Origin of the sequence: Amorphus sp. 3PC139-8 (assembly GCF_040750475.1) — a bacterium.
Classification (GTDB): Bacteria; Pseudomonadota; Alphaproteobacteria; order Rhizobiales; family Amorphaceae; genus Amorphus.
Map to the genome: position 1 here is coordinate 56334 of NZ_JABJVY010000016.1, position 56484 is coordinate 112817.

General features: G+C 65.5%; 53 protein-coding genes and 1 tRNA gene (2 of these 54 running past the window's edge). 26 read left to right on the forward strand and 28 right to left on the reverse strand.

Features of this window, described 5'->3' with window-relative positions:
- The 6 genes from HNS03_RS15500 to HNS03_RS15525 form a co-directional block, all read left to right on the forward strand.
- Nucleotides 1–340: the 3' end of a Bug family tripartite tricarboxylate transporter substrate binding protein gene (locus tag HNS03_RS15500; RefSeq protein ID WP_367196507.1), read on the forward strand. 611 nt of this gene lie to the left of the window's left edge; 340 of the gene's 951 nt are visible here — the last part of the coding sequence; its start codon lies beyond the left edge, outside the window; its stop codon occupies nucleotides 338–340.
- Between the two features lie 337 nt (nucleotides 341–677).
- Entirely contained in the window at nucleotides 678–1136 is a 459-nt protein-coding gene (locus HNS03_RS15505) for a tripartite tricarboxylate transporter TctB family protein (protein WP_367196509.1), read from the forward strand.
- Between the two features lie 18 nt (nucleotides 1137–1154).
- On the forward strand, nucleotides 1155–2660 hold the full coding sequence (locus HNS03_RS15510; protein ID WP_367196511.1) for a tripartite tricarboxylate transporter permease: 1506 nt from the start codon (nucleotides 1155–1157) through the stop codon (nucleotides 2658–2660).
- Between the two features lie 45 nt (nucleotides 2661–2705).
- Nucleotides 2706–3575 carry a 3-mercaptopyruvate sulfurtransferase gene (gene sseA, locus HNS03_RS15515; protein ID WP_367196513.1) on the forward strand — a complete coding sequence of 290 codons (870 nt, stop codon included), beginning with the start codon at nucleotides 2706–2708 and terminating at the stop codon, nucleotides 3573–3575.
- The gene (locus tag HNS03_RS15520) at nucleotides 3572–4963 is read left to right on the forward strand and encodes an MmgE/PrpD family protein (RefSeq protein WP_367196515.1); all 1392 of its coding nucleotides are present in this window, start codon (nucleotides 3572–3574) and stop codon (nucleotides 4961–4963) included. The genes sseA and HNS03_RS15520 overlap by 4 nt, the downstream gene beginning before the upstream one ends.
- A complete protein-coding gene (locus tag HNS03_RS15525) occupies nucleotides 4960–6399 on the forward strand; it encodes an FAD-binding oxidoreductase (protein WP_367196517.1) in 1440 nt (479 codons plus the stop codon). The genes HNS03_RS15520 and HNS03_RS15525 overlap by 4 nt, the downstream gene beginning before the upstream one ends.
- 200 nt (nucleotides 6400–6599) lie before the next feature.
- Here HNS03_RS15525 and HNS03_RS15530 read toward each other — a convergent pair whose 3' ends face one another.
- The 9 genes from HNS03_RS15530 to HNS03_RS15570 all read right to left on the reverse strand — a co-directional run bounded on the left by HNS03_RS15530 (nucleotide 6600) and on the right by HNS03_RS15570 (nucleotide 16683).
- On the reverse strand, nucleotides 6600–7532 hold the full coding sequence (locus HNS03_RS15530) for an IclR family transcriptional regulator C-terminal domain-containing protein (RefSeq protein ID WP_367196518.1): 933 nt from the start codon (nucleotides 7530–7532) through the stop codon (nucleotides 6600–6602).
- A 31-nt stretch (nucleotides 7533–7563) separates the two neighbouring features.
- Nucleotides 7564–8280 carry an ABC transporter ATP-binding protein gene (locus tag HNS03_RS15535; protein ID WP_367196519.1) on the reverse strand — a complete coding sequence of 239 codons (717 nt, stop codon included), beginning with the start codon at nucleotides 8278–8280 and terminating at the stop codon, nucleotides 7564–7566.
- Nucleotides 8261–9031, reverse strand: coding sequence for an ABC transporter ATP-binding protein (locus HNS03_RS15540; RefSeq protein ID WP_367196521.1), 771 nt, complete (start codon nucleotides 9029–9031; stop codon nucleotides 8261–8263). The genes HNS03_RS15535 and HNS03_RS15540 overlap by 20 nt, the downstream gene beginning before the upstream one ends.
- The gene (locus HNS03_RS15545) at nucleotides 9028–10008 is read right to left on the reverse strand and encodes a branched-chain amino acid ABC transporter permease (RefSeq protein WP_367196522.1); all 981 of its coding nucleotides are present in this window, start codon (nucleotides 10006–10008) and stop codon (nucleotides 9028–9030) included. The genes HNS03_RS15540 and HNS03_RS15545 overlap by 4 nt, the downstream gene beginning before the upstream one ends.
- Nucleotides 10005–10892 (reverse strand): branched-chain amino acid ABC transporter permease, encoded by an 888-nt coding sequence (locus tag HNS03_RS15550; protein WP_367196524.1) that lies wholly within the window; start codon nucleotides 10890–10892, stop codon nucleotides 10005–10007. The genes HNS03_RS15545 and HNS03_RS15550 overlap by 4 nt, the downstream gene beginning before the upstream one ends.
- 101 nt (nucleotides 10893–10993) lie before the next feature.
- Nucleotides 10994–11695 (reverse strand): SDR family NAD(P)-dependent oxidoreductase, encoded by a 702-nt coding sequence (locus HNS03_RS15555; RefSeq protein WP_367196526.1) that lies wholly within the window; start codon nucleotides 11693–11695, stop codon nucleotides 10994–10996.
- Nucleotides 11696–11711: 16 nt separating this feature from the next.
- Nucleotides 11712–13409, reverse strand: a complete 1698-nt coding sequence (locus tag HNS03_RS15560) for a bifunctional 3-(3-hydroxy-phenyl)propionate/3-hydroxycinnamic acid hydroxylase (protein ID WP_367196527.1) — start codon at nucleotides 13407–13409, stop codon at nucleotides 11712–11714.
- Nucleotides 13410–13640: 231 nt separating this feature from the next.
- Nucleotides 13641–14885 carry an ABC transporter substrate-binding protein gene (locus HNS03_RS15565; RefSeq protein ID WP_367196529.1) on the reverse strand — a complete coding sequence of 415 codons (1245 nt, stop codon included), beginning with the start codon at nucleotides 14883–14885 and terminating at the stop codon, nucleotides 13641–13643.
- A gap of 49 nt (nucleotides 14886–14934) precedes the next feature.
- Nucleotides 14935–16683 carry an FAD-dependent oxidoreductase gene (locus tag HNS03_RS15570; RefSeq protein ID WP_367196531.1) on the reverse strand — a complete coding sequence of 583 codons (1749 nt, stop codon included), beginning with the start codon at nucleotides 16681–16683 and terminating at the stop codon, nucleotides 14935–14937.
- A 142-nt stretch (nucleotides 16684–16825) separates the two neighbouring features.
- Here HNS03_RS15570 and HNS03_RS15575 point away from each other — a divergent pair, with 142 nt between their 5' ends.
- The gene (locus HNS03_RS15575) at nucleotides 16826–17236 is read left to right on the forward strand and encodes a nuclear transport factor 2 family protein (RefSeq protein ID WP_367196532.1); all 411 of its coding nucleotides are present in this window, start codon (nucleotides 16826–16828) and stop codon (nucleotides 17234–17236) included.
- Between the two features lie 47 nt (nucleotides 17237–17283).
- On the opposite strand, the gene HNS03_RS15580 is transcribed toward HNS03_RS15575, so the two are convergent.
- Complete coding sequence (locus HNS03_RS15580; RefSeq protein ID WP_367196534.1) at nucleotides 17284–18942, reverse strand: FAD-dependent oxidoreductase; 1659 nt, start codon at nucleotides 18940–18942, stop codon at nucleotides 17284–17286.
- Nucleotides 18943–19177: 235 nt separating this feature from the next.
- Nucleotides 19178–19879 (reverse strand): IclR family transcriptional regulator, encoded by a 702-nt coding sequence (locus HNS03_RS15585; protein ID WP_367196536.1) that lies wholly within the window; start codon nucleotides 19877–19879, stop codon nucleotides 19178–19180.
- A gap of 131 nt (nucleotides 19880–20010) precedes the next feature.
- On the opposite strand from HNS03_RS15585, the gene HNS03_RS15590 reads away from it, so the two are divergent.
- Entirely contained in the window at nucleotides 20011–20781 is a 771-nt protein-coding gene (locus HNS03_RS15590) for an enoyl-CoA hydratase/isomerase family protein (protein WP_367196537.1), read from the forward strand.
- 8 nt (nucleotides 20782–20789) lie between these two features.
- Here HNS03_RS15590 and dmpG read toward each other — a convergent pair whose 3' ends face one another.
- From dmpG to HNS03_RS15615, 5 genes are read right to left on the reverse strand one after another with little or no spacing between them, the layout of a single operon-like run.
- Nucleotides 20790–21821 (reverse strand): 4-hydroxy-2-oxovalerate aldolase, encoded by a 1032-nt coding sequence (dmpG, locus tag HNS03_RS15595; protein WP_367196539.1) that lies wholly within the window; start codon nucleotides 21819–21821, stop codon nucleotides 20790–20792.
- Between the two features lie 12 nt (nucleotides 21822–21833).
- Nucleotides 21834–22760 (reverse strand): acetaldehyde dehydrogenase (acetylating), encoded by a 927-nt coding sequence (locus tag HNS03_RS15600; RefSeq protein WP_367196541.1) that lies wholly within the window; start codon nucleotides 22758–22760, stop codon nucleotides 21834–21836.
- Nucleotides 22757–23554 carry a 2-keto-4-pentenoate hydratase gene (locus tag HNS03_RS15605; protein ID WP_367196543.1) on the reverse strand — a complete coding sequence of 266 codons (798 nt, stop codon included), beginning with the start codon at nucleotides 23552–23554 and terminating at the stop codon, nucleotides 22757–22759. Before HNS03_RS15605 ends, HNS03_RS15600 begins: the two co-directional genes overlap by 4 nt.
- Entirely contained in the window at nucleotides 23555–24421 is an 867-nt protein-coding gene (locus HNS03_RS15610; RefSeq protein WP_367196544.1) for an alpha/beta fold hydrolase, read from the reverse strand. It lies immediately after the preceding gene.
- 45 nt (nucleotides 24422–24466) lie between these two features.
- Nucleotides 24467–25399, reverse strand: a complete 933-nt coding sequence (locus HNS03_RS15615; RefSeq protein ID WP_367196546.1) for a 3-carboxyethylcatechol 2,3-dioxygenase — start codon at nucleotides 25397–25399, stop codon at nucleotides 24467–24469.
- Between the two features lie 307 nt (nucleotides 25400–25706).
- On the opposite strand from HNS03_RS15615, the gene HNS03_RS15620 reads away from it, so the two are divergent.
- Nucleotides 25707–26738 (forward strand): TRAP transporter substrate-binding protein, encoded by a 1032-nt coding sequence (locus tag HNS03_RS15620; RefSeq protein WP_367196547.1) that lies wholly within the window; start codon nucleotides 25707–25709, stop codon nucleotides 26736–26738.
- A gap of 39 nt (nucleotides 26739–26777) precedes the next feature.
- The gene (locus HNS03_RS15625; protein WP_367196548.1) at nucleotides 26778–28718 is read left to right on the forward strand and encodes a TRAP transporter large permease subunit; all 1941 of its coding nucleotides are present in this window, start codon (nucleotides 26778–26780) and stop codon (nucleotides 28716–28718) included.
- Nucleotides 28719–28754: 36 nt separating this feature from the next.
- Here the strand turns inward: HNS03_RS15625 and HNS03_RS15630 are convergent, their stop codons facing one another.
- The 7 genes from HNS03_RS15630 to HNS03_RS15660 form a co-directional block, all read right to left on the reverse strand.
- Nucleotides 28755–29975 carry a glycosyltransferase gene (locus HNS03_RS15630; protein ID WP_367196549.1) on the reverse strand — a complete coding sequence of 407 codons (1221 nt, stop codon included), beginning with the start codon at nucleotides 29973–29975 and terminating at the stop codon, nucleotides 28755–28757.
- Nucleotides 29972–31576 (reverse strand): trehalase family glycosidase, encoded by a 1605-nt coding sequence (locus HNS03_RS15635; RefSeq protein WP_367196551.1) that lies wholly within the window; start codon nucleotides 31574–31576, stop codon nucleotides 29972–29974. The genes HNS03_RS15630 and HNS03_RS15635 overlap by 4 nt, the downstream gene beginning before the upstream one ends.
- 213 nt (nucleotides 31577–31789) lie before the next feature.
- Nucleotides 31790–32332, reverse strand: coding sequence for an Hsp20/alpha crystallin family protein (locus HNS03_RS15640; RefSeq protein ID WP_367196552.1), 543 nt, complete (start codon nucleotides 32330–32332; stop codon nucleotides 31790–31792).
- Between the two features lie 285 nt (nucleotides 32333–32617).
- On the reverse strand, nucleotides 32618–33412 hold the full coding sequence (locus HNS03_RS15645; RefSeq protein WP_367196554.1) for a cyclase family protein: 795 nt from the start codon (nucleotides 33410–33412) through the stop codon (nucleotides 32618–32620).
- Nucleotides 33409–34641 carry an SDR family NAD(P)-dependent oxidoreductase gene (locus tag HNS03_RS15650; RefSeq protein WP_367196555.1) on the reverse strand — a complete coding sequence of 411 codons (1233 nt, stop codon included), beginning with the start codon at nucleotides 34639–34641 and terminating at the stop codon, nucleotides 33409–33411. The genes HNS03_RS15645 and HNS03_RS15650 overlap by 4 nt, the downstream gene beginning before the upstream one ends.
- A gap of 2 nt (nucleotides 34642–34643) precedes the next feature.
- On the reverse strand, nucleotides 34644–35810 hold the full coding sequence (locus tag HNS03_RS15655; RefSeq protein WP_367196557.1) for a thiolase family protein: 1167 nt from the start codon (nucleotides 35808–35810) through the stop codon (nucleotides 34644–34646).
- Nucleotides 35807–37423, reverse strand: coding sequence for an AMP-binding protein (locus HNS03_RS15660; RefSeq protein WP_367196559.1), 1617 nt, complete (start codon nucleotides 37421–37423; stop codon nucleotides 35807–35809). The genes HNS03_RS15655 and HNS03_RS15660 overlap by 4 nt, the downstream gene beginning before the upstream one ends.
- 161 nt (nucleotides 37424–37584) lie before the next feature.
- Between HNS03_RS15660 and HNS03_RS15665 the strand changes: the two genes are divergently transcribed.
- Nucleotides 37585–38073, forward strand: coding sequence for a winged helix DNA-binding protein (locus HNS03_RS15665; protein ID WP_367196560.1), 489 nt, complete (start codon nucleotides 37585–37587; stop codon nucleotides 38071–38073).
- Nucleotides 38074–38081: 8 nt separating this feature from the next.
- On the opposite strand, the gene HNS03_RS15670 is transcribed toward HNS03_RS15665, so the two are convergent.
- Nucleotides 38082–38834: an SDR family NAD(P)-dependent oxidoreductase gene (locus tag HNS03_RS15670; RefSeq protein WP_367196561.1), complete on the reverse strand. Its 753-nt coding sequence runs from the start codon at nucleotides 38832–38834 to the stop codon at nucleotides 38082–38084.
- A 216-nt stretch (nucleotides 38835–39050) separates the two neighbouring features.
- Here HNS03_RS15670 and HNS03_RS15675 point away from each other — a divergent pair, with 216 nt between their 5' ends.
- The 5 genes from HNS03_RS15675 (at nucleotide 39051) to infA (ending at nucleotide 44150) form a co-directional block, all read left to right on the forward strand.
- Entirely contained in the window at nucleotides 39051–40097 is a 1047-nt protein-coding gene (locus HNS03_RS15675) for a TRAP transporter substrate-binding protein (RefSeq protein WP_367196563.1), read from the forward strand.
- 32 nt (nucleotides 40098–40129) lie between these two features.
- On the forward strand, nucleotides 40130–40666 hold the full coding sequence (locus tag HNS03_RS15680; protein WP_367196564.1) for a TRAP transporter small permease subunit: 537 nt from the start codon (nucleotides 40130–40132) through the stop codon (nucleotides 40664–40666).
- Nucleotides 40663–42012 carry a TRAP transporter large permease subunit gene (locus HNS03_RS15685; RefSeq protein WP_367196566.1) on the forward strand — a complete coding sequence of 450 codons (1350 nt, stop codon included), beginning with the start codon at nucleotides 40663–40665 and terminating at the stop codon, nucleotides 42010–42012. Before HNS03_RS15680 ends, HNS03_RS15685 begins: the two co-directional genes overlap by 4 nt.
- Before the next feature lie 343 nt (nucleotides 42013–42355).
- Nucleotides 42356–43963: a DEAD/DEAH box helicase gene (locus HNS03_RS15690; RefSeq protein ID WP_367196568.1), complete on the forward strand. Its 1608-nt coding sequence runs from the start codon at nucleotides 42356–42358 to the stop codon at nucleotides 43961–43963.
- Nucleotides 43881–44150 carry a translation initiation factor IF-1 gene (gene infA, locus HNS03_RS15695; protein ID WP_306883942.1) on the forward strand — a complete coding sequence of 90 codons (270 nt, stop codon included), beginning with the start codon at nucleotides 43881–43883 and terminating at the stop codon, nucleotides 44148–44150. Before HNS03_RS15690 ends, infA begins: the two co-directional genes overlap by 83 nt.
- Before the next feature lie 241 nt (nucleotides 44151–44391).
- Here the strand turns inward: infA and HNS03_RS15700 are convergent, their stop codons facing one another.
- From HNS03_RS15700 to HNS03_RS15710, 3 genes are read right to left on the reverse strand one after another with little or no spacing between them, the layout of a single operon-like run.
- Nucleotides 44392–45669 (reverse strand): HlyC/CorC family transporter, encoded by a 1278-nt coding sequence (locus HNS03_RS15700; protein WP_367196569.1) that lies wholly within the window; start codon nucleotides 45667–45669, stop codon nucleotides 44392–44394.
- On the reverse strand, nucleotides 45666–46787 hold the full coding sequence (gene aroB, locus HNS03_RS15705) for a 3-dehydroquinate synthase (protein WP_367196570.1): 1122 nt from the start codon (nucleotides 46785–46787) through the stop codon (nucleotides 45666–45668). Before aroB ends, HNS03_RS15700 begins: the two co-directional genes overlap by 4 nt.
- The gene (locus HNS03_RS15710; RefSeq protein ID WP_367196603.1) at nucleotides 46787–47395 is read right to left on the reverse strand and encodes a shikimate kinase; all 609 of its coding nucleotides are present in this window, start codon (nucleotides 47393–47395) and stop codon (nucleotides 46787–46789) included. Before HNS03_RS15710 ends, aroB begins: the two co-directional genes overlap by 1 nt.
- Before the next feature lie 135 nt (nucleotides 47396–47530).
- Between HNS03_RS15710 and HNS03_RS15715 the strand changes: the two genes are divergently transcribed.
- From HNS03_RS15715 to HNS03_RS15725, 3 genes are all read left to right on the forward strand, one after another.
- A complete protein-coding gene (locus HNS03_RS15715; protein WP_367196572.1) occupies nucleotides 47531–48463 on the forward strand; it encodes a site-specific tyrosine recombinase XerD in 933 nt (310 codons plus the stop codon).
- A 61-nt stretch (nucleotides 48464–48524) separates the two neighbouring features.
- Nucleotides 48525–49487, forward strand: coding sequence for an acetyl-CoA carboxylase carboxyltransferase subunit alpha (locus HNS03_RS15720; RefSeq protein WP_367196573.1), 963 nt, complete (start codon nucleotides 48525–48527; stop codon nucleotides 49485–49487).
- A 201-nt stretch (nucleotides 49488–49688) separates the two neighbouring features.
- Entirely contained in the window at nucleotides 49689–50912 is a 1224-nt protein-coding gene (locus HNS03_RS15725) for a L,D-transpeptidase family protein (RefSeq protein ID WP_367196574.1), read from the forward strand.
- 313 nt (nucleotides 50913–51225) lie between these two features.
- Here the strand turns inward: HNS03_RS15725 and HNS03_RS15730 are convergent, their stop codons facing one another.
- Nucleotides 51226–51780: a VOC family protein gene (locus HNS03_RS15730; RefSeq protein ID WP_367196604.1), complete on the reverse strand. Its 555-nt coding sequence runs from the start codon at nucleotides 51778–51780 to the stop codon at nucleotides 51226–51228.
- 385 nt (nucleotides 51781–52165) lie between these two features.
- On the opposite strand from HNS03_RS15730, the gene HNS03_RS15735 reads away from it, so the two are divergent.
- The 7 genes from HNS03_RS15735 to rplJ form a co-directional block, all read left to right on the forward strand.
- Nucleotides 52166–53260: a helix-turn-helix domain-containing protein gene (locus tag HNS03_RS15735; protein WP_367196575.1), complete on the forward strand. Its 1095-nt coding sequence runs from the start codon at nucleotides 52166–52168 to the stop codon at nucleotides 53258–53260.
- A 115-nt stretch (nucleotides 53261–53375) separates the two neighbouring features.
- A tRNA-Trp gene (locus HNS03_RS15740) sits at nucleotides 53376–53451 on the forward strand.
- A 251-nt stretch (nucleotides 53452–53702) separates the two neighbouring features.
- The gene (secE, locus tag HNS03_RS15745; protein WP_367196577.1) at nucleotides 53703–53900 is read left to right on the forward strand and encodes a preprotein translocase subunit SecE; all 198 of its coding nucleotides are present in this window, start codon (nucleotides 53703–53705) and stop codon (nucleotides 53898–53900) included.
- A 63-nt stretch (nucleotides 53901–53963) separates the two neighbouring features.
- Nucleotides 53964–54494, forward strand: coding sequence for a transcription termination/antitermination protein NusG (gene nusG / locus HNS03_RS15750; RefSeq protein ID WP_367196579.1), 531 nt, complete (start codon nucleotides 53964–53966; stop codon nucleotides 54492–54494).
- A gap of 141 nt (nucleotides 54495–54635) precedes the next feature.
- Entirely contained in the window at nucleotides 54636–55064 is a 429-nt protein-coding gene (gene rplK, locus HNS03_RS15755; RefSeq protein WP_367196581.1) for a 50S ribosomal protein L11, read from the forward strand.
- A 5-nt stretch (nucleotides 55065–55069) separates the two neighbouring features.
- Nucleotides 55070–55768 carry a 50S ribosomal protein L1 gene (rplA, locus tag HNS03_RS15760; RefSeq protein ID WP_367196582.1) on the forward strand — a complete coding sequence of 233 codons (699 nt, stop codon included), beginning with the start codon at nucleotides 55070–55072 and terminating at the stop codon, nucleotides 55766–55768.
- Nucleotides 55769–56123: 355 nt separating this feature from the next.
- A protein-coding gene (gene rplJ, locus HNS03_RS15765; RefSeq protein ID WP_367196584.1) for a 50S ribosomal protein L10 crosses the window boundary here: on the forward strand, nucleotides 56124–56484 show its 5' portion. 158 nt of this gene lie beyond the right edge of the window; the window shows 361 of its 519 coding nt (coding positions 1–361); its start codon is at nucleotides 56124–56126; the stop codon falls past the right edge of the window.

Here is a 56484-nt window from a genome sequence, read left to right on the forward strand (position 1 = left end):
GCCCTATGTCGATTCCGGCGATATCGTTTCGGTCGCCGTTCTGTCCGACAAGCGCGATCCCCGGCTGAAGGATGCCGAGACGGCCGAGGAGCAGGGCGTCGACGCCACCTTCGCCATGTATTTCACCACGTTCGCACCGAAGAACACCCCGCAGGATCGCATCGATATCCTGGCGGACGCCTGGATGGAGGCCGCGAAGGATCCGGCCTGCGTGGCGAAGCTCTCCAAGCAGTCGATGACGGTGGACGCCGCCCGCGGCGAGGAGCTCGATCAGGATCTCGCCAAGCGGTACGACCGCATCGTGACTCTGACGAACAAGTTCAACCTGAAGAGCGACTAGCGCCTTTTTCGGTTAAGCGGGAACGCCCGACCGATATGATATGGTTTTAGACTCAATAGGTTGGGTAAGTTCTTATCGTTCGAATAGAGTCAATTTGAACGGGACATGCTCTAGGGGAAAGAGGGCGTCTCCGGGCGACGACCGCCGGAGGCGCCCGCCTCCCATGCCCGCCTTGCCGGGCGGGAGAGGGAAACACCCCCAGTCGCTCCAACCCAAGTCCACAACAGCCTTTTAAGTCACGTGGCCCGTGGGTGGATCGAATGCTCCGCCCCATGCGATTTGTCGGCCGAGACCGGACTTTAAGACCGGTCGGTGGGCGATCGTGGAGGACATCGTCATGCGCACCACAGATTTGATCTTCAGCGCCGTCTATCTCATTGCCCTTGCGATCGCGGCATCGCAGATCTCTCAACTTTCCGACACCACGTCGACGGTCGTCTCCAGCCACCTGTTTCCCTGGGTCGTTCTCGGGACGGGCCTCGTGATGGGCGGCCTGGAAACCGTGCGCACCGTGGTCGCGGGCAATCCTGCAGGCGCTCCGACCTTCAGGCAGGTTTGGGAGCATGCGTTCAAGTGGCGCCGGCTGCTGCTGTTCGTGCTGTTCGTGGTCTATCTCCTGGCGATTACGACCGTCGGCTTCATGCCGGCGACGGCAGTGTTCTGCTTCGCGACGATCATACTGCTCTCGCCCAAGCGGAGCCTGCGCGAGGTGATCCTCGCGGCCGTGATCACCGGAGCGACCATCTACCTCATCTACCTTCTGCTCGTGGTCTATCTGCAGGCCTTCCTGCCTTGAGCCGTACGGAGCTCTGACATGTACGATCTCGTTCTTTCGGCGGCGGGAAGCGTTTTCGAGCCCGCCACGCTTCTGGCCATCATGCTCGGCGTCGCCGGGGGGCTGGTGATCGGATCGATCCCCGGCCTGACCAGCACCATGGCCATCGCTCTGATGGTCCCGATCACCTATGCGATGGACATCACCTTCGCGCTGCCGCTCTTGATGGGCGTCTATTGCGGCGCGATTTCCGGCGGCCTCGTCGGTGCCATTCTCCTGAACATTCCCGGCACCCCGGCCTCGGCGGGAACCTGTCTGGACGGTTATCCGATGGCCGCCAAGGGCCAGGTGATGCGGGCGCTCGGCCTCGGCGTCTACGCCTCCATGCTCGGTGGCGTGCTGTCCGGTCTGGCGCTCGTCCTGATCGCGCCGCTTCTGGCCAAGGTGGCTCTCAGCTTCGGGCCCTGGGAGTATTTCTCGCTCGTCGTCTTCACCTTCAGCTGTATTTCGGCCATGTCGTCGAAGGGGCGGACCATCAAAGCCTTCATGGCGGCCTTTATCGGCCTTGCGATTGCGCTGGTCGGGCTCGACGAGTCGTCCGGCCAGGTGCGCATGACGTTCGGCATCACGGCGTTCGAGTCGGGCTTTAACGAGCTGCCGGCGCTGATCGGGCTCTACGCGATCCCGCAGCTTCTGGCCGACACCGACGACATCGGCCGCCGCGCGACGATGCTCAAGGTCGACTATCAGATGCGCGCCTTCATGTCGGCGTTCGGCGAGGTCATCTCCCGATCCCGCGACCTTCTGCGCTCTACGGTAATCGGCATCGTCATCGGCATTCTGCCCGGCGTCGGACCGGGTCTGTCGAACATCGTCGCCTATGGCCAGGCCCGTCGCGCCTCGCGCTCGCCGGAGCGGTTTGGCAAGGGCGAGCTTCCCGAGGCCGTCATTGCGCCGGAAGCGGCGAACAACGCCTCCATGGGTGGCGCGCTGATCCCGATGCTGACGCTCGGTATCCCGGGAGACGCGTCGACCCTGATGATGCTCGGCGCCTTCATGTTGCACGGCCTAGATCCCGGACCGCTTCTGTTCCGCGACCACGGCGAGATCGTCTGGATCGTGTTCCTGGCCTATTTCGTGGCGTTCGCCTTCTGCACGGTGCTCTACCACTTCTTCATTCCGCTGATCGTCAAGGCGGTGTCGGTGCCGCGCCAGTACGTCATTCCGGTGCTTTTGATCCTGTGCACGGTCGGCTGCTACGCGCTGAACAACCGGATGTTCGACGTTTATTGCTTCCTCGGCTTCGGCTTGCTCGGCTACTTCCTGCAGATCGCGCGCGTGCCGGTTCTACCGGTGATCCTGGGGCTCATCCTGGGGCCGATGGCGGAGGAGCAGCTCAATTTGGCGCTTGCCTTCTCCAATGGCTCCATCCTGCCGTTCTTCACCCGGCCGATCTCGGCGGTGATCCTCTTCGTCGCGGCTGCGAGCCTGATTGCCCCGATGATTTTCAACCGGAAACGGTCTCTTCCGGAACCGGCGGAATGACCGGTTCGTGGGGCCCGACCTTCTCATGATTCAAGGAGTTACCCGATGACCGTAGCGATGCCTCCGCTCGTCGAACCGTCCTGGCTCTTGTCGCGGCTTAACGACCCGACGACGGTCGTCCTCGACGCGAGCTGGTGGATGCCGGCCCAGAAGCGCGATGCCGACGCGGAGTTTCGCGATGGCCACATTCCCGGTGCACGTCGGTTCGACTTCGACGTGAAGGTCGCTGCGAGGGAGACCTCGCTGCCGCACATGCTGCCGCCGGCGGATCTCTTCGAGACGGAGGTCCGAGCCCTGGGCGTCAACCGCGACAGCGTCGTCGTCTGCTACGACAAGGCCGGCATTTTCGCCGCGCCGCGGGCGTGGTGGATGTTCAAGGCGATGGGGCACGCCGCCGTCGCGGTTCTGGACGGCGGCTTTCCGGATTGGGTCGAGGCTGGAGGTGCGGTCGAGACCGGTGAGCCCTCCGCCGCGCCGGCCGGAGATTTCGAGGCCGCGCCGGACAGTGCCCGGCTACGTGACGCCGATCAGGTTCTGGCCGCTCTTCAGGCGAAGTCGGCGCAGGTGATCGACGCGCGTTCGGCGCCCCGCTTCAACGGCGAGGAGGCCGAGCCGCGACCGGGCCTTCTGTCCGGGGCGATGCCGGGCGCGCTCAACCTGCCCTTCGACCAGGTGCTTGCCGACGGTCGGATGCGGTCGCCGGAGGCGCTTGCGCGCGCCTTCTCAGAGGCGGGCGTGGACGCCGGCAAGCCGCTGATCGCGAGCTGCGGTTCCGGGGTGACGGCGGCGGTCCTGGCACTTGCCGCCGAGCGCGCGGGCCTCGCGCCGGCCGCCGTCTATGACGGCTCCTGGGCGGAATGGGGGCAGGAGAGCCGACCGGATCTGCCGGTCGTTCCGGGCGGGAGGGTCGCGTGAGCGAGCCGCTTTTAGGGCCGTTGGCGCAGTGGTGCGCGGCCTTTGACGCGCGCGCCTGCGACGCGGAGGACCGGGCGCGGCTGTTCGCGATCGCCCTCGACTATGCCTCCGCGCTGCTGTCGGGAACCGGCCATGTGCTGGCACCGCCTTACAGGGCGGCGCTCGCCGGCCCCCAGGCCGGAGAGGGACCGTGTGGCGTGGCCGGATCCTCTCGCCCCGCGCCGGTCTCGGCGGCGGCGCAGGCGAACGCCGCGACGGCGCACTTCTGGGAAGTGGACGACGCCCACCGCACCTCCACGTCCCATCCCGGCGTCACCGTGCTGCCGGTGGTGATGGCGCTCGCCGAGGCCGACCCGTCGATTCCGCTCGATCGGCTGCAAGGGGCCGTGGTGGTCGGCTACGAGGCCATGTTGCGGGTCGGTTCCTGGCTTGGGCCGGCTCACTACGCCGTCTGCCACACGACGGCGACGGCGGGCTGCTTTGCCGCCGCCGCTGCGGCTGCGCACGCGCTGGGGCTCGATACCGACCGGACGCTTGCCGCCTTCGGCCACGCAGGTACCCAGGCGGCCGGTCTGTGGCAGTTTCTCGACGATGACGTCTCCGCCGCCAAGGCGTTCCACTGTGCCACGCCGGTGCGCAACGGGCTTGCTGCGGCCTTCCTGGCGCAGGCCGGTATTCCGGGTGCGCCGCACGTTCTGGAAGGACGTCGCGGTATGGCGCGAGCCTGGGGCCTCGACGGTGGCCCGGCCGATATGCTGCGGCCGGAAGGACGTGCCATGATGCACGACGTGACCGTCAAAGGATGGCCGACCTGCGGCCAGATGCACAGCGCCCTCGACTGCGCCACGGATGTCGCAGCCCAGATCGACGCGAAAGCCGGCGAGATCGCCTCGGTGCTGGTTGAGGTGCCGCAGAGCTGTCTCGACGTCGCCTTTCGCACGGCCCCGCGTGACGTCGCGGCCGCGAAGTTCGCGACCGCCTTCTGTATTGGCGCCGTGCTGGCCGGCCGTCCGCCGACCTTCACCGGTCTGAACGAGGATCTCCTGGCCGATCCCGCGGTGCGTGCCCTCGAGGCGATGACCGAGGTTCGCGCCGAGCCGGCGTTCACGGCGCGCTTTCCGAAGGAACGGCCGGCGCGGGTGAGCGTGACGATGGCCGATGGGCGGCAATTGAGCGCCGAGCGCTCCCACCGTCGCGGCGATCCGGAGGAGCCTTGGAGCGAGGCGGAGATGATCCGCCGTGCGAGCGACATTCTCACGCTCGCCTGCGTGCCGGTCGATGTCGACCGTCTGGTTGGCTGGTGTCGCGGCTTTGCCTCCGCGGATGCGAACGGGCGCTGGCGTGCGGCCGACCTCGTCGGGTTTTCTCTTGCGGAGACGATGGCATGACCCTTCAAGCTCGCTCGGTCGATCGCGTTTTGCCCGATGGGTTCGTCGCTCGTCTGGCTACGGTGCTTGATCCCGCCGGCCTGATTACAGATCCGTCCGATCGCGCGTCCTATCTCATCGAGGAGCGCAGCCTGTTCGAAAGCCGCGCCGAAGTCGTCGTCGCGCCGAAGACGGCCGAAGAGCTGGCCGCGACCGTTCGGCTCTGCGCGGAGGCGGGCGTCCCGCTGGTGCCTCAGGGCGGGGCGACCGGTCTCGTCGGCGGCGCGGTCGCAGGCACGGGCGATGTGCTCGTATCGCTCAAACGCATGAACCGGATCCTGGATGTCGATCCGGTGAATTTCACCATCTCCGCCGAGGCCGGCTGCGTGCTGGCCGACCTGCAAGAGGCTGCACGCGAGGCGGGCTGCCTGTTCCCACTCAGCCTCGGGGCAGAGGGAAGCTGCACCATCGGCGGCAACATCGCCAGCAATGCCGGCGGCGTCGGAGTGCTGCGATACGGCAACACCCGCGAGCTGACGCTGGGCCTGGAGGTGGTGCTGCCCGACGGGCGGATCTGGAATGGGATGCGGCCGCTCTACAAGGACAACAGCGGCTATTCTCTGAAAAATCTCTTCATCGGCAGCGAGGGCACGCTGGGGATCGTTACCGCAGCGGTGATGAAGCTGTTCCCGCAACCGCAGCAGCGCGAGACGGCCTTCTGCGCGCTGGGCTCGGTGGAGGATGCGCTGGCGCTGCTGTCGCTGGCGCGGCGCCTGAGCGGGGATGGCGTCAGCGCCTTCGAGCTGATGTCGGATTTCTCCCTCGATATCGTCTGCAAGCACACGGAAGGACGCCGGCCTTACGATACGCAAGCGCCGTGGCACGCTCTGATCGAGCTGACCACCTCGCGCCCTGGCGACGATCTCCGGCGCTGTTTCGAGAGCATCCTGGAGGCGGCCTTCGAGCAGGGGCTTGTGCTGGATGGCGTGGTCGCGGAGTCGGAGGACCAAGCGGGACGGCTGTGGCAGCTCAGGGAGGCGACGCCGGAAGCCCAGAAGCGGGCCGGCGGCAGCATCAAGCACGACGTCTCCGTGCCGGTTTCGCGCATTCCGGAATTCATCGCGACGGCAAGTGCGGCGGTGATGGAGCGGATGCCGGGGGTGCACGTCTGCGCTTTTGGTCACGTCGGCGACGGTAACGTCCATTACAATCTCACCCAGCCCGACGATATGGACAAGGCGGCATTTCTGGCCCGCTGGGGCGAGATGAATGCCATCGTCCACGAGGTGGTGCGTACCATTGGCGGCTCGATCTCGGCCGAGCACGGGGTCGGCCTTCTGAAGCTTCAGGAGCTCGCCGACTTCCGCAGCGATGTCGAGAACGACCTGATGCGGAGCTTGAAGCGGGCGCTCGATCCAGACAACCGGATGAACGCGGGCAAGCTCGTCGCGATTTGAGGACGACGATGTCGCCCGGCAGACGTCTGGGAACGAGGAGCTCGCCCCGTTCCGCTTTTCTCCGAATCGCGGAGCGGGTCTGAGTTATTGTTTTGACGCGGACGGCCAACGGTTTCCATTTGGCCTGAAAACGCTTTCGCTGAAATAAGTCCGGACGAATAACGGTGTTGATGTCGGTTCCGCTCCTGTCGAGACCGACGTCAGGAGCGTTGGACAAGTCGAGGCGTCCGTTCGCCCATATCGCTGGTCGCGAAGGCGGACGACTGTCGCGCCGCCAATTCGGCTTCGATCGCGGCGACGGTCTGTCGGAGACGCTCCAGATACCGGTCCGCCGCCTCTCCGGGCGCCATCGCACTGCTGAAGAAGATGATGTTGATGGCGCCCAGGACGCGGCTTCCGCTGCATACCGGAAGCGCGATCGCGCCGATGTTGCTTTCGATGGTTCCGATCGCGGCGGCGTAGCCCTGTTCGCGGACCTCGGTGGCAGAGCGCCGGATAGCGCCGGCCGCTCTGGCATCGGCGGCGTCGGGACCGTTCATGTGCGCGAGTGAAGCGATCAGCTCCTCAAGCTCTTCCGACGGAAGCGCCGAGGTCAGCGCCTTGCCGAGGGCGGACCGGAACAGCGGGCGCGTGTTTCCGATCATCGCGCGATGGGTGCTGAGCGGGCTCATGCCGTGCGTCGAGGCGGCGATGTGAAGGCCGCCCTCGGACAGAACGGCGAAGTCGCTCGGCCACTTGATCACCTGCGTCAGGCGCGTGAGGTGGCCGACGACGATCTGCGCCACGAGATCGCTGTCGCGCAGGTTCTGCGTCATGTGCAGCAATTTCCGCGACAGGTTGACCGAGCCGTCCTCCTTGCGGCGGACGACGTAACCGGCCTCGATCAGCGTGTTCACCAGGCGATAGAGCGAGGTCCGGTCGATGCCGGTATGGATGCTGAGCTTGCCGAGCTTCGTCCAACCGAGCCTGCCAAGCGCTTCCATGACCGTCAGCCCGCGCTGCAGGGCGCGCACGTCCTTATAGGTCGGGCGGTTTTCAACGGCTGTCGGCCGCTTGTCCGGGCACGCCGGATCGTTTGCGGCCGTAGGTTCCGGACCGTGGGCGTGAACCGTCTTGAACGATTTAACCGTCACTTGCGCGTTCTCCTCGTCCTGGCGAACACCTTCATACCGCCAGGAAGCGTTCGATCCGCTCCGCGTCGGCGTCGAAGGCCTCCCAGCCTCCGGAAAACACGATACGCCCGGTATCGATGACGAACACCTGTTCGGTGCAGTGTCGGGCGAAACTGACATTCTGTTCCGCCAGCAAAAGGGAGGTTCCAGCTCGCTCCCGGATGCCGGCGATCTGTTCGGCCAGGTCCTGTACGATGATCGGCGCCAGCCCTTCGGCCGGTTCGTCCAGCAGCAGAAGCTGGGGTTTCGACACCAGCCCGCGCGCGACCGCGAGAATTTGCTGCTGACCGCCGCTGAGCTGGTCGCCGCGGCGATCGAGCAGGTCGGCCAGCATCGGAAACAGCTCCGTCACCTGGGAAAGCGTCAGCGGCGTGTCGCCGTTGCGTGTGGCCCTGCGGCCCATCAGCAGGTTCTCCGCGACGGATATGTGCGGAAAAATCCGACGGTCTTCCGGGACGAGGCTCAAGCCGGCAGCGGCGCGGCGATGGGCCGGCAAGCGCATGATCGCGTCACCGTTGAGACGGATGTCGCCCCGCACGGTCGGGCCGGCCGCCATGATGCTCTTCAACAGCGTCGACTTGCCCGCACCGTTGCGTCCAAGCAAAGCAACCCCGCTGCCCGCAGTGATCTCAAGCGAGATCGAATGCAGAATGTGGCTGTCGCCGTAGAAGGCGTCGCAGTCTCTGATCTCAAGAAGCGGAGACGTCATGACCCAGATAGACTTCCTTCACGCGCGGATTTGACCTCACCGCCTCGGGCGAGCCGGTGGCGATCACCTCCCCGTAGTTGAGGACGGTGATGGAGGTGGCGAGGCCGAAGACGACCTCCATGTCGTGCTCGGTGAGCAGGAGGGAGAACTCGCCCTTGGCGAGGAGCCGGGAGATGAGGTCGATGCTGCGGCGTCGGTCGGCAGGCGCCATGCCAGCCGTCGGCTCGTCGAGCATCAAAAGGCGGGGCCGCGCGGCGAGCGCCATCGCCAGCTCAAGGCTCTTCTTGTCGCCGTGGGAAAGCAGGCCGGCCGGCCAGTCGGCCACCGTATCGAGCGAGAATTCATCAAGCATCGCACGGGCGGCCTTCCGCACGGTGTCCGACGGACGCAGCCGCAACAGCTCAAATACGCTCGCCGTCTGCCGCCTCTTGGCCTCCAGTGCCACGACCACATTCTCGAAGGTCGTCAGGTCCTTGAAGGTGCGGGCGACCTGAAATGTCCGTCCGATCCCCAGCCGTGTCCGCCGCCAGCCGGGCATGGCGGTCACATCGTGGCCGGCAAAGCGAACGACGCCCTTGTCCGGTATCAGCTCGCCGCTCAGCACCTTGAACAGCGTGGTTTTGCCCGCCCCGTTCGGCCCGATCACCACATGGGCGTCTCCGGCCGCGATCGCGAGATCGACGCCCTTGAGGACGGAAATACGGCCGTAGCCTTTCTCGATCCCGGCGGCATCCAGTAGCGGCTCGGTCATCGCGCGCTCCTTCTGCGGACCAGACGCGCAATGCTCTGGAAAACGCCCAGAACGCCGCCGGGAATGGCCAGCACCACCACAAGCAGGAGCCCGCCGGTGATCACCTCCGTCATGCCCACCAGGGTTCGCGTCGCATAGGAGAGGACCGCAAACAAGACGGCGCCGACCGCCGGTCCCCAGAAGAAGCCGGAGCCGCCGAGCATGGCGTAGAGGATCGGCTTGGTCGATTGCGTCCAGTAGCCGAGATCCGGCGTTACGATCTGGGTCAACGGTCCGAGCAGCGCGCCGGCCATGCCCGTCACCGCGCCGGCCAGCACAAAGGCGGCGACGCGAAAGCCCTGAACGTTGATGCCAAGAAAGGCCGAGCGATCGGCATCCTGCTTGATGGCCTTCAGCGTTCGTCCGAACTGGCTGCTGGTCGAATACCACATGACCGCGATCAGCACCGCGCACACGGCGAGCACGAAATAGTAGAAATGGACGCTCTCCGTCAGAGATATGGCGGCAATCCCGAGCTCCAGATCGGGACGCGTAATGCCCGTCAATCCGTCTTCGCGGCCGAGGAATTCGCTCTTGCTGACGGCGACGAAGCCGAGGGAGGCGAACGCCAATGTCAGCACCGCGAAATAGACGCCCGAAACCCGACGCAAGGCGACAAGGCCAATGACCATCGCCACGAAAGCGGAGGCAACGCCCGCCAATATCAGCGTGGGCAGGATCGAGACGCCTGAAAACTTGATCGCCACTCCCGCGGCGTAGGCTCCGACGAGGATGAAGCCGGCCTGGCCGAAGCTGAGCACGCCGACAGTGGCGAACAGGAAGTTGAAGGCGAGGGCGATGACGATGTCGATCGCCACGAGGCCGGCCAGGAAGACGATGCCGGCGTTCGCGTAGAGCGGAAGCGTGGCGCCGATCAGGAGTGCGCCGGCGAGGATTGCGACGAACTGCGAGAGGCGAGGGGAGCCGAGCCGGTTCATCGCGCAAACTCGCTGCTGATGAGGCCCTTGGGCCGGACAAGAATCATGCCGGCGAGAGCGACGTAGAAGAAGATGCCGGGAAAGGCCGGGAACAGCGCCGTGCCGAAGGCGTCGATCAATCCGAGCAGGATGGCGGCGTAGAATGCACCGCGGATGCTTCCCATCCCGCCCACGATGATCGCGCCGAAGGCCTGGATGATGGAGATGCCGCCGAGTTGCGGGCTGAGGCCCTGGTTGGCCGCCAGCAGGCCGCCGGCAAGACCGGCAAGCGCGAAGCCGATGACGATGGTCAGCGAGTAGACCCGCTCGACGTTGACGGAGAGAAGGCTCGACATCCATGGGTCGATGGCAACCGCCTGGACCAGCTTGCCTGGCGTGGTGTGGAACAAAAACCATTCCAGACCGATGAACGCGAGCACCCCGCACACGATGACGAAGAGCGAGTAGTAGGGCAGCAGCACCGGACCGACGAAGACGGCGCCGATCAGGATCTCGGGCGGAACCACAAGATGGTTGCCGGCGCCCCAAATGCCCTTGACCAATCCTTCGACGAGGAGAAGGAGCGCATAGGTGGCGATCAGGACGTACGCGCTTTCCACGTTCCTCAGGCGGCGGAAAACGACGAGGTCGACGATCAGGCCGGCCGCGGCGATCACAATACCCGCGCCCACGCTGACGGCGAGATAGCCCGCAAAGGAGAGATCGTCTCCGATCACCTGCGTGACCGAAAACAGGAGATAGGCCCCCAGCATCAGGAAGCCGCCGTGGGAGAAGTTCAGGATGTGCAGGACGCCGAAAATGAGCGTCAGCCCGGAGGCGACGAGGAAGGTCGCCATTGCCCAGGTGAGCGCATTGAAGACGATCGTGGCGATATCGAACAGCATTCGGCCTCGAAATTTAGAGAAGGCGCGGCGAACCTGCTTCAGTCGTTCGCTTAGCCGCAATTTTGAACGGACAGCCGGTTCCCACTTTTCTTGAAATGACTCTATGCGGCCAAGCCGCCGTCGATGGCGACTTCGGCCCCGGTCATGTACGAACTTCGGTCGGACAGAAGGAACAGCACGACTTCGGCGATTTCCTCCGCCGTTCCGCAGCGACCCATTGGAACGGCGGCGAGGCGACGCGTTCGCTCCTCCGGCGACCACTGGCTCAGCATCTGCGTATCGACCAAGCCGGGACAGACGCAGTTCACCCGGATGTTCCTGCCGGCCAATTCCAGCGCCGCCGCGCGGGACATTCCCCTGAGCGCCCACTTGGTGGCGCAATAGGCAAAGGCCTGGCCGGAGCCGCGCAATGCTGCGGTGGAGGCGACATTGACGATCGACCCGCCGCCGGAGCGCTCCATGGCCGGGACCGCCGCCTTAAGGCCCAGAAAACAGCCGAACTGGTTGACGCTCACATGGTCCTGCCACAGCGCCGGGTCGGTTTCCGACAATTGGCCCGGCCGATAGACGCCGGCATTGTTCACGAGGCCGTGCAGCCCGCCCTTGGCTTCGGCGACGCCGACGGCGCGTGCCCAGTCGTCCGCGCGGGTGACGTCGTGTTCCACGAAGGTCGCACCACCGCCGATGTCGGCGGCGAGCTTTTCTCCCTGCGCCACCTGTCGGTCGCTGACGATGACGGTGGCCCCCTGGGCGGCCAACAGACGGGCCTCGGCCGCTCCCTGTCCTCCGGCCCCTCCGGTCACCAGAATGATTTTTCCCTCAAACTCCACCGGCTGTCCCCTCCAAAGGTTCGCGTGTGAGCGCGAGAGCGCTGCGACGATCGCTCGCGGAGGAGGCGACCGGCTCCGTTTCGGGCGTCGTGCACAGTGTCTTGGCGAGCGCTTCCAGCAGGGCCGATATGTCTTGCGGGCCACCTGCAGCCGCCACGAAGCGATCGGGCCGCAGCACGACCAGGGAGATCCGCGACAGTGCGAACCAGTCCTTCAGGGCGAGGGTTGGGTCGCCGACGATCTCTGCGTGATCGCCGACCGATCCAGCCGACAGTCCAAACTCGGAGTCGGGACGAACGACGATGATCTTGGCATCGAGGCGCTGCCATATGCGGCGCGCCTCCTCCGACATGTAGACCCAGGGATCCACCGCCCAGGAGACGATCGCGAAGCCGTTGCCGATAACGTCGTCGAGCAGCGCAAGGCCGTCCGGCCGTCGTACCTGTGGCTGGATGAAAAGTCGCCCCACCACGGCCCGTGCCGGGCCCCGGCCAGGAACGATCGCGCCGTTTTCATAGCTCGGCATCGGCTTGAACCGCATCTGGACGATGTAGCTCTTGAGCGGAGGGATCCAGTTGCTCAGCGAAAACAGGATATCGCGTGTCGCGGCGAGGGCCTTGTTGGTCGGAGAGAAGATCCGCCCGGCGGTCGTGGAGATCCAGATCATCGCCTTGGCATGATCGCGGCGTTCCAGGGTGTAGGTATCCAGGAGCGCGCCGGAGCTGCGCCCTTTCAGCACTTCGACCAGCTTCCAGCCGAGATTGGTCGCGTCGCGGATGCCGGTGTTGTAGCCCTGACCCTGCCAGACCGGCATCAGATGGGCGGCGTCGCCGGCGATCAGGACGCGGCCCTTGCGGAAGGTCTCCGCAATGCGCGCGTGATGGGTGTAGACGCGGCTGCGAATGACGTGCGCGCTCTCCGGGTCGGGCATCACCCGTGCCAGAAGACCGTGGAGCCCTTTCGGGCTGGTCAGCTCCTCGTCGGTTTCTCCCGGCATGACCATGAACTCCAGTCGGCGTACGCCATGGGGCAGGGCGATGCTCACGAACGGCCGGGACGGATCGCAGACGAGAATGGTGTTCGGGATCGCGACCGGGTCTTGTTCCAGATCGACCACGATCCAGCGGGTTGCCTCCGTCTGTCCTTCGAACGAGATGCCGAGCGACTTGCGCACCAGGCTGCGGCCGCCGTCGCACCCGACGAAATAGCTGCAGCGAACCCGGCGCAGCGGGCCGTCTGCGGTCTTGAGCTCCACTTGCACGCCCGTTGCGTCCTGGTCGAATGAAACGAGCTCCGTGGAAAAGGCGATCTGGACGTTGGGGTAACGGGTCAGCCCCTCGAACAGCACCTTGTCGACGAGCGGCTGGATGAACGCATTTCGTCTCGGCCAGCCGAACAGGTTCGCCTGCGGCCGGATCAGCGCGAGCGTCTTTCCCTTCGCCGTGCGGAACTCCATCCACTGGTGGGGGCTGGTGTGCTCCACCACCTTGTCGGCCAGGCCGATCGCCTGGAACGTCCTCAGGCATTCGTCGTCCATGCCGACGCCGCGCGGATAGTCGATCAGCGTGTCGAGTTGTTCGACCACCAGCACCTTGAGTCCGGATGCGCCGACGATATGGGCCAGCGTCATGCCGACGGGGCCGGCGCCGGCAATGATCAGATCGAACCTGTCGCTCTCGTCCGCCATGGTCTGCCATGTCTCATCAGTTGGGTGTGGGCCCACCCGCGGGCGGGCCCCAGCCAAAGGCAGATGTCACGCCCCCGACATTTGTCGGTCGGCGACTGCCGTGCCAGCAGCGTTTCCAGGCGATGTGGAAACCGGTCCGCCGTCCGGAAACGCGTAAAATCAAGGGTTTGGAGTGGTTCCACGCCGCGCTGGTCCCCGCGAAAACGGGCACCCGCATTTTCGGTCGATGCTCTATTCCAGCTTCTTGCCCGGCGACGGAGGCTCGATGAGGTCTCCGCCAGGAACTTTGTCGGCAGCCGAAATCGTCCATCCGTTCTCGTTGTCGGCGGGCTCGATGTAGACGGCTTCGATGGTCTTGATGGCCTGGTTGTCCTCGGCCCGCATTGTCCGGATACCGGTGGCCGTCTCCCATTCCATGCCTTTCAAGGCATCGATCACGGCCGCGGTCTCGGTCGATCCAGCAGTCTCGATCGCTTTCGCGAAGGCATAGATATCGGCATGGCCTTCAGCGATGTAGCCTTCGGGAGGAAGGTCATTGTACTTCGCGGCGTAGTCCTCGTAGAGCGCGTTGCTCATCGGGTTGTCTTCGTGGTTGCCATAATACCAGAAGATCGAGCCCCACCACGCCGGCGTGTGCTCCTTCATAGCCTTGGCGACCACAAATTCGTTGCCGCTGTCGTAGATGGCCTTGGCCTTCTTAGTCAGGCCATAAGGTCTCGCCTGTTGGAACAGCGTGACGGAATCGGCGCCGTAGGTTGCGTGAAACAGTCCTTCGAACGGAGTCTTCATCGCATCCGCGATGTAGCTCTTGTAGTCGCTGGAAAACAGCGGAACGACGATGGGGTCGAGAATTTCCGGCTCGACACCGGCCTCGGAGGGGAAGAATTCCTTTAGACCGCCGACGAAGGTTTCCCAGCTCGAGTGGCCGAAGTCGGTATCGGGGATGATGCCGCTCCACCTCTTCAGGTCGCCGCTCTGTTTCGAGGCGATCTGAGCCAGACCGCGCATCCGGGCGTACGGGGTCTCGCTGGCGCGAAACACGTTCGGATTGTAGTTCTCGTGGTTTAGACTGGCGGCGGAGGCCAGCGTGCCGATCAGGACGCCGTTCTCTTGCTGCATCACGGGGCCGAGCGCGGCGACGACGCTGCTGGAGTTGGAGCCGGTCAGGAGGTTCACTCCGGAGCCGAGCAGTTCGTGCGCCATGGCCGTGGCTTGGGCGACATTCGCCTTGTCGTCGCGGAATTCGAGCTGAATCGGGCGGCCGAGCACGCCGCCCTCGGCGTTGATCTGGGCCGCCGCGATCTCCACGCCTGCCTTGACGGATCGGCCCGACGTTTCCGCCGGCCCGCTCAACGGCGTCATGACACCGATGCGAATGGGATTGTCAGCGGCGTAACCGACCGACCATCGCCCATAGCTGCTGAGCGCGACCGCGCTAGCAGCCGCCCCTTTCAAGACGGTTCTTCTGGTTACCATTGATCGCTCCTCCCTGTTTTTCATTTGGCTGGCGATCCTGCGATCGCAGTCAGGCGCGTTCCCTAGTCTCGGTGTCTTCAGTCTCAGTGTCTTCGCGCGGCGACTTGGCAACGAGGTTGCCCGCCTTGCGTGCCGCATCGAGCGCGGCCAGGTAGGCAAAGGTCAGCGATGGGCCGAGCGTGATGCCGCCGGCGGGATAGGCGCCGCCCATGACCGAGGCTCGATCGTTGCCGCAGGCATAGAGACCCTCGATCACGTTGCCGGAGCCGTCGAGCACGCGGCTGTCGGCGTCGGTCGCGAGCCCGTGGATGGTGCCGATATCCCCCGGTTCGATCCGGATTGCGTAGAACGGTCCACGTTCCAAGGGCGCGAGCGACGGGTTCGGCTTGATGTCGGGCGCGCCGAGATTGCGCTGATAGATCGTGCTGCCGCGCCCGAACTCCCGGTCGACGCCACGGCGGGAATCGTCGTTGAAACGGTCGACGGTGGTTCGCAGTGTGGAGGTATCAACGCCGATCGCTTGCGCAAGCTCTTCGATCGTTCGCCCCGACAGCAGGTAGCCGGATGCCTTGTGCCGCCTCAGCGAAAAGGGGAAAGGGCGGGTGATCCCGAACGGAAACCGGCGGATGAAGCGCGTGTCGCACACCAGGTAGGCCGGCAGTTGGTCGCCCGTCAGCATCGCCTGGACGAAGACGTGATAGGGCTCCGATTCGTTCGTGAACCGCTTGCCGTGACGGTTGATGGCAATGAGGCCCGGCTTCGGGCGGTCGCCGATCAGATGCGGAAAATGCACGACCGAGCCGTCCGAGCGTTTCCCGATCGATACCGGGCACCAGAACGCTCCGTTGAGATTCCGCGTGTCGAAGGCGGCATCCCTTGCCAACGCCAGCCCGATGCCGTCGCCGGTGTTGTCCTGGGAGGCGGCGGTGAAGTTGTCTCCCGCCGGCGCCTGCAGATGGGCGCGCCGAAGTGCCGTATTCGCGGGAAAGCCGCCGGTGGCCAGCACCACGCCGAACCGTGCGCGAACGGTCATGCGTTCGGGGCGGTCCAGGACCACGCCCGAGACCTTGCCATCCTCGGCCAGCAGATCGGCGACGTTCGCCCCAAAAACCAGCGGGATGCCCCGATCGAGGATCGTTTTGTAGAGCCGTGCGACCATGGCGTTGCCGGTCGTGAGCCGCGAGCCGCGGCGATAACCGGGATGGCGGAGGCGATCGACGGCATGGTGCGCGATGAACTTTGCCGCGTGCCAGGCGGAGCGGATCGAGCGGCGCGCATTGAGGAGATGCGCAAGATCCGGTCCGTCGACCATGGCGGTCCCGAACAGGCAATTTTCCGGATAGGGCGGCCTCAGGTCGTTAAAGCGCTTTCCGAGAAGACTGCCGTCGAAATTGCGCGTGACCATCACGCGGCCATGGTTCTGCGCACCGTCGACATCCGATGAATAGTCGGGTGTGAAGGGGCGGGCCGGCATCACCAGCTCCGACACCTCTTCCAGATACTTCACCGCCTCGGGCGCGCGCCGCAGATAGACCCCCCGCTGCTCGCGTCCGACGTCCGTGCCCACAACGGTGTCAAGATAGGTCATCGCCCGGTCGACGCTGTCCTCGACGCCCTGGGCTTTCTGGAAATGGTTGTTCGGCACCCAGCAGGCCCCGCCCGAAACGGCGGACGTGCCGCCGACCTGGCGGGTCTTTTCCAGGAGCAGGACGCGCAGACCCTTGGTGTGGGCGACGATTGCGGCCGTCATTCCGGCCGACCCCGCACCGACGACGATGAGATCGTACTCAGCGTCCACGGCACCGTCTCCTTGCCGCGACTGCTGTCCACATGGGCCGAGCTGTGCACACAGTGAACGCAGCGGTGTCGTCGCTGGTCTCGGTCAGCGGGTGCTGATAGGCCGACCTCTCCGCGGCAGGAGACGTGCGGAAGGAGCCAGAATGACAATCGCCAGTGGCGCAGTCGTTGAGATTCACCAGTTGCTCGGGCGCTACTGCCATATTCTCGATGCGCGCGCATGGGATCGGCTCGGCGAGGTCTTCGCGGACAACGCGGTCCTGGACGCGGACACGGTTGGCCTCGGCGTTCATGAAGGCATCGCCGCGATCGCGGCCGTGTGGCGGACGACGGAGCATCCGATCGCCCATCATGTTAGCGCCATCGTCGTCGAAGAGCGCGAGAGCGGCGTGGCAGACATTCTCAGCAAGGGGGTCTTCGCCTGGCCGGATCGCATCACCGGTGGTGACTATATCGACGTTGCCGTCGAAGCGGGCTTGGGATGGCGGCTGCTGCGACGCCGGTACATCCGGCGCTGGTCGCTCGGGTTGCCAAACGCCGGCGCGGCGCTCTGACGGGCGTCCGGTGTGGCTGCGGCGTGCCTGGGCGGTAATGGCTGCCGTTACCATTGGAACGACCGTCCCGTGGCGGCGGTGTGGCCGGCGCGAAAGCCCCAGGTCATGGCGGGGCCGATGGTGCCACCCGCTCCGCCGTAAGCCTTTCCGGTCGCGCCGGCCATGGCGTTTCCGGCCGCATAGAGGCCGCGCACCGAACCGCCGCTGACATGCTGGACCAGGCCGTCGCGGTCCACGCGGGGTCCGCCCTTCGTTCCCATCGCGCCGATGGTCATGGGGACGGCGTAGTAAGGGCCTTCATCGAGCGGTCCGAGCGTGCGGCCGGCGAGCGTGTCGGCCTTGTCGTCGCCCCACCAGCCGTCATAGGCGCTCTGGCCGCGCCCGAACTCCGGATCGTATCCCCGGGCGACCGACTTGTTCCAATTTTCGACGGTTGTTGAAAGACCCGCCGGATCGATGCCGCTGGCGGTGGCGAGTTCTTCGACGGTTTCTCCCCTGAAGAACCAGTTCGGGGCCTGTCCTCCGGGCTCCACGCTCAGAAAGCCGTAGCGCTTCAGATGCTGAGCATCGAACACCATCCAGGCGGGGTCGTTCACGTAGCCCTCGCGGGGATCGAGATAGTGGAACGCGCCGCCCATCGAATTGTAGTCGCACGCCTCGTTGACGAAGCGGCGGCCCAGCCGGTTGACCATGATGCAGCGCGGACGCGTGCGCTCTAACCGCACGCTGCGAGCGCGCGGTTGGCCATTGAAGGTGTCGCCCGGGATCTTGATCACCGGAACCCACCAGGCCTCTCCCATGTTGCCGAGGGCCGCGCCATGGGCCATGGCCATGCGCAGGCCGTCGCCGGTGTTGGCGGGCGGCGACACTGGGCCGTGCATGGGCCCGCGCAGGAAATCGCCGACAAGGTCGCGATCCCATTCGAACCCGCCGGTGGCCAGGATCACGCCGCGGCTCGCCCGCAGCCGCCGCTCCCCGGAAGGCTCGGCGAGGACGACCCCGACGATCCCGTCCGGGCCGGCCACGAGTTCTAAGGCGCGCGACTGCAGCCGGGGTTCGACACCGAGGTCGAGCAGCCCTTTCAGGAGACCGGCAACAAGCGCTGTGCCTGCGACGCAGACGTCGCCCTCTTCCGCGTTCGCCGCGGCATCGAGCCGGGCCCGCGTCTCCGCGTCGAAGCCGACATTGCTGAAATCGGGCGGAAACGATGTGATGCGGTCGCCCCACGCGCCGAGTCGATCGAGCGGGTAGGGCGCGGGGCCGAGCGAGCGTCCGCCGGTTGCCTTCCCGCCCGGCAGTTCGGGCTTGTAGTCGGGAAAGCCGTCGGCAATGCGGAATTTGAGCTCGCTGTGGGCCTCGACGAAGTCGAGCATGTGCGGCGCGGTGCGGACATAGGTCTCGACCAGCGCCTCGTCCATCGACCCGAGCGCCTGGGCGCGCAGATACTGCAGAGCATCCTCGACGGGCAGGTCGATATTCGGCGCCCGATCGTGCGCCGGCACCCAGGCAATGCCCCCGGAAACGGCGGTTGTCCCGCCGACGGTGGCGGCCTTCTCGCACACCGCAACGCGCGCGCCGTTGGCAGCCGCCGCCAGCGCCGCGGTCAAGCCGGCCGCGCCGGTACCCAGGACGATGACGTCGACCTCATCGTCCCAGCCGAGGGACCCATTGGAGACAGGTGAGGGATTGCCGTTCTGGCCTGCCATCGATGTCCCTCCTCCCTGGGACTTGGCCTTCGTTCGAAGGCTCAATTTATATGTGCGTTTTTCGCACGTATTTGTTCGCTAATTGCATCAAATAAACGAAATGGCCTTGATCCTGTCAAGACGCCGGCGCGCCCGGCGCCGGCCTGTTGCCGCGCTGTTCACCAGGTGCACATGCGCGCCGACGCCCGACAGGCGGGGTCGGATGTGCGATCGCGGTCGGACAGATGGATGATGGTCAGTCGAACAGGGCCGCCAGGCGTTCGGCGGCGACGAGGGCGGCCGCCAGTCCGCCTTCCACGACGTCCTTGCGATGCGAAATCAGGTTGATACACATCGGCGGAAGCGCCTGGGAGTGCCGGACCAGAACGGCCAATCCGTAGGTGTTGGGCTCGATCTCGCCGTGGGTCAGAACCCACCCGCGACTGCGGGCAAGCTTCACCGCTTCACGCTCGCCCGGACGCGGCGGCATGGTTGCCAGAAGGGCCAGGCCGGCCGCACCCCGGTCGAGCGGGTAGCGGCTGCCTTCGTGGAAGGAGAGCTGGTAGGAAACGTTTCTCGGCACGATGACCGCGACGGCAACCTGCTCTTCGCCCTCCGCCACCAGCAGGGAAACCGTGAGGCGCAGATCGTCGGCGAGGTTGCGGAGGATCGGGAGGCAAATGCCGCGCAGGTTGCGCTCGAAGGACGCGCCGAGGGCGGCGAGGCCGGCGGCGGGGTGATAGCCGCCGTCCTCGGCGCGCGCCACCAGATGGAACTGAACCAGCGTATTCAGTAGGCGATAGGCGATGGTCCGGTGCACGCCCAGCTGTGACGCGACCTGTTGAACGGACAAGGGCTCCGGCGAGGCAGCGATGAGCTGCAAGGCGCGCAGTCCTCGCGCCAGGGTCTGCGATCCGGCGCCGGTTGCTTCCTTTTCGCGGCCGCCCTTGTCCTTCATCTCGTTCCAACCCGCCGAAGCCATTTCAATCGTGTCACGCGCCTTGACACCCTACATTCGTACGCCAAAGGTGAGCGTATATAGATCATAGGTGTGCGGAATTTGCACACATCTTCTCGGGAGGCGGGACCATGAATGACTATCGGAGCTTCGACGCCCTGCAGTTCGACCGGCCCGCCGACGGCGTCCTGCGTGTCACGCTGGACGCACCGAACGCAAACGCGGTCAGCCCGGCCATGCACCGCGATCTCGCCGCGTTCTGGCCCATTGCCGACAGGGATGAAAGCGTTCGCGCCGTACTGTTGCGCGGCGCGGGCGACAGCCTGTCCGCCGGGGGGAGTTCGGAGACACTGGATGGCTTGGTTTCGGATTACGCGACCCGCACGCGCGTGATGGGAGAGGCGCGCGATCTGGTCAACAATATCGTCGGCTTTTCCAAGCCGTTCGTCTCCACCCTGCACGGCCGCTCCGCCGGTGCCGCGCTCGCCGCGGCGCTGCTCGCAGACGTGTCGGTGGCGGCGCGCTCGGCCACGATCCTGGATCGGCACACGCGGCTCGGCATCGCCGCTGGCGACCATGCCGTGATCTGCTGGCCGCTGCACGTGTCCATGGCGAAGGCGAAATATCATCTGCTGGTGGGCGAGCCCGTGGACGGCGCGGAAGCGGAGCGCATCGGGCTGGTTTCGCTCTGCGTCGACGATGCAGAGGTCCACGTGCGGTCGCTGGACGTTGCGGTCACTCTGGCCGATGCCCCGCCGACAGCCACGCGCTGGACCAAGCAGTCGCTGAATGCATGGTATCGCGCGATGGCTCCGGCCTTCGACGCCTCGCTCGCGCTGGAGTTCTATGGCTTCGCGGGACCGGAAATCCGCGACGCGGTGGGAGATCGCTCGAAGGGCTGAGCTGGATCTTAGCCGGCCCTCTCGGCCTTAGCCAGATCGAGCGCGACGTCGACGATCATATCCTCCTGGCCACCGACCATGGCGCGCCGTCCGAGCTCGACCAGAATGTCGGTCGTTGGAATTCCATAGTCGTCGGACGCCTTTTCGGCGTGGCGCAGGAAGCTCGAATAGACGCCGGCATAGCCCAGCACCAGGCTTTCGCGGTCGACCCGTACCGGCCGGTCCATCAGAGGGCGCACGAGCTGATCGGCGGCGGAGGCGAGCTTCACGAAATCGCAGGCGATCTTCAGGCCGAGCCGATCGAACACGGCGACCAGTGCTTCGATCGGGGCGTTGCCCGCGCCGGCGCCCAATCCGGCCAGCGAACCGTCGACGCGCACCGCGCCCGCGCGCACGCCGGCCACGGCGTTGGCCACGCCGTGATGCAGGTTTTCGTGGGTGTGGATGCCGACCTCGGTTTCTGGCTTGAGGCCGCCGCGCAGTGCGTTAACGCGCGCAGACACGTCGTCGGGCAGCATCGCGCCCGCGCTGTCGACGACGTAGACGCACTCCGCCCCGTAGCTTTCCATTAGCCGGGCCTGCTCCAGAAGGGCTGCCGGCTCGATCATGTGGCTCATCATCAGGAAGCAGGCGGTGTCGTAGCCGAGATCGCGGGCGACCTTGATGTGCTGGCGCGACACGTCGGCCTCCGTGCAGTGCGTGGCGATCCGCACCGACGCGGCGCCCGCCTTGCGGGCGTCTTCCAGGTCGCGTGCAAGCCCGATGCCCGGCACCAGCAGCACGGTGATGCGCGCGGTCTTGGCGACATCCGCTGCCGCTTCGATCCAATCCAGATCGGAGTGGCTGCCGAAGCCGTAGGTAAAGGACGAGCCGGAGAGCCCGTCGCCGTGCGTCACCTCGATCGCGTCGACCCCGGCGTCGTCGAGGGCGGCAACGATCTCGCGCAGCCTGTCGAGGTCCATGCGGTGGCGGAGGGCATGCATACCATCCCGCAGGGAGACGTCCTGAATGTAGACCCGGCTTTTGTCGACGATGGCCATGGCAAATTTCTCCTAACCCGCGCGGCCCGCGGCCCAATGCTCGGCGACGGCCTTCGCCGACGAGGTCATGATGTCGAGATTGCCGGCATAGGCCGGGAAATAGTCGCCCGCCCCCTCCACCTCGAGAAAGATCGACGTCTTCAGCCCGGAGACCTCGCCGATCCCGGAAATCCGGACCGGTGCGTTGTCGCCGATCCGTTCGAACTGGACGTCCTGTTTCAGGCGGTAGCCGGGGACGTAGTCCTGAACCCGCTCGATCATGTCGGCCACAGAGGCGCGGATCCGCCCCTCGTCGCCACCCTGCGACAGCGTAAAGATGCTGTCGCGCATGATCATGGGCGGCTCGGCGGGGTTGAGGATGATGATGGCCTTGCCGCGCTCGGCCCCGCCAACCACCTCGATCGCGCGCGCGGTGGTCTGGGTGAACTCGTCGATGTTGGCGCGCGTGCCGGGGCCGGCTGAACGCGAGGAGACGGACGCTACGATCTCGCCATAGATCAGGCGGTCGACCGCACGGCGCACGGCGTAGACCATCGGCACTGTCGCCTGGCCGCCACAGGTCACCATGTTGACCGCAGCGGCCTCGCCGTGGTCGGAGATGTCCACCGCCGGGACGATGTAGGGGCCGATCGCCGCCGGCGTCAGATCGATCACATGCTTGCCGTCGGCCACCAGCACGGGATGGTGGGCCTCATGCGCCTTGGCCGACGTTGCATCCATCACGATGGCGATCTCGGGATAGCTCGGCAGCCGCCTCAGCCCGTCGAGGCCTTCATGGGTGGTGGCGATTCCGAGCGCAGCGGCCCGCTTGAGGCCGTCGGAGTCCGGATCGATGCCGACCATCGCGGCGACCTCGAGCCGGTCCGATCCGTTGACGATCTTCAGCATCAGGTCGGTTCCGATGTTCCCGGATCCGATGATGGCGACCTTCTGCTTCATTGGTCCTGCGCTCCTTCGCCGAAGGCAATCTGAAAAGGCTCGAAGCCTTGGATCTCGATGGAGAAAACGTCCCCGGCCGCGACCGGGATCATGGGCCCGAGCGCGCCGGACAGGACGATGTCGCCTTCGTCCAACGGGCGGCCGAGGGTCGCCATCTTGCGTGCAAGCCAAAGCGTCGCCGCCAAGGGGTGGCCAAGGCAGGCCGCCCCAACGCCCAGGGATTCCGCTACTCCGTTCCGCGACAGGATGGCTCCGCCCAGCCGCAGGTCGACGTCCGTGATGCGACGTGGGCTGGTTCCGAGTGCAAAACCGCCGCCCGACGCGTTGTCGGCGATGGTGTCGACAAGCCGGATGTCCCAATTCGCAACGGCGCTGTCGACGATCTCCAAAGCGGGCAGGGCATAGGCGACGGACCGCATGAGATCGGTCATCGACGCTTGCGGATCGCTCACGGCACGCTCCATTACGAAGGCGACTTCCGCCTCCGCTCGCGGCTGCATGAAGCGCGAGATCGGCACCGCGTCGCCGCCGCTGAAGCCATAGTCGGCCCACAGCACGCCATAGTCCGGCTCGTTTACCCCGATCTGTGCCTGAACGGCTTTCGAGGTGAGGCCGATCTTGCGTCCGACCATCCGCCGGCCAGCGCTGAGCCAGCGCTCGGTGTTGCGGTCCTGGACCGCCTGTGCCTCGGCGACGGTCGTAAGCCCCATCGTCTCGCGGGGCGGGGCGACCTGCTTGAGATGGGTGCGCGCCTCGAAAAGGCTTTCTGCGATTCGTTCGACGTTTGCGGTCATTCAAGCGCCCAGCAAAAAGTCGAGGTGGATTCGATTGAAGGTCTCCGGATCCTCGAATTGCGGCCAATGTCCGCATTCGTTCATCACGACGTAGTGCGCGCCGGGGATTTTTTCTGAGATCTTCTTGCCTTCTTCCGGGGTCGCCGTCGGGTCGTGGCTGGTCCATAGCACCAGCGTCGGCGCCTTGATCGATTGGCTTTCCGCGTCCGTGATCATGTTGCGGCGGCGGATGTCCATTTCCTGCAGGCAGAGAATGCGCTCCATGGCCTCCGCGAAGCCGGGCTGGGCGTAGATTGCGCGTCGGGTTTCGACCAGGTCGTCGTTGACCATCGACTTGTCGCACATGAGGAATTCCAGCCGCGCGCGGATCCGTTCGGGGTTCGGATCCTGCACCGCCTCGCGCGACAGACGCTTGATCTGCTCCATGACGTTTGGATGGGCGGTCCAGCCGCCCGACGTATTGAGCACCAGCCGGTCGACCATCTCAGGATGGCGAATGGCGAGCCAGGCGGCCACCCAGCCACCGAGCGACTCGCCGGAAACGTGCGCGTGCTCGCGGCCGAGCGCTTTGATGACGTTGCGGAGATGGGTTCCGTAGTCCTCGATCTCGTAGGCGATGTCCGGCTTGTCCGACCAGCCGTGCCCGACGAGGTCGATGGCAAAGGTCCAGAAATGCTCGCCGTGGGCCGCCAGGTTCCGGCTATAGGCCTCCGCGTGGCCTCCGGTGCCGTGGATCAGGATGAGAAGCGGCTTGTCCGGCGTTCCCGAAGACAGATAGCGCGTCTTGATCCCACCAGCGTCCAGGAAGCCCTGGCAAAAAGGCACGTTCGTCAGGTCCGACCAGATTGACTGGTGGTGCCACGTCATCTCCATCTCCTCTTGTTGTTTTATGAGCATTTCGAACGCCCGGTTTCAGGCGGCCGTGGCGCGGATCATGCCCATCCCGGCGATCCACTCGCTGATGGGCTCGTAGAACAGCTCCTCCGCCCGGTAGCCGTCGCCGAGTGCGGCGAGCGCGGCGAACCAGGTGCGAATCTCGTGACCGCCCCTTCCGCCGGTGCCGGTGATCTCCTCGTCCGGCGAGGAATCCAGGACGTCGAGATTGCGCGTCAGGAAGGCGTCCAGGAGCATGCGATCCCAGCTTGGATCGAGCGGGAGCAGGGGCGAGGTGCCGGCCGCCATCGCGCGGCCTTCCTCCGCCGCACGGGTTTCGCGCGCGGCGCGCTGCTCGGCATCGAGTTCGCCGCCGTCGATCAGGCGGGCGCGGATCTCCGGCGTGGCGGTCGCGAGCGAGGGCATCGGCGGATCGTGAGACAAGCCGCCGGACCCGACGATGAGGACACGTTCCGGCGTCGCCCGCGCCCAGTTGCCGACGGCGCGGCCCAGGGCCCGCACCCGCGCGAATGTCGGACGGGGTTCGGCCGCACAATTGATGAAAACCGGGATGACGCGAGAAATGTCGTGTCTTGCCGACAGAAGCTCCATCGGCTGGGCCGCCCCATGATCCACCTCCATACGATAGGAGATGGCCGCGTCGACACCTTGCTCCAACACCGACCGGGCCATCTCCATCGCCCGCTCCTGCGGGATCTCCAACGCGCCGGCGCGTGTGCCATAGTCGCCGATGGAACGACCTTCGATTCCGATGCAAAAGGACGGCAGGAGATTGTAGAAAAAGCCGTTGAGATGGTCGGGATAGAAGAGAACGGTAAGCTCCGGCTCAAGCTGGGCGACGAAGCCGGCCGCCTTGTCCAAGGCCGCGCCGAAACGCTCTTCGACGCGTGGCTGGGCGCGGTTGGTCTCAATCAGCGGGCTGTGGGAAATGCAGACCGATCCCACGATCATGGTGGCGTTCTCCCTCCTTCTGCCGGCTGCTGGTCGTTTGTGCCTGCCGACGCGTCTTTGGCAGCGGCGTGGATGGCACCGCAGAATTGCGGGAGAGGATGGAAAGGCGCAGGCTTAGCGGCAACCGGGCACGGCTGAAGTGTTCGCCAAGAGAACAGGTTCTCTAGCGATACAGGTGCTCAACCGACCGGCGAAGGTATGTTCACCAAGAGAACAGTCGCAAATCCGAATTTGCGCCGCCGGCCGATTTACAAAATCCTTCCAGAAAAGCGGCCGTGGGATCGGTCAGCTCAAGGAGGAAACAAAAATGGCGGAATTGAACGGCATCACTCGTCGCGCTGCGCTGGCCATGGTGGGAGCGGCCGCGGCCGTTGGCATGCTGGCGCAGCCCGCCATTGCCGAGCCGACCACGCTTCGCTTCGGCACCTTCGTCGGCCCGACATCCTTCCTCAACACCGATATCTTCGTGCCTTGGTTCGAACAGATCGAGGAGGCAAGCGACGGCACGGTGAAGATCGAATTTCTGTCGGGCGGTTCGGCTGCGAAGCCGCAGGAAGTAATCGATGCGGTCAAGGCCGGCCTCATCGACATCGGCTGGAGCATCACGGCCTACAATCCCGGACGCTTCAACGCCGCCGGCGTGTCCGAGCTGCCGATCCTGACGCAGAACCCGGCCGAAGGCTCGGCGGGAATGGCCGCCCTCTTGGACGCCGATATGCTGGACGGGTTCGACGGCGTGAAGGTGCTCGGCGTGGGTACCACCGATGTCGGCCGGCTCCATCATGCCGAGCTGGTCGATGGATTGGATGCCTTTCAGGGGGCCAAGGTGCGGGCCGCGGGGCGGGTCCTATCGGCGATGCTTAAGGAGATCGGCGCCACGCCGGTCGGTATGCCCATCACCTCGGTTGCCGAAAGTCTCTCCAAGCACATCGTCGACGGGGCCGTGGCCGATTGGTTCTCGTTGGAAGGATTCCGCCTCATCGATGTGACCAAGACCCATCTCGATTTGGCGATGGGTGCGCCGGCCATGTATCTGGCGATGAATCCGGCGCGTTACGATCAGCTTCCGGATGCGGCCAAAGCGGCTTTCGAGGCCAATCCGCCGGCTGCCTTTGCCGAGTTCTGGGGAAGCCGGCTGGCGAAAAAGAGCGCTGCCACGCGAGACGAGGTGGCCGCCACCGAAGGCCACCGCATGCTGGAGCCCACGGAAGCGGAAAACGCTGAATGGCAGGCGGCGGCAGACGGCGTGATCGCGGATTGGATCGCCAACAACGAAAACGGCCAGGCGGTCGTCGATACCTATAGTGAGGCGGTATCGTCCTATCGCGCATCCCATTGATGTGCGCGAATGACGGGCATAAGGCCCGCGCGAACCGCGGTGTCTAGCGTCGGTCCCGCCCCTGTGCCGCAGGAACGCTCCGTTGCGCACCGTGCATCGGGCGGACAAGGATTTGCCGGCCTTGTTCGCCTGATCCCGGCTGCCGCCGGTTACGTTGCCGGCGGGGCGTTGCTGATCGTGGCGCTGACGATCACCTTGGACGTCACGCTGCGATGGTTGGTGTCGCGGCCGATTACCGGCCTGTTCGAGCTTTCGGAACTCGCTTTCGCCGCCATTATGGCCCTGTCCTTCGCCTACGCGACCGACAGGCGGGCTCATGTCGCGCTGGAGCTGGGCGGTAGTCTGCTGGGCAGGCCGGTCGGGCTCAGGGCGCTCGCGAGCCTTCTCACCGCGGCGGTGTTTGCCGGTTTCGTCTGGCTCACGTGGAGCTATGCCTCGGCGAAGCTTGCCTATGGCGAGACCACGCTCGTGCTGGGCCTGCCGATCGGCCCGTTCTGGTATGCCATCGCCGCCCTGATGGCCGTCAGCTTCGTGGCGGCGGCACGCGTCGCGGTGATCGACGCGGCGGCGTTCGTGCGCGCTCCCGCCTCGGCCCGCGTGTCGGACATGCTTGCGCCGGCCCTGCTCGTGGCGGCTTGTGCAGGGCTCGGCGCCTTCCTGATCACGCTCCACGGCGAGCTCGGGCCGCTGCAGAAGCTCGGCCTCGGCTTCGCCATGCTTTACCTGATGGCGCTCGCCAAGGTGCCACTCGGCATCGCGTTGACGACGGTCGGTTTCGTCGGAAGCTATGCCCTGCTCGGCGTGAACTCGGCGAGCCTGATCGTCACCAACAGCCTGACGAGTTCCTTGGCGAATGCCGACCTCGCTGCGTTGCCGCTGTTCCTCCTGATGGGCAATCTCGCGATCTCGGCGGGATTTGCAGACGATATCTTCGAGGCGGCGAGCTCCCTGTTCGGCCGGTTGCGCGGCGGACACGCGGTCGCTGCGGTCATCGGTTGCGCAGGGTTTGGCGCGATTTCAGGCTCCTCGCTGGCGACCACCGCAACGATTGGCCGGGCCGCCTATGGCGAGATGCGAGCCCGCGGCTACGCCATGGGGCTGTCGACCGGCTCGATCGCGGCGGGCGGTACACTGGGCGCGCTGGTGCCGCCGTCCGTCGTGCTGATCATCTATTGCGTGATTGCGGAGCAATCGATCTCGGAAGCCTTCGTGGCGGCGATCCTGCCGGGCGTACTGGCGACTCTGCTCTATGTGGCGGCCATCATCGTGTCGACCCGGCTGGTCCCGCGCCAGGTGCCTGCGGCCAGCGATGCCGATCGGCTTGCGCCGGGGCGGGTGGCGGCGAAGGCGTGGCGGCCCATGGCGCTGTTCTTGACCGTGCTCGGCGGGCTCTACGGCGGCATCTTCACGGTCCAGGAGGCTGCGGCCGTCGGTGCCGGCCTCGCCTTCCTGTTCTGGCTGGCGTCGGGCAAAGCCACCGCGCGCGGGCTGATGGATGCAACGCGCGACGCCGTGACCAACAGCGGCGCGCTCTACCTGATCCTGATCGGCGCCGGCGCGTTCGGTTCGTTTTTGAATTTGTCGGGCGCCCCTGCGGCCATTTTGGGTACGATCAACCCGGACACGCTGCCGCACTGGCTGGTGCTGGTCCTGCTGGTGGCGATGTATCTGGTCCTCGGCAGCGTGTTCGACACGGTGGCCGCGCTGGTGATCACCGTTCCGTTCGTGATCCCGATCATCCTGCAAATGGATGGAAACCTGATCTGGTGGGGCGTCGTCACGCTGAGCCTGATCGAGATCGGCATGATCACGCCGCCGATCGGGATGAATGTGTTCGTCCTGAAGGGCGTCTTAGGCAGCGAAGTGCCGATCGGCGCGATCTTCCGTGGCGTGCTGCCCTTCCTGATGGCGGACCTGTGCCGCCTTGCGCTTCTGATCAGCTTTCCGGCGATTGCGTTGTGGCTGACCACGGTGGTCTGACGTGTCCGTGAGGGACAAGCCGCGCCGTGATCTCGCTCATGGCCACCGTCCATTGACACTTTTGCGCCGATAGGCGGCGAGCCAGCGACGGAAAGTGTGCTCCCAGGTGAAACCGCTCTCGACATGGCGGCGCGCGCGGCTGCCGATCGTCTCGCGCTCGGTGGCGATGGCGAGGATGTTGCCCGCCATCGCTGCGGCATCGTCCACCGGGCCGAGACGGCCGAGCTCCGGCGGCACGCGCTCCAAGAGCGCGCCGGCTTCGACGCCGACCACCGGCAATCCGGAGGCTTGCGCCTCCAACACCGACAGTCCGAACGTCTCGTGCGGGCCGGCGGTCACGTAGATGTCCGCCGAGGCGAGCAACTCGGCGAAACGGGTTCGATCGACGACGAACGAAAGCAGCCTAAGGCGAGGATGATCGCGTGCCGTCTCGGCAAGCCGGTCGCGCAACGGCCCGTGCCCCATCATCCATAGCCAGATCTTGCGCTGTGCTGGCAGGTGGTCGAGTGCGCGGATCAGGGTCGAGACGTGCTTCTCTGCGGAAAGCCGTCCGGCATAGACCAGGACCAGATCGTCCGGTCCGGCCCCGTGGCGCGTGCGCAGCTCCAGGTTGCGCCGATCGGGGCGGAACAGATCGATATCGACGCCGAGCGGGACGATCTCCACGTCTTGCACGTCATACTCGCGGAGCCGTGCGGCTTGGGCGTCGGAGGCGGCCATCGCCAGATCGGCATGCTGGAAGACCGAGCCGATATAATGCTCAGCGCCGGTCTCCGCGATGTCGGCGAAGCGCTCGCCCAGGGTGCTCAGCGTTTCGCTCACCTCGTCGAACCAATCGTGCATCGCCGCGCGCAAGGGGGCGCCGACATAGGCGTCCGCCACGTCGGTGTGGAAATAGGCGCCGACCAGGCTGGGGCTGCCCGCTCTTCGTCGCTGGTCGCGATAGGCGAACGCGGCCCATGACTCCAGATAGGGGCTTGCGAGTTCGACGATGTCCGGGGCATGGGCCTTAAGCGCCGCCATGATGCGGTCGGGACGGACGAAGGCACGGTAGGTGTCCTGGCCCGGCAAGAGCGGGCTTTCGAGTGTCACCGTGGTGGTTCGCGCGGTCTCCTCCGTTGCGTCGCGGGCACCCGGCACGATCAGGAGGTGGCAGTGGTCGGTCCGTTCGAGAAGAAAGCGGCGTTTGGCATCGACGAAGGTGCGGATCCCGCCGCTGGTCTCGTTGTAGGCGATGGTGAGGTCGCAGAACTTCATGCCGATCGCCGTTGGTCCGGGCTCGTCGTCACGATCGCGACCCGTTCGCCGAATGCGGCGGCAAACGTTGTCTCCGTCTCTCCGTCCACGAGGGTGCCTCTGACTGCGCCCTCCGGCCCGATCCTGAGCGTCAGGCGCAGGTCAGGTGCGGGGAGGCGTAGCGAGAACCGGCGCCCTTCGGCATGCGGTGGGAAGCGAGGTGTGATCGCCAGTTCCCGTTCCGTGCGTTCCAACCCGATCAGGGTGTCGAGCACGAGCGTGTTCACGAGGCCGGACCAGCCGACAAATTCCGTCACCGGCAGTCCGCCGAGGGTCAGGCGCTTCCAAAGATTGCCGCGCTTGCGGGCAAGGGCGTCCACGCCGTGCTGCTCGGGATCGTAGAACTCATGGAAGCGGCCGGTGCGGGCGAAGGTCTGGTAGACCCCGTTGCAGAGGCGGAAGGCGAGATCTGCCGCTTCGGCATGAAAGCCGTAGCGGGTGAGCCCGGCAAGCACGGCATAGGCCGTGTTCAGCCACACCGGGCCGCGCCACATGTCCTTTTCGAAGTCGCGGTCGTTCAGGGCGACGGAGGGCAATGGAATGACGGTGTTGAAGGCGTTCGGATCGACGATGTGCGCGACCAGGCGTTCCGCTCGAGGCCGGTCGGGAATCCCGGCCCAGAGCGGCAGGAGCGAGGCAATGGTGCGGCTTTTCACGAAAGCGCCGGTGTCCGTGTCCCGGTCGAAATAGAGGCCCTCCGCCTCGTCCCAAAGCAGTGCGTTCATGCGCTCGGCGAGCGCGCATGCCTCTGCCTCGAAGGTTTCGGCGGCAGCATCGTCGCCGATGAGGCGCGCGAGGTGGGCAAGCGCTTCCGACTTTAACACCATGTAGGCGGAGAAGTCGGGAGCGGCGAGGCGACAGGTGTCGGCGAGCCGGCTTTCGTCGCGGGAGGAAAAGCGCGGCGCGTTCTCTACGCCGGATTCGTAAGGGTGGGCCCAGGCGAACAGGCCGTTGTCCAGACGCCGGTTCGCCATGAGCCAGTCATGATAGGCCTTCAGCGGTGGGTAGAGGACGCGGGCCCAGGCGCGGGACTGCTCCGGCGGGACGGTGCGCAATAGCTCGGCCAGGGACCAGGCAATGAGCGGCGGCTGGGTAAAGGGTGAGCCGGAGAGATCGCTGACGAAATGCTGCAGCCGGTCGCCCTCCCGCAACATCACGACCGAGCGAAGCACGTCGAAGGCAACCTCCGGGTCCCAACCCTTCCAGATCTGGGCGATAAAGGCGGAATCCCAAAGATAGACCGCACGAAACGAAGGCGCCGGCCGGGCATAGCGGACAGAGGAGAGGGTGTCTGGATTGCGAAGATTGAGGAAGAGGGCGGCATGAATGGCCGCGAAACCCTGCGTCCAGGCGGGGTCGGGTCCGTCCGGACCGTCGACATCGAGCTCTGGCGGCAAGTGGCGGACGCCCTTGGCGTGCAGGAGCGCGGCCTCGACCGGCTCGAGAAAGTGATGGCCTTTGAACACCTTCGACCAGAGCAGAAGGTAGGTGGCGAAGACAAGAAGCCTCCACCCTCGCGCTACGGCGGCGGCGAGCGCGGCGACGCCCCGTCTTACGGCCATAGCCAATAGTCTCCAGCTTCGCCCCATGCGGCCCCGATGGGTGGTCGATGAATGCTGGAGGGAAATATCACGAGCTCTGAGGTGTCTGGATACTTTGTTGGCTGGTGCGGGTGATCACCGGGAGCGGCTGGTCGGCGAGAACCGCCGTCGGGCGGCCTTCCCCGTCAAGCGCGCTCCTAAGTCCCGGTCTCGTCGGCCAAACGTTTCGGCTGCCTACGCCGATTTGACGTCGATCTTACGCTTGTTGTTCTGCGCCTCGGGCGTCTTCGGAAGCGTGACCGATAGGAGCCCCTTCTTGAAGACGGCCTCGATCTTGTCGCTGTCGACACCCTCGGGCAGTGGGAAGGACCTTTGGAACGAGCCATAGCGCCGTTCGCTTAGATAGTAGTCTTTTTGCTTTTCCTCTTTTTCTTCCTTCTTTTCGCCCTTGATGGTCAGGACGCCATTGGCGACGCTGACATCGACGTCCTTTTCGTCGAGCCCCGGCAGTTCCACGGTGATTTCGAAGGCTGCGTCCTTTTCGGTGACGTCGACGGCCGGGGACACCGGAAACGCCATCTGCGGAAGCCAAGTGCGCTCCGCCGAAAGAGGGGCCCGCGCCGAGCGCCGCCAAAATCCGGTGCCGAAGGTGTCGAACACATTCTCAATCTCGCGGCGCAGGCTTTCAAACGGCTCCCACGCGCTCGGCGGTGACGGCTTGGTCTCTGGCGCCGTCTGCTCGGATTTGATCGGAACGTCCTTCTCACTTTCGCTCATCTGAACCTCCACCCTTGTGAAAGTCGGCCTGGACAAGGCCGGCACATGCCCGTCAGACAATGTTCCGAGAACCGCTTGTCGCCATAGGTCTCGACCGCATCGGCATCGCTCGGATTTCTGCGATGATCGAGGAGCTATGCTCCCGCGATCGCTATCCGAGCACTGCGCATGCGTTTTGACATTGAGCGAACGCAACTTGACCGTGAGGGGACGCCGATCCGCGGGCCCCAGGGCAAAGGTCTTCGATCGCGGGCCGCGAGATCCACGCGTCCGCCTAGAAGCGCGTCAAGTCCGAGGGGCCAACGCGAGAACCCGCAAGGGGCTGCCGCTCCCCTTGCGGATTTTTAGCGGCGGGCAGATCAGCACGGCGCCTTGCGGTGGCAGGCGGTCGAGATTGGTCAGGCACTGCAACCCGTAGCGGTTCGCGCCGTGCATGTAGAAATGGCACGGATAGGGCGGCCTGAGATGCGCGGCTTGCCCCGCGTCGGTGCCGATCGTCTCGGTGCCAAAGCCAAGGACGTCGCGCTCCTCGATCAGAAAGCGCACGCAGTCCGGGTTCGGCCCCGGCGAGTGCTGGCCGGCCTCATCGTAGTTCTGGAATTCGGCCGGGTCGGTGCGCTTCCCCCAGTCGGTGCGCATCAGCACCCAGGCTCTGGGTGGAATCCGCCCATAGGTCGCTTCCCAGTCGGTCACGAAATCGACGGTCAGCAGGAAGTCGGGGTCCTGTTCGGCCTCCAGGCTGCAGTTGATGACACAGGCCGGGCCGACGAAACTCCGCGGCGGGATGGTGTCCGTGGTGTTGTCCGGCAGGTTGCGGCCTGACACCCAATGGATCGGTGCGTCGAAATGGGTGCCGGTATGCTCGCCGCAGGAGAAGTTGTTCCAGTACCACGAGGCGCCGCGCTCGTCGTAGCGCGAGATTTCCTCCATCCGGAACGGCGCGGCCTGGCCGAATTCCGGCGGCAGAGAGATCCGCGGCATGTCCGGGGCAAGCGTTTGGGTCAGGTCGACGACCTCGACATTGCCTTCGGCGAGATCGGCGACGAGGGCGGCGAGGGATCCAAGGGTCGACGTCGTCATGCCGTCAGCTCCAGTTCCAGCACCTTCGGGTCGGCGCGCCAGCGCTCGTACCAGTCGCGCGCGACCGGGTCCGGGAACAAGTCCTCAAGGCCGTCTTCCAACGCGCGAACGACGTCGGCGGCGAGCCGGCGCGGTGCGATCTTCGGCGGCAGCTCGGTCTGGTTCCAGGCTTCGTCGACGGGGCCGGGAAAGACGTTCAAAACCCGCAAGCCGGCCGGCCTGAACTCCGCCCTGAGGCATTGCGCCAGCGACAGGGCTGCCGCCTTGGAGGCGGAGAAGGTGCCCTGGCTTGGATAGTTGGCGAGTGCGAACACGGAGAGGACATTGACCCAGGCGACCGCATTGGTGGGCACTTCCGCGGCGCGCGCGCTCATGGCCGGGCCGAAGGCCTGGGCAAGCCGCAGCAGCCCGAAATAGTTCACCTCCATCTCCACGCGCGCCGTCTCCACGCCGCGTCGCGACAGGGCGGAGTGGGTGCGGTGGAATTCGGCGGTGTTGAACAGAATATCGACCTTGCCGCCGATCTGGCCCGCCAGCGTGTCGACCGATTGGGTGTCGGTCACGTCGAGAGGGAGCAGCGTCACCTGCGGGATGGTCGAGAGCGCCTCGAAGCCGGGCGCGGCTTTCCAGCGCTCGCTGGCGCCGACCCACACCGTCTCGGCACCGGCCTCCGCCGCTGCGATCGCCATCGCTTGGCCGATCTCCGAGGTGCCGTCGGTTACCAGCACGTGGCGGCCCTTGGGCGAGTTGGAGAATTCCCGCATCAGTGGATCGTCGGTCATATCGGTCACATCCTTATCGGGAAGGGCCGCGAGCACGGCGCGGCCGGCCCTGTCGAGACAGGCGCGTACGCGGACCCGGGCGGGCGGTTCGGCGCAGCGCCCGTGCAGATAGGCGACGACGCTGACCCCGCAGTCGAGCCGGACGATCCCGGTGCGCCAAGGCGCGCGCTCGCGGAAATAGGTCTCGTAGGGCTTGCGGACGCAGGTGACGGCGAGAAGCGTGCCGGCGCCGTCGCGCGGGCGCCATTCCAGCCGGTCCGACAGGCAGCAATGACAGGCCTCGCGCGGGGGATATTGGATCGCCCCGCAGTCCAGACACTCTTGAAGCGCGAACCGTCCCGACGCCGCAGCCGCGGTCAGTCCAAGGGCGAACCGGCTGCGCAGGATCGGCGGCGTCGTCGGCCGGCGTGGCGGAAGCGCGGGATTTCGGTGGGGTCGCTGGTCCATCGTCATGCCGCCAAGAGTGCCGCGCCCGTGGAGAGGCCGCGGTCGTAGTTGATCATGCCGAACCCGCTGACAAGCCCGATCTTGGCGTCCGGCACCGGCGTGCCGACGGTCTGGCCGGTGAGCTGGCGGATCGATTCCACGATGCCGAGAAACCCACCCGCTCCGCCGGCCTGGCCGACGGAGAGCTGCCCGCCGGAGGTGTTGATGGGAAAGCTGCCGGTGGTGGTGAGATCGTGGCCGGCGAGGAAGTCCTTCGCTTCGCCCTTGCCGCAAAAACCGAGATCCTCGATCTGCAGGAACACGATCACGGGGTAGTCGTCATAGGCCTGCACGAAGTCGACGGCCTCCGGCGTGACACCCGCCTGTGCGAACAACTCCTCGCGGTCGACGATCCAGCCGCCCCGGTCCTGGACCGGATCGTCGGGAAAGGCATTGTGGCGCTCGATCGCCCCGACCAGGCGGGCAAAGGGCAGACCCTCGGCGCGGGCGGTCTCTTCGCGCATGACGAGGAAGGCTTCGGCGCCTGCGCACGGCATGACGCAGTCGTAAAGCCGGATCGGATCGGCGATCAGCGGGCTCTTGAGATATTGTTCCAGGGTAAGCGGCTTGGAGAACAGGGCCTGGGGATTGCCGAGCGCGTTGGCGCGCTGGGCCACGCAAATTCGGCCGAAATCGGCGAGCTCCGCGCCATAGGTGCGCATATAGTTGTCGGTCAGGAGGGCGACGCTCGCGTTGGGGCCGCCGGAGCCGTACGGGTAGACGGCATCCTGTCCGAACTGGCTGAAGGCGGCCGTGCCCCGGCGGAAGGAATCCGTCTGGTTGGTGTCGCCGGCCACACAGGCCACGATCTCCGCATCGCCGACCTGCACGGCGCGGGCTGCACGGCGCAGCGCGATCATGCCGCTGGCGCCGCCGAAGGTGACGTTGTCCAGCCAGCGCGGCTGAAAGCCGAGATGCTCGACCATGCCGATCGCGGTATCGGGGGCAAGCGACATGCTCGTCACGCACAGTCCGTCGATGGCCTGCTTCTCCAGCCCAGAACTCTCCACGAGCGCGCGCATCGCCCGCCCGAGGAACCAGTGAGCGCTCCGAGTGGAAAAGCGCTCGTAGGGAACGGTAACCGGCGCGGCCAGCACCACTCCGTCATATCCGAGCCGGCGTGGTGTCACGGCGCGGCCTTCCGCATGTGTTGCTTGCGCATGCGCAGGTCGTAGCAGTCGGCCGCCTGGGTCGGGGCGTCGGCGACATCGCCAAGGTCGGTCTTGCGCACCTTCTGGGTGGAGGTGGTCGGCAGCGACGGCCGGAAGGCAACGAAGCCCGGCAGTTTGTAATAGGCGAGGCGCTCGGCGCAGTGGGCGAAAATAGCGTCGGCGAGTGCGGCGTCGCCCTTGCCGGCGGTCGGCACCACGACGGCAAGCACTTCCTCGCCGCGCAAAGGATCGAGCACCGCGACCACCGCCACCTGGGACACGCCGGGGTGGCTCGCGATCGCGCCCTCGACTTCCACGGCGGCGATATTCTCGCCGGAGCGGCGAATGATGTTTTTCTTGCGGTCCACGAAGTGCAGCGATCCGTCATCGCCGCGCCGCATCACGTCGCCCGTGTGCAGCCAGCCACCTGCCCAGACCTGCGCAGTCGCTTCGTCGTTTTTCAGATAGCCGGAGAAGAAGCGCCGCTTCGGGGCGCTCCCGCGGGCGCGCAGCACGAGTTCGCCCGGTGCGCCGGGCAGCACGTCGCGGCCCGCATCGTCGAGCAGCCGGATTTCGATCGGCGGTCCGGGCCGGTCCGGTCGGCCCAGGCAGCGCTCGCCGACATGGCGCGGCTCCTCGGCCGCGCACAGGATACCGGCACCGCCGGTCTCCGTCATCGCCCAGCCCTCCAGAAGCGGTACGCCGAAGCGTTTCTCGAAGGCGGCGTGATGGTCGGGATGGACCCCGCCGCCCATGCCGAAGCGCAGGGAATGGTTCTTGTCGTCGTCGGCCGGCGGAATCGCGAGCAGGATCGCCGGCATGACGCCGAGATAGTGGAAGCAGGTCGCACCGGTTTCGCGTGCCATCTCCCACCAGGAACGGGGATGAAAGCGATCGACGATGATCTGCGCGCCGCCGGAGGCGAGCATCCCCATGAAGGAGTTGCCCATGGCGTTCACATGGAAGGTCGGCAGCGGGGTCATCAGCCGCTCCACGCCCTCGCGCAGCGAAATGTAGCCGCCTTGCGCGCAGTACCAGTCCGCCCAGCCGTGGAAATAGTCGTTGGTCAGGAGGCAGCCTTTGGGGCGGCCGGTGGTGCCGGACGTGTAGATCAGCGCACACTCCGCCAGCGCCGGATCGGCCGGCGCTGCGCCGGCGGGCGTGGGGGCTCGCGGCAACTCGCTGGTGCCGTCCGCCTGGAGTGGGACCGAAAGTCCCGCCGCCCCCTCCATCGCCTGGGCCGTGCGCGAGGGGAGGTGGACGAAAAGCGCGCTCTCGCTGTGCTCCAGCAGGAAGCGCAACTCGTCGGCGGTGTAGTCGGGATTGACCGGAACCACGCTCGCTCCCACGGCGTTGAGCGCGAGCCAATGGACGAAATGCGCCGGACGGTTTTCCAACAGGAGCGCCACCCGGTGACCCGGGCCGTAGCCGGCCGCGTGATAGCGGGCGGCAAGCGCGTTGACCCGGCGCAAGGTGTCCTGATAGCTGACCGCCGGCTTGTTCAACCCCCAAAGGTCGGCGACCGCCTGAGGAACGACGAGAAGGTCGTTCTCCGGATAACGGGCGGCCTGTGCCTTCAGAAGCGCATACACGCTGCCTGCACCGCTGGTCCATTCACCACCGCATTGACTTTGCGGTTCTGTTACGACTTGCTCCGCTGTCATCTCGCCTGATGCGTTGAAGTTGTTGGAAGGCTGTATCCCGGATGGCCGGAAGTAAGAGTTCGAAATCTGGAAGTAAGCAGGGACCCGAGGTGGCCGAAGGCGCCGACTACGAAGCCAAGCTGGCAGAATTCGAGTATGCGATCTGGCATCTCGGTGCTGCTTTCGCGCGCTGGAGACGCGATTGCCTGGGCTCGGTCTCCGACGTTTCGCTCAGCAGCACCGAAGCGTCGATCCTCCACGCCGTCCATATGAACGGCACGGCCAAGGGGCTGGTGGAGATCGGCCGGCTTCTGCACCGCGACGACCTGACGAACATTCAGTACGGGCTGAAGAAGCTCGGCCAGCTTGGCCTGATCGAGAAGCAGGGACGCTCGCGCAAGAGCATGACCTACGCCGTCTCCGACGAGGGCGATGAGATCATAAAGGCCTATTTGGCGCAGCGCCGCGCGGTGTTGCTGCGGCTGTTCCAGCAGGTCGCGCCGGCCCCGGACGACCTCACGAATCTGATCATGCAGATGCATGTGATGATCGGCATCTACGATCAGTCCGGCGATCTCATTATGAACCGTCAGCCCTGACATGGCGCCTACTGCATCCTGTAGCCGCCATTGACGTCGAGCGTCGCGCCTGTGATCCAGCGGGCCGCGTCGCCGGCGAGATAGCGCACGGCGCCCGCCACATCGTCCGCCGAACCCACCCGACCGAGTGGGATGCGGGCGGCCAGCCCTGGCACTGCGTCGGGGTCCATCGCCCGCTCGAACATGCCGGTCCGCACCGGCCCGGCGGCGATACAGTTCACCGTGATGCCCTGTTCCGCACACTGGCGCGCGGCGATCTTGGTCAGTCCCAGGATGGCCGCCTTCGAGGCGACATAGGCCGGATCTCCGCGATAGCCGCCGAGCTGGCCGGCGGCGGAGGACAGCGTGATGATGCGGCCGTCCGATACCGGCATTTCGCGCCGCCGGCGCAGAAATTCCCGCATGCACAGGAACGTGCCGCGCGCATTCACGGCGTTGACCTGCTCCCACTGCTCCAATGTCACGTCCGCCAACTCCGACGAGATGCCGGGGCCGCCGCCCATGATGCCGGCGCACAGAACCAGGATGGAGACCGGGCCGAGCACGGCTTCGGCGGTCGCGAAACCCGCTTTGACGGAGGCTTCGTCGGCGACGTTTAGGACAATCGTCTCGACGACGGCGCCGGTATCGGCAAGCGCGGCTTTCGCCTGCTCCAGGCCGTCGGGGTCGAGGTCGGCCAGCGCGATCCGACAGCCATCGGCGGCAAGGGCGCGGGCGGAGGCAAGGCCGATGCCGCCGGCCGCTCCCGTCACCAAAGCCACGCGTTTGTCGCTCGGCTGCCTGTCCACGAGGGTCCTCAATTTTCCGGTCGATCCTTCGTTGGAATATTGCAAAAATTTACCGGACAAAATACCCTTTGCAAAAATTAAATTATGGTTTGAAGGTCACGGGGCGCGGTTTCGATCGGACGCCGGGATGGACGAACAAAACGGGTCGGCGGCAGGACGACGCCCAGCCCGCAACAGAGGAGAGAACACATGTTCCGCAGCATGAAGACGACCGGTCTGGTCGCGGTGGCGCTGGCCATCGGCGCCATGGGCGCGCCGGTACAGGCCCAGGATGCCGTCTCGCTCAACGTGCAGAGCGCCTGGCCGCTCAGCCTGCCCGCCAGCGGACGCGACGCCCAGCATTTCGCCGACGCCATCAACACGGCCTCGGCCGGAAATGTCGAGATCGAGCTCTATGGTGCCGGCAAGCTGGTTCCGTCGCTGGAGATCTTCGACGCGGTGCAGCGGGGCACCTTGGATGCCGGCTACACCAGCCCGCTCTATGTCGCCGGCAAGTTCCCGGCCGTGCAGCTTTTCGGCGGAGTGCCGTTCGGACCGGATGCGTTCGAATATCTCGGCTGGATCTACAATGGCGGCGGTCTCGACATCTGGCGCGAAATCTACGCCCAGCAGGGCGTCGTGACCGTTCCCTGTGGTCTCATGGATTCCGAGGCCGGCGGCTGGTACAAAAAGCCGATCGAGACCCAAGCCGATCTGGAAGGCATGAAGCTGCGCTTCGCGGGGCTCGCCGGTGAGGTGATGAAGAAGATGGGCGCTTCGGTCGTGCTTCTCGCCGGCGGCGACATCTATCCCAATCTCGAGCGTGGCGTGATCGACGGAACCGAGTTCTCCATGCCGGCGATCGATGCCAGCGTCGGCTTCGACGACGTTGCGAAGAACTACTATCTGCCGGGCTGGCATCAGCCAGCGGCGATCAACGAGCTGATCATCAACAAGGCGAAATGGGACGCCATGAGCGACGCCCAGCGCGAGCTGATCGAGCTGACCTGCCGCGAGACGATGCTGTGGGGCGTCACCTCCACCATGACGGAGAACGCCGAGGCGGTTGAGAGCTTCAAGGAAAATGGCGTCGAGATCCGCCAGTTCTCGCCGGAGCTTTTGGAGGCCTTCCAGGAGAAGACCGAGGAAGTGATGCAGGAGCAGGCGGCGAAGGACGAGAACTTCAAGCGCGTCTGGGACTCCCTGCAGGCCTACCGCGACAAGAACGCGGCCTGGGTCGAGGTCCGCACGGACTAGTCGGTTAGGCTGAGGGAACGGCAGGACGCGCCATGAACGACGCCCTCTACGGTATCGCGAATGCGATCGACCGGATCACGGTCCCCGTGGGACGCGTTTCCGCGCTCGTTCTGCCGATCCTGATGCTCGTCATCATCCTGAACGTCGTATTGCGCTACGGCTTTGGGCTCGGGCTCGTCGAGCTGGAAGAGCTTCAGTGGCATCTGAACGCACTCGTCGTGCTCGGGTGTCTCGCCTACGCCTATCGCGATGACGTTCATGTCCGTGTCGACCTGTTCCACGCGGAATTCTCTCCCCTGCGCAAGGCGGTCGTGGAGCTTTTCGGCGGCCTCTTCCTGCTGATGCCGTTCGTGATCGGGATCGCCTGGTTCGCGTGGGGGACCTTCGCCTATTCCTTCTCGATCGGCGAAGGCTCGCCGATGCCCAGCGGGCTGCCGGCCCGTTACGTCATCAAGTTCTGCATGTTCGCCGGCTTCGTGCTTCTGGGCCTGCAAGGCATCGCCCAGATTTGCCGGGCCCTCCTGACGCTGCGCGGTGCGGCGTCCTCCTACCCGCCGGTATCGCGTTGACCCAGGACGTCATTTTCGTCGCCCTCATGTTCGCGGCCTTCGCGGGCGGGCTGTTCGCCGGCTTTCCGGTCGCCTTCGTACTCGGCGGCGTCGGGGTGCTGTTCGCCCTTTTGGGGGACCTTTTGCCGATGTTCGGCATCAAGGTCCTGGCCGGCACCAATTTCGTCGGCTTTGCTTCCGACCGCATCTTCGGCACGCTTGCGAACTACTCGCTGGTGCCGATGGCGATGTTCGTCTTCATGGGGCTGATGCTGGAGCGCTCGGGCGTGGCCGATCGGCTTCTGGTCGCGATGGGGCGGATGATGCGCCGCTTGCCGGGCGGGCTGGGCCTGGCGGTGGTCGCGATCGGGCTGGTGCTCGCCGCCTCCACCGGCATCATCGGCGCCTCGGTCGTCCTGCTGGCCACCGTTGCACTGCCGGTGCTGCGGCGTGCCAACTACAACATGCCGCTGGGGCTCGGCACCGTGGCGGCCTCCGGCTGTCTCGGGATCCTAGTGCCGCCCTCGATCATGCTGATCGTCATGGGCGACCAGCTTCGCCTGTCGGTTGGCGACCTCTTTATGGCGGCGATCCTGCCGGGCGCGCTGCTTGCGGCCCTCTATGCGATCTACATCGTCGTGTTGTGTGCCATCCGCCCGGATCTCGCGCCGCCCCAGAAGGTCGATCCGACCGAAGATGGCGCGGGTGCGGCGATGGGATTGTTGCGCGCGCTGATCCCGCCGGTCCTGCTGATGAGCGCCGTGCTCGGCTCGATCTTTCTCGGTATTGCCTCGCCCACGGAGGCCTCGGGCGTCGGCGCGCTGGGGGCCACGCTGCTGGCTGCCGCCGATCGGCAGCTCAACTGGCAGACCCTGAAAGATGTCAGTTACGGCACGGGCAAGACCACGGCCTTCCTGTTCGCGCTCATCTTCGGCGCGAGCTGTTTCTCCGTGGTGCTGAGAGGCTATGGCGGCGACGAGGTCATCGAAGGCGCGATCCAGGGGTTGCCGCTGCCGCCGGAGGCGGTTCTGGGCGTCGTGCTCCTGGTGGTGTTTCTGCTCGGCTTCGTGCTCGACTGGATGGAGATCGTGCTGATCATCGCGCCGTTGACCGTCCCGGTAGTCGTCTCGCTCGGCTTCGATCCACTTTGGGTGGCGATCCTGATCGCGATCTGCCTGCAGACCTCCTTCCTGACGCCTCCAGTCGGAATGGCCCTCTTCTATGTGAAGAGCGCGGCACCGCCCGACGTCACCACGCTGCAGATCTATCGCGGGATCATTCCCTTCGTGCTTCTGCAGCTCCTGGGACTTTTGACGGTCTGGCTGATCCCGGACCTTGCGCTGAAGCTGCCAAGTCTGTCTTACTGACGTGGCTTGAGCGGTTGGGGTGTGGGCATCCGATGGCGGACATGCATCGGGCGCATGCGCATGCCATTGCTTTTTTGCACTGCAAGGTGCATATAGCCATCCAAGCGCGCGTGTACGGAGCGAGATGCTCCGAAGCTGCTTATTCCCAAATATTCGATGAGTGCCCGGCACGCGGGGTCCTCACGGCCTCGCGAGAAGCGGTATTTCGGGCCGGATGGCCCGCCGCTTCGCTCCATGAACGCGATCGAGGTCCGCTTCCCGCGCCAAGTCCGGTCTGGGGGTCGGTCCCGATTCGCTGGCGGCCGCGTTTTCGCGTGCCGCGCACTCTCGACGAAAGAGACCCTTGACCGAATTTACTGATCTCGGCCTTGCTCGGCCGATCCTCACCGCGCTTTCCGATGAGCGCCACATTACCCCGACCCCGATCCAGGCCCAGGCGATTCCGCCGGTGATGGCCGGCCGCGACCTGCTCGGCATTGCCCAGACGGGCACGGGCAAGACCGCGGCGTTCGCGCTGCCGATCCTGCATCGCCTGCAGGGCTCGACTGGTGCGCTGCGCGCCAAGAGCTGCCGCGTTCTGGTGCTGTCGCCCACGCGTGAGCTGTGCGGCCAGATCGAAGAGCGCTTCAAGGCCTATGGCCGCCATGGGCCGCTCAAGACGGCGCTGGTCATCGGCGGCGTGCCGATCGGCCGTCAGCGCCGGGCGGTGGAGAAGGGCGCCGATGTCGTGGTCGCCACGCCCGGACGGCTGTTGGATCTGGTCGAACAGCGCGCCCTGTCGCTGGCGCACGTGGACATCCTGGTGCTCGACGAAGCCGACCAGATGCTGGACATGGGCTTCATTCAGCCGATCCGCCAGATCGTGGCGAAGCTGCCGAAAGAGCGACAGAACCTGTTCTTCTCCGCGACCATGCCGCCGGCGATCGCCGACCTTGCCGCCACGATCCTGACCGATCCGGTCGAGGTCGCGGTGACCCCGGTTGCCAAGACCGCCGACCGGGTCGCCCAGGAGGTCATGTTCGTCGATGCCGGCAACAAGACCGCGGCTTTGGTGGAGCTCCTGAAGAAGGACGAAGTCCGTCAGGCGCTGGTCTTCACTCGCACCAAGCACGGCGCCGACAAGGTCGTGAAGAACCTGGTCAAGGCGGGCGTGCCGGCCGAGGCGATCCACGGCAACAAGTCCCAGAACCAGCGCGAGCGGACACTGGCTGCCTACCGCTCCGGCGAGATCTGGGTGCTGGTCGCGACCGACATTGCCGCGCGCGGCATCGACATCGACGCCATCAGCCATGTGGTGAATTACGATCTGCCACATGTGGCGGAGACTTATGTCCACCGGATCGGCCGTACGGCCCGCGCCGGCGCGACCGGCAATGCCGTCACCCTGTGCGCACCGGACGAGAAGAACCTCCTGCGCGCGATCGAGCGGCTGATCAAGCAGTCGGTCCCGGTCGTCGCCGCCCCGGCGGGGCTGGAGGCTGTCGGCGGTGAAACCGCCGGATCGTCGCGTCCTGGCAACAAGGGTAAGCGGCCGCGCGGGAAGCCGGCGAATGGATCGGCCATGCCGTCCGGCGCGCAGAAAGGGGCGAAGCGTCCCCCGCGTGCAGAGGCGACGGCCGGCGGCGAAGAGGACGGCAACCGGCCGATGAAGCGCTTCCGCGGCGAGCGCACACAGGCCGGAGCCTCGGAAGGTCGCGGTGGCGCGAAGACCGGCAAGCCGCATGGCGGCAAGTCCGCGCGTCCGCATTCTGCCGGCGAGCCTTCGGGCGCCGGCGACACCCGTTTCTCGCAACCGAAGCGCCCGGCGCGCGCCCGCTCCGACGGGGCCTCCGCCGCGCCCGCTTCACAGACACCGGAAAGGAAAGAGCATGGCCAAGGAAGACCTCATCGAGTTCGAGGGCGTCGTAACGGAGGTGCTCCCGGACGGAAACTTTCGCGTGCGGCTGGATAACGATCATCAGATCCTCGCCTACTCGGCAGGTCGGATGAAGAAGCACCGCATTCGCACACTCGCCGGCGACCGCGTGACGGTCGAGATGACGCCCTACGATCTGGAAAAGGGCCGCATCACCTTCCGCCACAAGACCGAAGGGCCCGGCCCGTCGGGCGGTCAGCGCCGGACGTTTCGCCGGCACTAACTTCCCCGGCATTCCAGGCTATCAAGACGAAGAACCGGCGATCTCCGCCGGTTTTTTGTGTCAGAGGGCTGCATTCCCTGGGATTTGCTTCCTTCCCGCAAAGCCGGACGCGAAACCGGTTCCCACTTTCGCTGGCTTTGCTTGAACCAGCGCGCGACCGCGCGGCCGCGAGCGAAGCGGGCTGGCGTGAGTGAAAAAGAATCTACCCGGAAAATCGCTGCGCACTTTTCCTGAGATTTGCTCAGGCCGTTGCGTCCGGAACCTGCTGCACGCGAAGCAGCGTGATCCGGTTACGGTCCTTCTTCTCCACCACGAAGCGCACGCCATGGAAGGTGAAAGCCTGCTTCTCCTCCGGGATCATGCGGGCCTCGTGAATGACGAGGCCGGCGGCGGTGGTGGCCTCCTCATCGGGGAGGTTCCAATCCAGCGCCCGGTTGAGATCGCGGATCGTCACCCCGCCATCGACGAGGAGCGTGCCGTCGGGCTGCGGGCGAACGCCCTGGACGACGATGTCATGCTCATCGGAGATCTCGCCGACGATCTCCTCGATGATATCCTCCAGCGTGACGAGGCCCATGACCTCGCCATACTCGTCCACCACCAGGGCGAAATGCGCCTTGCGCTTCAAGAAGGCGTTGAGCTGGTCGTGAACGTTGGTGGTGTCCGGCACGAACCACGGCGGCTTGGCGATCGCGAGCACGTCGAGCGCATCGATGTTGCCGCCGGCGGCATGGAGCGCGCGCAGCAGGTCCTTGGCGTGCAGGATGCCGACGATATTCTCCGGTTCGCCGCGCCAGAGCGGCAGGCGGGTGTAGGGGCTGGCAAGTGCCAGATCCACGATCTGGGCCGCCGGCTCGTCGGCATTCAGCATCTGCATCTCGGTGCGATGCTTCATGATGTCGGAGACTTCGAGCTCGGCGAGGTCGAGCAGCCCGCCCAGCCGGTCGCGCTCGGCCTTGTGCAGGCCGCCCTGCAGATGCTGCAGGTCCACCGTGCCGCGAATTTCTTCATGGGGCGACAGGCCGGTGCTTTCGTCCACGTCGACGCCGAAACGGCGCAGCAGCCAGCGCACGAACACCTGGACACCGGCCGTCACCGGCCCGAACACCACCACGACAATGCGCACCACCGGTGCGACCGCAAGCGCGAAGCGATCCGGGTTGGCGATTGCCCACGTCTTCGGCAGCACCTCTGAAAAGACAACCACCAGCACGGTCATCAGAAGCGTCGCATAGGCGACGGCGGCGTCGCCGAACAAGGCGAGCAGGGCGCTGGTGGTCAGCGAGGAGGCGAGGATATTGACCAAGTTGTTGCCGAGCAGCACCGCGCCGATCAGCCGTTCCCGGATCTCGATGAGTTGCCCGGCCACGATGGCGCGCCGGTCGCCCGACTTTTCGATCTGATGCATCCGGGCTCGCGAGGCGGCCGTCAATGCGGTCTCGGAACCGGAAAAGAAGGCCGAAAGGCCAAGCAGAACGAGGATCGACCCTGCCGTCAGCCAGAGCTCTAGCGCGCTCATCGCGTCCTCTCGTCCTCCAGGAAGTCGGCAATCACGTCGGGGGCCACGTCATGGGCGATAAAGGCCTGCCCGATGCCGTGGGTCAGGATGAAGGTCAGTGCCCCGCGGCGGACCTTCTTATCCTGCGCCATCAAGGAGAGCAGGTGGTCTGCGTCGCGGGCGGCATCCGGCAGGGCGGTCAGATCGGTCGGCAAGCCGACACTTGCCAGATGGTGCTCCACTCGGATGGTATCCTCCGGCGGGCACATGCCGAGCACGGTCGACAGCCGGAAGGCCATCGCCATGCCGATCGCAACCCCCTCGCCATGGATCAGCGCATCGCCGTAGCCGACGGAGGCTTCCAGGGCATGGCCGAAGGTGTGGCCGAGGTTGAGAAGTGCGCGGGCTCCCGATTCGCGTTCGTCGGCGGCCACGACGCGCGCCTTGGCACGGCAGCTCGTCTCGATCGCGCGGGCAAGCTCGGGCCCGCCGGCGAACACGGCATCCGCATTCGTCTCCAGCCAGGCGAAGAAATCGGGATCGTCGATCAGGCCGTATTTCACGACTTCCGCGTACCCTGCCTTCAGGTGGCGCTCGGGAAGCGTGGACAAGAGGTCGGTGTCGATCAGCACCAGGCGGGGTTGATAGAACACGCCCACGAGGTTCTTGCCATGGTGCGTATTGATCCCGGTCTTGCCGCCGACGGAGGAATCCACCTGGGCAAGCAACGTCGTCGGGATCTGTACGAAGCCCATCCCGCGCCGGACGATGCCGGCGGCAAAACCGGCGAGGTCGCCGACCACGCCGCCGCCGAGCGCGACCACGAGATCTCCGCGCTCCAGCCGGGCGGACAAGATCGCGTCCACCACCCGCTGCAGTTCCGCAAAGGACTTGCTCGCCTCGCCCGCGGGCACGGCGATTGCGTCGGCGGAGATCTCGCCGGCGGCCAGGCCGGCCCGAAGCGCGGCCAGATGATGGTGCGAAACGGTCTCGTCGGTAACGATCATCGCCCGCGCGCCGGGGGCCAGCGCTGCCAGATGCGCGCCGGCTTCGGCCAAGAGGCCGGGACCGATGAGAATGTCGTAGCTGCGCTCGCCGAGGGCGACCGGCACGCTCAGACGGGAACCGATGTCGCGCATCAGCTTGGGGTCTCCGTGGAAGGGGGCGGGGTCTCATGGCTTAAATAGCCATCGAGCGCCTGCAAAAGGCTCGCGACGATCGTGTCGTGCGCAACGTTGTAGGAGGTCACGGTCAGGTCGGCCAATGCGAAAACCGGTTCGCGCTGCTCCAGCAAGCGGCGCATGACCCCCTCCGGATCCTCGCCGGCGAGCAGCGGCCGATTGGTGCGCCGCCGGACCCGCTCCATCAGCGTTTCGTGATCGGCCTTCAGCCAGACCGAGATCCCCATGGCCGCGATCGCGGCTCGGGTGTCCTCGGCCATGAAGGCGCCGCCGCCGGTCGCCAGGATTTGCGGACCTTGCCCCAACAGGCGCTTGATCACCCGGCGCTCGCCGTCGCGGAACGCGGCCTCGCCATGTACCTCGAAAATGTCCGGGATCGCCATGCCCGCCGCCGCTTCGATCTCGTGGTCGGCATCGACGAACGGCAGCTCAAGCCGCGCGGCCAACCGGCGGCCGATGCTGGTCTTGCCAGCGCCGGGCATCCCGATCAGAACGATCGAACGGCTCCCGAGCCGGGCCGCGATTCGCTCCGGCGCAAGAGCGGAGGCGGAGGGAGAACTCGGCAGGGCAGACACGAAAACGGGCTCGCGGGGCTCGGGAATGGCGATGCTTGCTTGAACGGCGCGACTAACGACCTGTCAAGCCACCTCAGAATAAGGTGCTCGGCTGCAAACCGTAAAGCGGAGGTGTGCCGCGAGGCGATGGACCGGTCCGAGATCGATATCGAACGCTTTCTGGAAGCCATGGCCGTGGAGCGTGGCGCCGCCCGCAACACGCTTGAGGCTTATCGGCGGGATCTCTCTGCCTTTGCGGGCGAGTTGAAGGCGCGCGGGCGCACGCTTGCCGACGCCGGTGCCGACGATATTTCCGCTCATCTGACAGCGCTCGCCGCGCGCGGTTTTGCGGCATCGAGTCAGGCCCGGCGTCTCTCGGCCTTGCGTCGCTTCTATCGCTTTCTTCATGGCGAGGGAGATCGCGAGGACGATCCCGCCGGTCGAATCGCGCGCCCGAAGCGAACCCGTCCGTTGCCCAAGATCCTCTCGATCGAGGAGGTCGACCGGCTGATCGCCACGGCCGAGGCGGAAGCGGAGCGAACCGATCGGTCGCCGTCGAAACAGCTCAAGGCGTTGCGCACCTATACGCTGCTGGAGCTGCTCTACGCGACCGGTATGCGGGTGTCGGAGCTGGTGGCGCTACCGGTTGCGGCGAGCCGCCGGCGTGAACCGTTCCTGTTGATCAAAGGAAAGGGCGGGCGGGAACGTCTGGTGCCGTTGTCGGAGCCGGCGCGCGCGGCGATGACCCGTTTTCGCGGCGTGCGCGATGGCGATCCGGCGCTGGCGGCCAGCCGATTCCTGTTTCCGGCCGACAGCGAGGCGGGTCATCTCACCCGCCAGGCCTTCGCCCGGGACCTGAAGGATGTCGCGATCGCCGCCGGGATTGCGCCCTCTCGGGTGTCGCCACACGTGCTGCGCCATGCTTTTGCCAGCCATCTGCTTCAAAACGGCGCCGATCTTCGCGTGGTCCAGCAGCTTCTGGGACATGCCGACATTGGCACCACCGAAATCTATACCCATGTACTCGCCGAACGGCTGGCGCGCCTGGTCGGCGAACACCATCCCCTGGGCGCGGCTTGACTTGACCGTCCACCGGTCTCACGGTCCGGCCCGTCTTCTTCCGAAGGAACCAATAGGGCGCATGCACAGCTTTCTGGAGTTCGAAAAGCCGGTCGCTGACCTCGTCGGCAAGCTGGAGGAGCTCAAGGCGCTCAGCGCCAGCGACGAGCGCTCCGTCGACGTGGACGAGGAGATCACCCGGCTGGAGGGCAAGGCGCAGCAGGCGCTGACCGATCTCTACGCGAAGCTGACGCCCTGGCAGAAAACCCAGGTCGCGCGCCATCCCGATCGGCCGCACGCCTCCGACTATATCGCCGGGCTGATCAGCGACTTCACGCCGCTCGCCGGCGACCGGGCCTTTGGCGAGGATGCCGCCGTGATCGCCGGTCTCGGTCGGTTCAGGGGCGCGCCGGTAGCAGTGCTCGCCCAGGAAAAGGGGCACGACACGGCCACCCGGCTGAAACACAATTTCGGCATGGCGCGACCTGAGGGCTACCGCAAGGCGGTTCGGGTCATGACGCTGGCGGATCGCTTCGGTCTGCCGGTGATCGCGCTGGTCGACACCGCCGGCGCCTATCCGGGGATCGGCGCGGAGGAGCGAGGCCAGGCCGAGGCAATCGCCCGCTCCACCGAAGCGTGTCTTGGGCTCGGCGTGCCCAACGTATCCGTCGTCATTGGGGAAGGCGGCTCGGGCGGCGCGATCGCGCTCGCCACCGCCAACCGCGTCATGATGCTGGAGCACGCCATCTACAGCGTGATTTCGCCGGAGGGCGCAGCGTCCATCCTGTGGCACGATTCCGCCAAGGCCCAGGAAGCCGCCACCAACATGAAAATCACCGCCCAGGACCTGTTGCGCCTGCAGGTGATCGACGAGATCATCGGGGAACCGCTCGGCGGAGCGCACCGCGCGCCTGAGGTTCAGATCGCGTCGGTCGGCGATGCGATCGAGCGCTCGTTGACCGACCTCGTGGCGCAGGATGCCCCCAGCTTGAAGCAAGCGCGCCGCGATAAATTTCTCGCAATCGGGCGCTCGCTCGAGCGCTGACGGACATGTGAGTGAAGAATCCGTCGACTTGGTCAAAACAACGCCGCAATTGGTGTGTGATCGAGAGACATTCGATATAGTGAGCGCTGCAGTGCGCGGATTGCGCGGTTCAAGTTTGCGGATGGTTACGCTTCAGCAACCTCGCCGGTGTATGCTTTATCCTCGTATTGGCAGGACAATGCCTGCCGCAGCAGTCAAAGGGTGACGGACGTGGGTTTGAGCCAAGGCATTCTGTCCCGTTGGCGCGGCTTGGTCGCCGCCGCCGGCATGGCTCTTGCGCTCGCAGGGTGCAATGGGTCGTTCTCGGATCTGCCCAAGCATATGAAACCGCTGAGCCCGGCGATCCAGGCCAAGATGGAACGGCTTGGCATGAACAAGTCGTCGCCGATCCTGGTTCGCATCTTCAAGGAAGAATCGCAGCTCGAGGTTTGGAAGCAGAACCGTCAAGGCAAGTACGCGCTTCTTGAGAGCTACGACATTTGTGCCTGGTCCGGTGGTCTGGGGCCGAAGAAGGTGGAAGGCGACCGTCAGTCGCCGGAAGGCTTCTACACGATCTATCCGGCCCAGATGAACCCGAACTCCGACTACTATCTGGCCTTCAATCTCGGCTATCCGAACGCCTATGACGCCTCGCTTGGGCGGACCGGGTCGTTCTTGATGGTGCACGGCGATTGTTCCTCGCGCGGCTGCTACGCCATGACCGACGAGCAGATCGCGGAAATCTACGCGCTCGGGCGGGAAGCCTTCCGCGGCGGGCAGCGCGCCTTCCAGGTGCAGGCCTATCCGTTCCGGATGACGCCGGAGAACATGGCGAAGCACCATGGCGATCCGAACATGCCGTTCTGGGCGATGCTGAAGGAAGGGTACGACCACTTCGAGGTCACCCACCAGGAGCCCAAGGTGGCGGTCTGCGACCATCGTTACGTCTTCAATGCCGAGGCGAAGGATGGCCAGGCTTTCCGGGCGTCCAGCGCGTGCCCGTCCTATCAGGTGCCGAAGGACATCTGGATCGCGGTTGCCTCCAAGCAGCGCGAGGATACCCAGGCGACCCAGCAAATTCTGGCGCGGATGGAACGGCGCGAGCAACGCGAGGAAGACTGGGAAGCGCGCAAGGCGCGGATCGCTGGCATCCTGGGCGGTGGTAAGTCCGATGCCGACAATGCTGCGACGCCAGCGGAGGAGACCGCGCCGGCCCCGGCCGAGGACGACGAAGCGCGGATGATGCAGATCGCGAGCAAGGTGCCGGTCCCTGCGCCGGCGCCGGGCGGTCGGGTCGCGGTGGAGCCGGCCGGTTCAAACACGGCCGACGAAGGCGACGAGGCCGCCAAAACGGCGGCGCTCGCCCTGGTGCCGGAGGAGACCGGCGCCATCGGACGGATCGGTCAGGCTTTCGACCGCGTCAACGGGATCATGCCCTGGAACTGAGCAAAGCCAGCGAAAGTGGGTACCGGTTTCGCGTCCGGCTTTGCGGTGAAAAAGCGGCAAAGCCAGCGAAAGTGGGTACCGGTTTCGCGTCTGGCTTTGCGAGGACGGAACCGGCAAAGCCAGCCTGACCAGCCGGCGAGCGGTCACGCGCTGGCTGCGCGGAAACACGGTAAGTGTGCGTCGAGGTCTTTGTGGTGCGTGTCTCTCTCGCACGCCGGTGTGTCAGCCTGACGCCTGGTGGCGAAACAAAAAGGCCGGTCAGATGCGGATCTGACCGGCCTTTTCTTATGGGATGGCTCGCAAGGGCGAGGGATCAGGCGTCTGCGGGCTCCTTGTGGAGTTCCTTGGCGTGCAGCCATGCGGCGTGCTGGGGCGCCTTCTTGGTCCGCGACCATTCTTCCAGCATGTCCCACTTCACGTCATTGAGACGTTTCAGCATCTCTTCTTCGTTCGGATCCGGACAGGCCAACTCGATGCGGTGGCCGTTGGGATCGAAAAAATAGATGGAATGGAAGATCGAGTGGTCGGTGACGCCGAGCACCTCGACCCCGTTTGCCTCCAGGTGTTCCTTGAACGCAAGAAGTGTGTCGCGATCCTTCACCTTGAAAGCGATGTGCTGCACCCATTTCGGGGTGTTCGGATCGCTGCCCATCTCCGACTTGGTCGGCAGCTCGAAGAAGGCGAGCACGTTGCCGTGCCCGGCATCCAGAAACAGATGCATGTAGGGATCGGGCTCGTGGGTGGAGGGAACATGGTCCTCCGCGATCGCCAGCACGAAGTCCATGTTGAGCATCTTGGTATAGAATTCGACCGTCTCCTTGGCGTCCTTGCAGCGATAGGCGACGTGGTGGATCTGGTCGATTTTCAGAGTAGGGGTCGTCACGGGAGCTCCTCCAATTCATTTCAAATGAAATGATCTCATGGCCGGCTGCATCGGGATTTGATTTGGATCAATCTTTTGCGATCCCGGAGGATGCCGCCGCTGCGAAGCCGAACGTGCGCTCTCGCGACATGTGTCGCGACGCCTTGGCAATTCGAAGCGAAAACGCCAAATGATGAGCTGAGGAATCCGGAAAAGGGGAGGGGCCTGCGCGTCGGGAGGCAGGGTCCGGCCATTTGAGTTTGGTGCCGTTTCGTGATGTTTGGTTGACGACTGCAGCGATGATCGCGATCCCGGCGATCCGCCGTCCGTGTCGAAGCGGTGCGTTTGTTGAGAGACGGACGCTGTCGACCGATCCTGGTAAGGGGGCTTGATGAAGTCGCGCGGGTTCGTTCCGCTGACTCGGGCTATCGGCTTCGGTTCGCTGCCGACGGTGGTCGACGTCCGCGCCGGCGAGCGCGCCTTGATGCGGGCCTTCGCGGAAGTCGGCCTTCCATTCGAATTGACCCGGAACGTCGAGACGCCGATCCCGTCCGGCGCCATGGTCGAGTTGTTTGACCGTTGCGCGCACATATTGGGCGACCGCACGTTCGGCCTGGACATCGGGTTGGGCATGGAGCGGCGCGCCTATGGCCTATGGGGCCAGTACGGCTTGCTGGCACCCACCCTGGGCAATGCGATCGAACGCTACATCGCGACGAGCTGGGCTCAGCAAGTGGGAGCTTCGTTGGAGCTCGTCTGGCGCGGCGACCACTGGCTTTGGCGCTCCGTGCTGCCGGGCGTGTCTGACGACAACAGGGCGCACACGGATCACCTGATCCATCCAATGCTTGGTGCGGTGCGAACATATCTCGGTCCGGATTGGATGCCGGAGTGGATCGAGGTCAACTACGCGCGTGACCCGGATGCCGGCAAGCTGGAGGACCGGCTGGGTGTCCCGATCCGGTATGGCCGGCCTTGGCTCGGCTTGGTTCTGAACCCCGCCGATCTCACGCGCGGACGTCACCCCGCCTACGATGACGAGATGACCGACATCGTTTTACGCGATGTGCTGGCCGACGTCGTCATGCCGGAAGCGTCCGAGCCGGCGCGGTCCCTGTCCGCCGTGGTGGGGCTCAGGCTGCTGGAAGGCAAGACGGACATCGAAGGGGCGGCGCGGCTTGCGCATTTGAGCGTGCAGGGGCTCCAGCGTCAGCTCCGCAAGAAGGGATACACCTATCGCGAGCTTGTCGACCGGGCACGGATGACGCGTGCGATCACGCTGCTGCGTGATTCGGATGTCTCGATCATCGAAGTCGCGCTGTCGCTCGGCTACGAGGATCATGCAAGCTTCACGCGGGCGTTCAATCGTTGGGTCGGATGTGCGCCGATCGCGTTCCGGAAGGCGAAACAGGCAGGGCCCTTCTTGCGCCACGTCCCGTCGTCGGCCGCCGATCCGGACGTTTTGTTCGCCAACGGGTCGCCGTAGGGGCTTGCTGTGCAACCGGCTGTGGAGGCGCGAGGAAACCATTGCGCTCCCAGGCGCAAGCGACTATGTCTGTCGCCCGCGCCGGGTTCCGATGGGTCCGACGAACGGATGTGTTAGGGGTGTAGCTCAGTTGGTAGAGCGGCGGTCTCCAAAACCGCAGGCCGGGGGTTCGAGCCCCTCCGCCCCTGCCAGCCTCTGCTGACGCCTCCCTTCGTCGCAACCAGAAAGAGCCCAGAGCCTCCGATCGGGTGTTGGCACCGGACCGGCAAGATTGGCTCAAGGCGTGGGTCCGTAGATGGCGGGCTGTAGTCGCGCATAGATCGCGAGTGTCGAACGGGGCCAAAGCCTCTTGTGTTTCGCACTCCGGTCGTTTAAATATCACCAGACGGGAAGGCGCGCGGCAATGCCAGCGCGCCTTAATGTTCTTGTCAAGGCCCGGTTCATGGCGAAAACCAATCCGATCCAGTTCCTCCAGCAAGTGCGCTCGGAGGTCTCGAAAGTGACATGGCCGACGCGCCGCGAGACCATGATCACCACGGTGATGGTGTTCATCATGGTGGCGCTGACGGCGGTCTTCTTCCTCGTGGTGGACCAGCTTCTCAGCATGGGCATCGGATTCGTTCTCGGCATCGGGCGCTGAGCTCCCGTGGGGCAGCGCCGATCGGACTGTGCCGGCGCAGCGGTAAATTTGGATTGGTGAACGATGGCGAAGCGCTGGTACATCGTCCACGCCTACTCTAATTTTGAGAAAAAGGTCGCCGAAGCCATCCGCGAAAAGGCGCAGGCGACCGGGCTGGACGATATGTTCGAGGAGATTTTGGTCCCCACCGAAAAGGTGGTGGAGGTGCGTCGTGGGCGCCGCGTGGATGCTGAGCGGAAATTCTTTCCCGGCTATGTCCTCGTGAAGTGCGAGCTGACGGACCAAGTTTATCATCTGATCAAGAACACGCCGAAGGTCACCGGGTTCCTGGGCGCCGATCAACGCCCGGTTCCGATTTCCGACGCCGAGGCCGAGCGCATTCTGCATCAGGTTTCGGAAGGCGTGGAGCGGCCGAAGCCGTCGATCAGCTTCGAGGTGGGAGAGCAGGTGCGCGTGGCCGACGGCCCGTTCGCCTCGTTCAACGGCCTGGTGGAAGAGGTCGACGACGAGCGGGCCCGGCTGAAGGTCGCGGTGTCGATCTTCGGGCGGCCGACGCCGGTGGAGCTCGAGTACGGGCAGGTCGAAAAGCTTTGAGGCTTGGCCGTTTGGCCGGGCCTTATGTGTGCAGGGTGGGAGGCGCGTCCTCCGGTTTCGCCGCTGGCGGGCCGAGCCGCACCACCCGACCGGAAGGGCCAAGGGTTTGATCCCGGCCCGATTGCTTCGGAGATGAGTTGAATGGCGAAAAAGATCGAAGGTTACATCAAGCTGCAGGTGCCGGCGGGTTCCGCCACGCCGTCGCCGCCGATCGGCCCGGCGCTGGGTCAGCGTGGCTTGAACATCATGATGTTCTGCAAGGAGTTCAACGCGCGCACCCAGGAGCTCGAAAAGGGCTCTCCGTGCCCGACGGTGATCACCTACTTCACCGACAAGTCCTTCACGTTCGAGGTGAAGTCGCCGCCGGTGTCGCACTTCCTGAAGAAGGCGGCGAAGATCGGCTCCGGCTCCAAGACCCCGGGCCGTGGCACCGTGGGTTCCGTCTCGCGCGACCAGGTCCGCGAGATCGCCGAGGCGAAGATGAAGGACCTCAACGCGCTCGACGTCGACGGCGCGATGAAGATGGTCGAAGGCTCCGCCCGCTCCATGGGCCTCGAGGTGAAGGGGTAATCGTCATGGCAAAGCTGGCAAAGCGCACCCGCGCCGCCCGCGAGGGCATCGACGTGAATTCGCTCTACACCCTCGACGACGCGCTGAAGCTCGTGAAGGAGCGGGCGACGGCGAAGTTCGACGAGACCGTGGAGTTCGCAATCAATCTGGGTGTTGATCCGCGTCATGCCGACCAGATGGTCCGTGGCGTCTGCGTGCTGCCGAACGGCACCGGCAAGTCGGTTCGCGTGGCGGTGTTCGCACGTGGCGACAAGGCGGACGAGGCCACGGCGGCCGGCGCCGATATCGTCGGTGCCGAGGACTTGGTGGAGCAGATCCAGTCGGGGACCATCGACTTCGATCGCTGCATCGCGACCCCGGACATGATGCCGCTGGTCGGCCGTCTGGGTAAGGTGCTCGGCCCGCGCGGCCTGATGCCGAACCCGAAGGTCGGTACGGTGACCCAGGACGTGACCAGCGCGGTCAAGGACGCCAAGGGTGGCGCCGTTGAGTTCCGCGTGGAAAAGGCTGGCATCGTGCACGGCGGTGTCGGTAAGGCATCGTTCGACGAGACGGCGCTTGCCGCCAACATCCGCGCGTTCGCGGATGCGGTGGTCAAGGCGAAGCCGGCCGGCGCCAAGGGTGCCTATATCAAGAAGATGGCGCTGTCCTCGACCATGGGTCCGGGCGTGCGCGTCGATCCGAGCTCGGTCCTCCAGGGCTGAACTTGACGAGCTTCCCGGCCGGGCAACCGGCCGGGCGGACCGGCATGTGCCTCGTGCGCAGGTCGGTAACTACCCTGTCCGAGACTGCAGGTGCCGGGTATCCGGTTTAAGCCAATTGGGCCTGCATAGACGGGAGCGAGCCAAGATCACCGGTCCCGAGGGGCCGGCTTGGTGTCGAACCGTTGAGCCTTAGCCCGCGGAACGCGGACGAGGGGACAGGAACCCGAAGTGTCGCACGCGACGCTCGAAGGGAGATCCGGCTACTGGTCGGAGCCTGTCGTCTTCGAGTGTTCCGTTCGGCGAAAGGCAACCGGCGGCTGGGGCGCAAGCTTTGGTCGCCAACCGGAGATGGCAAGTGGAAAGAGCGGAGAAGCACGAGTTCGTTGCTGCGCTCAACACGGTGTTCGCGAACACCGGTGTTGTCGTGGTGGCGCACTATTCGGGCCTCTCGGTGGCGCAGATGACGGACTTGCGCGCGCAGGTCCGTCAGGCGGGTGGAACCGTCAAGGTCGCCAAGAACCGTCTTGCGAAGCTTGCCCTTCGTGGCACGGAGATCGAGCACATCACCGATCTGTTCGAGGGGCCGACCGTGATCGTCTATTCCGACGATCCCGTCGCGGCGCCGAAAGCAGCGGTGGAGTTTGCCAAGAAGAACGACAAGCTCGTTCTTTTGGGTGGCGCGCTCGGCTCCACGAACCTCGATGCGGAAGGTGTCA

Bases quoted from the DNA above. Each gene is read 5' to 3' on its own strand.
- HNS03_RS15585 (WP_367196536.1), bottom strand. From the start codon at position 19,879: ATGAAGGACAAGGGCGGCCGCGAAAAGGAAGCAACCGGCGCCGGATCG.
- infA (WP_306883942.1), top strand. From the start codon at position 43,881: ATGGCCAAGGAAGACCTCATCGAGTTCGAGGGCGTCGTAACGGAGGTG.
- secE (WP_367196577.1), top strand. From the start codon at position 53,703: ATGGCGAAAACCAATCCGATCCAGTTCCTCCAGCAAGTGCGCTCGGAG.
- HNS03_RS15700 (WP_367196569.1), bottom strand. From the start codon at position 45,669: ATGAGCGCGCTAGAGCTCTGGCTGACGGCAGGGTCGATCCTCGTTCTG.
- HNS03_RS15580 (WP_367196534.1), bottom strand. From the start codon at position 18,942: ATGGCAGGCCAGAACGGCAATCCCTCACCTGTCTCCAATGGGTCCCTC.
- HNS03_RS15565 (WP_367196529.1), bottom strand. From the start codon at position 14,885: ATGGTAACCAGAAGAACCGTCTTGAAAGGGGCGGCTGCTAGCGCGGTC.
- dmpG (WP_367196539.1), bottom strand. From the start codon at position 21,821: ATGGCCATCGTCGACAAAAGCCGGGTCTACATTCAGGACGTCTCCCTG.
- HNS03_RS15525 (WP_367196517.1), top strand. From the start codon at position 4,960: ATGACCCTTCAAGCTCGCTCGGTCGATCGCGTTTTGCCCGATGGGTTC.
- HNS03_RS15545 (WP_367196522.1), bottom strand. From the start codon at position 10,008: ATGAACCGGCTCGGCTCCCCTCGCCTCTCGCAGTTCGTCGCAATCCTC.
- HNS03_RS15645 (WP_367196554.1), bottom strand. From the start codon at position 33,412: ATGACGACGTCGACCCTTGGATCCCTCGCCGCCCTCGTCGCCGATCTC.
- HNS03_RS15560 (WP_367196527.1), bottom strand. From the start codon at position 13,409: ATGGCGGACGAGAGCGACAGGTTCGATCTGATCATTGCCGGCGCCGGC.
- nusG (WP_367196579.1), top strand. From the start codon at position 53,964: ATGGCGAAGCGCTGGTACATCGTCCACGCCTACTCTAATTTTGAGAAA.
- HNS03_RS15620 (WP_367196547.1), top strand. From the start codon at position 25,707: ATGGCGGAATTGAACGGCATCACTCGTCGCGCTGCGCTGGCCATGGTG.
- HNS03_RS15615 (WP_367196546.1), bottom strand. From the start codon at position 25,399: ATGATCGTGGGATCGGTCTGCATTTCCCACAGCCCGCTGATTGAGACC.
- HNS03_RS15590 (WP_367196537.1), top strand. From the start codon at position 20,011: ATGAATGACTATCGGAGCTTCGACGCCCTGCAGTTCGACCGGCCCGCC.
- HNS03_RS15650 (WP_367196555.1), bottom strand. From the start codon at position 34,641: ATGGACCAGCGACCCCACCGAAATCCCGCGCTTCCGCCACGCCGGCCG.
- HNS03_RS15675 (WP_367196563.1), top strand. From the start codon at position 39,051: ATGTTCCGCAGCATGAAGACGACCGGTCTGGTCGCGGTGGCGCTGGCC.
- HNS03_RS15610 (WP_367196544.1), bottom strand. From the start codon at position 24,421: ATGACGTGGCACCACCAGTCAATCTGGTCGGACCTGACGAACGTGCCT.
- rplK (WP_367196581.1), top strand. From the start codon at position 54,636: ATGGCGAAAAAGATCGAAGGTTACATCAAGCTGCAGGTGCCGGCGGGT.
- HNS03_RS15640 (WP_367196552.1), bottom strand. From the start codon at position 32,332: ATGAGCGAAAGTGAGAAGGACGTTCCGATCAAATCCGAGCAGACGGCG.
- HNS03_RS15510 (WP_367196511.1), top strand. From the start codon at position 1,155: ATGTACGATCTCGTTCTTTCGGCGGCGGGAAGCGTTTTCGAGCCCGCC.
- HNS03_RS15680 (WP_367196564.1), top strand. From the start codon at position 40,130: ATGAACGACGCCCTCTACGGTATCGCGAATGCGATCGACCGGATCACG.
- HNS03_RS15600 (WP_367196541.1), bottom strand. From the start codon at position 22,760: ATGAAGCAGAAGGTCGCCATCATCGGATCCGGGAACATCGGAACCGAC.
- HNS03_RS15605 (WP_367196543.1), bottom strand. From the start codon at position 23,554: ATGACCGCAAACGTCGAACGAATCGCAGAAAGCCTTTTCGAGGCGCGC.
- HNS03_RS15735 (WP_367196575.1), top strand. From the start codon at position 52,166: ATGAAGTCGCGCGGGTTCGTTCCGCTGACTCGGGCTATCGGCTTCGGT.
- HNS03_RS15540 (WP_367196521.1), bottom strand. From the start codon at position 9,031: ATGACCGAGCCGCTACTGGATGCCGCCGGGATCGAGAAAGGCTACGGC.
- HNS03_RS15715 (WP_367196572.1), top strand. From the start codon at position 47,531: ATGGACCGGTCCGAGATCGATATCGAACGCTTTCTGGAAGCCATGGCC.
- aroB (WP_367196570.1), bottom strand. From the start codon at position 46,787: ATGCGCGACATCGGTTCCCGTCTGAGCGTGCCGGTCGCCCTCGGCGAG.
- HNS03_RS15505 (WP_367196509.1), top strand. From the start codon at position 678: ATGCGCACCACAGATTTGATCTTCAGCGCCGTCTATCTCATTGCCCTT.
- HNS03_RS15550 (WP_367196524.1), bottom strand. From the start codon at position 10,892: ATGCTGTTCGATATCGCCACGATCGTCTTCAATGCGCTCACCTGGGCA.
- HNS03_RS15635 (WP_367196551.1), bottom strand. From the start codon at position 31,576: ATGGCCGTAAGACGGGGCGTCGCCGCGCTCGCCGCCGCCGTAGCGCGA.
- HNS03_RS15720 (WP_367196573.1), top strand. From the start codon at position 48,525: ATGCACAGCTTTCTGGAGTTCGAAAAGCCGGTCGCTGACCTCGTCGGC.
- HNS03_RS15535 (WP_367196519.1), bottom strand. From the start codon at position 8,280: ATGACGTCTCCGCTTCTTGAGATCAGAGACTGCGACGCCTTCTACGGC.
- sseA (WP_367196513.1), top strand. From the start codon at position 2,706: ATGACCGTAGCGATGCCTCCGCTCGTCGAACCGTCCTGGCTCTTGTCG.
- HNS03_RS15630 (WP_367196549.1), bottom strand. From the start codon at position 29,975: ATGAAGTTCTGCGACCTCACCATCGCCTACAACGAGACCAGCGGCGGG.
- HNS03_RS15575 (WP_367196532.1), top strand. From the start codon at position 16,826: ATGACAATCGCCAGTGGCGCAGTCGTTGAGATTCACCAGTTGCTCGGG.
- rplA (WP_367196582.1), top strand. From the start codon at position 55,070: ATGGCAAAGCTGGCAAAGCGCACCCGCGCCGCCCGCGAGGGCATCGAC.